Annotated in this window: 58 protein-coding genes and 1 tRNA gene (1 of these 59 cut by a window edge); 33 read left to right on the plus strand and 26 right to left on the minus strand. The window is 64.9% G+C overall.

What is annotated here, in order from left to right; genetic code table 11:
* On the plus strand, positions 1-749 hold a 749-nt coding region (locus tag Q0C64_RS00025), incomplete at its 5' end, for a histidine kinase (protein ID WP_294119911.1).
* The gene (locus Q0C64_RS00030; RefSeq protein WP_294119912.1) at positions 746-1,543 is read left to right on the plus strand and encodes a LytTR family DNA-binding domain-containing protein; all 798 of its coding nucleotides are present in this window, start codon (positions 746-748) and stop codon (positions 1,541-1,543) included. The genes Q0C64_RS00025 and Q0C64_RS00030, both read left to right, overlap by 4 nt.
* Positions 1,544-1,560: 17 nt before the next feature.
* Here the strand turns inward: Q0C64_RS00030 and Q0C64_RS00035 are convergent, their stop codons facing one another.
* Entirely contained in the window at positions 1,561-2,067 is a 507-nt protein-coding gene (locus Q0C64_RS00035; RefSeq protein ID WP_294119914.1) for a DUF4440 domain-containing protein, read from the minus strand.
* A gap of 145 nt (positions 2,068-2,212) precedes the next feature.
* On the opposite strand from Q0C64_RS00035, the gene Q0C64_RS00040 reads away from it, so the two are divergent.
* From Q0C64_RS00040 to Q0C64_RS00070, 7 genes are all read left to right on the plus strand, one after another.
* Positions 2,213-4,534, plus strand: a complete 2,322-nt coding sequence (locus Q0C64_RS00040; RefSeq protein WP_294119916.1) for a transketolase — start codon at positions 2,213-2,215, stop codon at positions 4,532-4,534.
* 24 nt (positions 4,535-4,558) lie between these two features.
* Positions 4,559-4,816, plus strand: a complete 258-nt coding sequence (locus Q0C64_RS00045) for a hypothetical protein (RefSeq protein WP_294119918.1) — start codon at positions 4,559-4,561, stop codon at positions 4,814-4,816.
* A gap of 47 nt (positions 4,817-4,863) precedes the next feature.
* A complete protein-coding gene (locus tag Q0C64_RS00050; RefSeq protein WP_294119920.1) occupies positions 4,864-5,316 on the plus strand; it encodes a MaoC family dehydratase in 453 nt (150 codons plus the stop codon).
* Positions 5,277-6,164, plus strand: a complete 888-nt coding sequence (locus tag Q0C64_RS00055) for a CoA ester lyase (RefSeq protein ID WP_294119922.1) — start codon at positions 5,277-5,279, stop codon at positions 6,162-6,164. Before Q0C64_RS00050 ends, Q0C64_RS00055 begins: the two co-directional genes overlap by 40 nt.
* 83 nt (positions 6,165-6,247) lie before the next feature.
* Positions 6,248-7,288 carry an NAD(P)-dependent alcohol dehydrogenase gene (locus Q0C64_RS00060; protein WP_294120041.1) on the plus strand — a complete coding sequence of 347 codons (1,041 nt, stop codon included), beginning with the start codon at positions 6,248-6,250 and terminating at the stop codon, positions 7,286-7,288.
* A 151-nt stretch (positions 7,289-7,439) separates the two neighbouring features.
* A complete protein-coding gene (locus Q0C64_RS00065) occupies positions 7,440-9,095 on the plus strand; it encodes an MFS transporter (protein WP_294119924.1) in 1,656 nt (551 codons plus the stop codon).
* A 9-nt stretch (positions 9,096-9,104) separates the two neighbouring features.
* Positions 9,105-9,413, plus strand: a complete 309-nt coding sequence (locus Q0C64_RS00070; RefSeq protein WP_294119927.1) for a hypothetical protein — start codon at positions 9,105-9,107, stop codon at positions 9,411-9,413.
* A gap of 198 nt (positions 9,414-9,611) precedes the next feature.
* On the opposite strand, the gene pgl is transcribed toward Q0C64_RS00070, so the two are convergent.
* From pgl to Q0C64_RS00110, 8 genes are all read right to left on the minus strand, one after another.
* Positions 9,612-10,313: a 6-phosphogluconolactonase gene (pgl, locus tag Q0C64_RS00075; protein ID WP_294119929.1), complete on the minus strand. Its 702-nt coding sequence runs from the start codon at positions 10,311-10,313 to the stop codon at positions 9,612-9,614.
* Positions 10,314-10,423: 110 nt separating this feature from the next.
* The gene (locus Q0C64_RS00080) at positions 10,424-11,164 is read right to left on the minus strand and encodes an energy transducer TonB (protein WP_294119931.1); all 741 of its coding nucleotides are present in this window, start codon (positions 11,162-11,164) and stop codon (positions 10,424-10,426) included.
* Between the two features lie 35 nt (positions 11,165-11,199).
* Positions 11,200-12,081: an ROK family protein gene (locus Q0C64_RS00085; protein WP_294119933.1), complete on the minus strand. Its 882-nt coding sequence runs from the start codon at positions 12,079-12,081 to the stop codon at positions 11,200-11,202.
* A 9-nt stretch (positions 12,082-12,090) separates the two neighbouring features.
* The gene (gene zwf, locus Q0C64_RS00090) at positions 12,091-13,548 is read right to left on the minus strand and encodes a glucose-6-phosphate dehydrogenase (protein WP_294119935.1); all 1,458 of its coding nucleotides are present in this window, start codon (positions 13,546-13,548) and stop codon (positions 12,091-12,093) included.
* A 59-nt stretch (positions 13,549-13,607) separates the two neighbouring features.
* Entirely contained in the window at positions 13,608-14,993 is a 1,386-nt protein-coding gene (locus tag Q0C64_RS00095; protein ID WP_294119937.1) for an efflux transporter outer membrane subunit, read from the minus strand.
* On the minus strand, positions 14,990-18,178 hold the full coding sequence (locus Q0C64_RS00100; protein ID WP_294119939.1) for an efflux RND transporter permease subunit: 3,189 nt from the start codon (positions 18,176-18,178) through the stop codon (positions 14,990-14,992). The genes Q0C64_RS00095 and Q0C64_RS00100 overlap by 4 nt, the downstream gene beginning before the upstream one ends.
* A gap of 6 nt (positions 18,179-18,184) precedes the next feature.
* A complete protein-coding gene (locus Q0C64_RS00105; RefSeq protein WP_294120043.1) occupies positions 18,185-19,312 on the minus strand; it encodes an efflux RND transporter periplasmic adaptor subunit in 1,128 nt (375 codons plus the stop codon).
* Between the two features lie 389 nt (positions 19,313-19,701).
* Positions 19,702-19,791: transfer RNA gene (locus Q0C64_RS00110), tRNA-Ser, on the minus strand.
* 155 nt (positions 19,792-19,946) lie between these two features.
* Between Q0C64_RS00110 and Q0C64_RS00115 the strand changes: the two genes are divergently transcribed.
* The 7 genes from Q0C64_RS00115 (at position 19,947) to Q0C64_RS00145 (ending at position 24,518) form a co-directional block, all read left to right on the plus strand.
* The gene (locus Q0C64_RS00115) at positions 19,947-20,207 is read left to right on the plus strand and encodes a hypothetical protein (RefSeq protein WP_294119940.1); all 261 of its coding nucleotides are present in this window, start codon (positions 19,947-19,949) and stop codon (positions 20,205-20,207) included.
* Between the two features lie 167 nt (positions 20,208-20,374).
* Positions 20,375-21,094, plus strand: coding sequence for a response regulator (locus Q0C64_RS00120; protein WP_294119941.1), 720 nt, complete (start codon positions 20,375-20,377; stop codon positions 21,092-21,094).
* Positions 21,091-22,416: an ATP-binding protein gene (locus tag Q0C64_RS00125; RefSeq protein WP_294119942.1), complete on the plus strand. Its 1,326-nt coding sequence runs from the start codon at positions 21,091-21,093 to the stop codon at positions 22,414-22,416. Before Q0C64_RS00120 ends, Q0C64_RS00125 begins: the two co-directional genes overlap by 4 nt.
* The gene (gene hspQ, locus Q0C64_RS00130) at positions 22,413-22,772 is read left to right on the plus strand and encodes a heat shock protein HspQ (protein ID WP_294119943.1); all 360 of its coding nucleotides are present in this window, start codon (positions 22,413-22,415) and stop codon (positions 22,770-22,772) included. The genes Q0C64_RS00125 and hspQ overlap by 4 nt, the downstream gene beginning before the upstream one ends.
* Positions 22,773-23,049: 277 nt before the next feature.
* Positions 23,050-23,514, plus strand: coding sequence for a 50S ribosomal protein L21 (rplU, locus tag Q0C64_RS00135; RefSeq protein WP_294119945.1), 465 nt, complete (start codon positions 23,050-23,052; stop codon positions 23,512-23,514).
* 12 nt (positions 23,515-23,526) lie between these two features.
* A complete protein-coding gene (rpmA, locus tag Q0C64_RS00140) occupies positions 23,527-23,799 on the plus strand; it encodes a 50S ribosomal protein L27 (protein ID WP_294119947.1) in 273 nt (90 codons plus the stop codon).
* A 170-nt stretch (positions 23,800-23,969) separates the two neighbouring features.
* Positions 23,970-24,518 carry a GNAT family N-acetyltransferase gene (locus tag Q0C64_RS00145; protein WP_294119949.1) on the plus strand — a complete coding sequence of 183 codons (549 nt, stop codon included), beginning with the start codon at positions 23,970-23,972 and terminating at the stop codon, positions 24,516-24,518.
* Here the strand turns inward: Q0C64_RS00145 and Q0C64_RS00150 are convergent.
* A complete protein-coding gene (locus tag Q0C64_RS00150) occupies positions 24,515-25,384 on the minus strand; it encodes a metal-dependent hydrolase (protein ID WP_294119951.1) in 870 nt (289 codons plus the stop codon). The genes Q0C64_RS00145 and Q0C64_RS00150 overlap by 4 nt on opposite strands.
* A gap of 80 nt (positions 25,385-25,464) precedes the next feature.
* Between Q0C64_RS00150 and Q0C64_RS00155 the strand changes: the two genes are divergently transcribed.
* The 4 genes from Q0C64_RS00155 to Q0C64_RS00170 are packed head-to-tail and all read left to right on the plus strand — an operon-like array spanning position 25,465 to position 28,355.
* Entirely contained in the window at positions 25,465-26,019 is a 555-nt protein-coding gene (locus Q0C64_RS00155) for a TetR family transcriptional regulator (protein ID WP_294119952.1), read from the plus strand.
* A 12-nt stretch (positions 26,020-26,031) separates the two neighbouring features.
* The gene (locus Q0C64_RS00160) at positions 26,032-26,370 is read left to right on the plus strand and encodes a hypothetical protein (RefSeq protein WP_294119953.1); all 339 of its coding nucleotides are present in this window, start codon (positions 26,032-26,034) and stop codon (positions 26,368-26,370) included.
* A 42-nt stretch (positions 26,371-26,412) separates the two neighbouring features.
* On the plus strand, positions 26,413-27,453 hold the full coding sequence (gene obgE, locus Q0C64_RS00165) for a GTPase ObgE (RefSeq protein ID WP_294119954.1): 1,041 nt from the start codon (positions 26,413-26,415) through the stop codon (positions 27,451-27,453).
* The gene (locus tag Q0C64_RS00170) at positions 27,438-28,355 is read left to right on the plus strand and encodes an NAD(P)-dependent oxidoreductase (protein ID WP_294119955.1); all 918 of its coding nucleotides are present in this window, start codon (positions 27,438-27,440) and stop codon (positions 28,353-28,355) included. The genes obgE and Q0C64_RS00170 overlap by 16 nt, the downstream gene beginning before the upstream one ends.
* Here Q0C64_RS00170 and Q0C64_RS00175 read toward each other — a convergent pair.
* Both Q0C64_RS00175 and Q0C64_RS00180 read right to left on the minus strand, forming a co-directional pair.
* Complete coding sequence (locus tag Q0C64_RS00175; protein ID WP_294119956.1) at positions 28,352-28,906, minus strand: Pycsar system effector family protein; 555 nt, start codon at positions 28,904-28,906, stop codon at positions 28,352-28,354. The two genes, Q0C64_RS00170 and Q0C64_RS00175, sit on opposite strands and share 4 nt — an antisense overlap.
* 105 nt (positions 28,907-29,011) lie before the next feature.
* On the minus strand, positions 29,012-29,860 hold the full coding sequence (locus Q0C64_RS00180; protein WP_294119957.1) for a hypothetical protein: 849 nt from the start codon (positions 29,858-29,860) through the stop codon (positions 29,012-29,014).
* A gap of 264 nt (positions 29,861-30,124) precedes the next feature.
* On the opposite strand from Q0C64_RS00180, the gene Q0C64_RS00185 reads away from it, so the two are divergent.
* The 3 genes from Q0C64_RS00185 (at position 30,125) to Q0C64_RS00195 (ending at position 33,639) form a co-directional block, all read left to right on the plus strand.
* Positions 30,125-30,370, plus strand: a complete 246-nt coding sequence (locus tag Q0C64_RS00185) for an acyl carrier protein (protein WP_294119958.1) — start codon at positions 30,125-30,127, stop codon at positions 30,368-30,370.
* 1 nt (position 30,371) lies between these two features.
* Complete coding sequence (locus Q0C64_RS00190) at positions 30,372-31,574, plus strand: aminotransferase class I/II-fold pyridoxal phosphate-dependent enzyme (RefSeq protein WP_294119959.1); 1,203 nt, start codon at positions 30,372-30,374, stop codon at positions 31,572-31,574.
* Positions 31,575-31,635: 61 nt separating this feature from the next.
* A complete protein-coding gene (locus Q0C64_RS00195; protein ID WP_294119961.1) occupies positions 31,636-33,639 on the plus strand; it encodes an ATP-binding protein in 2,004 nt (667 codons plus the stop codon).
* Here Q0C64_RS00195 and Q0C64_RS00200 read toward each other — a convergent pair.
* The 3 genes from Q0C64_RS00200 to Q0C64_RS00210 are packed head-to-tail and all read right to left on the minus strand — an operon-like array spanning position 33,596 to position 35,943.
* Complete coding sequence (locus tag Q0C64_RS00200) at positions 33,596-34,459, minus strand: hypothetical protein (protein ID WP_294119963.1); 864 nt, start codon at positions 34,457-34,459, stop codon at positions 33,596-33,598. The genes Q0C64_RS00195 and Q0C64_RS00200 overlap by 44 nt on opposite strands.
* Before the next feature lie 9 nt (positions 34,460-34,468).
* Complete coding sequence (locus Q0C64_RS00205) at positions 34,469-35,443, minus strand: acylglycerol kinase family protein (protein WP_294119965.1); 975 nt, start codon at positions 35,441-35,443, stop codon at positions 34,469-34,471.
* On the minus strand, positions 35,443-35,943 hold the full coding sequence (locus tag Q0C64_RS00210) for a DUF2141 domain-containing protein (protein WP_294119966.1): 501 nt from the start codon (positions 35,941-35,943) through the stop codon (positions 35,443-35,445). Before Q0C64_RS00210 ends, Q0C64_RS00205 begins: the two co-directional genes overlap by 1 nt.
* A 122-nt stretch (positions 35,944-36,065) precedes the next feature.
* Here Q0C64_RS00210 and Q0C64_RS00215 point away from each other — a divergent pair, with 122 nt between their 5' ends.
* On the plus strand, positions 36,066-37,316 hold the full coding sequence (locus Q0C64_RS00215; RefSeq protein WP_294119967.1) for an LptF/LptG family permease: 1,251 nt from the start codon (positions 36,066-36,068) through the stop codon (positions 37,314-37,316).
* Positions 37,313-38,410 carry an LPS export ABC transporter permease LptG gene (gene lptG, locus Q0C64_RS00220; RefSeq protein WP_294119968.1) on the plus strand — a complete coding sequence of 366 codons (1,098 nt, stop codon included), beginning with the start codon at positions 37,313-37,315 and terminating at the stop codon, positions 38,408-38,410. Before Q0C64_RS00215 ends, lptG begins: the two co-directional genes overlap by 4 nt.
* Before the next feature lie 40 nt (positions 38,411-38,450).
* Here the strand turns inward: lptG and Q0C64_RS00225 are convergent, their stop codons facing one another.
* Positions 38,451-39,542: a fatty acid desaturase gene (locus Q0C64_RS00225; RefSeq protein WP_294119969.1), complete on the minus strand. Its 1,092-nt coding sequence runs from the start codon at positions 39,540-39,542 to the stop codon at positions 38,451-38,453.
* Between the two features lie 100 nt (positions 39,543-39,642).
* Here Q0C64_RS00225 and Q0C64_RS00230 point away from each other — a divergent pair, with 100 nt between their 5' ends.
* The gene (locus Q0C64_RS00230; protein WP_294119970.1) at positions 39,643-40,785 is read left to right on the plus strand and encodes an N-acetyltransferase; all 1,143 of its coding nucleotides are present in this window, start codon (positions 39,643-39,645) and stop codon (positions 40,783-40,785) included.
* Positions 40,786-40,792: 7 nt separating this feature from the next.
* Here Q0C64_RS00230 and Q0C64_RS00235 read toward each other — a convergent pair whose 3' ends face one another.
* Positions 40,793-41,221, minus strand: a complete 429-nt coding sequence (locus Q0C64_RS00235; RefSeq protein WP_294119971.1) for an Lrp/AsnC family transcriptional regulator — start codon at positions 41,219-41,221, stop codon at positions 40,793-40,795.
* A 92-nt stretch (positions 41,222-41,313) separates the two neighbouring features.
* On the opposite strand from Q0C64_RS00235, the gene Q0C64_RS00240 reads away from it, so the two are divergent.
* Positions 41,314-41,871 carry an isochorismatase family protein gene (locus tag Q0C64_RS00240; RefSeq protein ID WP_294119972.1) on the plus strand — a complete coding sequence of 186 codons (558 nt, stop codon included), beginning with the start codon at positions 41,314-41,316 and terminating at the stop codon, positions 41,869-41,871.
* Here Q0C64_RS00240 and xth read toward each other — a convergent pair.
* From xth to Q0C64_RS00255, 3 genes are read right to left on the minus strand one after another with little or no spacing between them, the layout of a single operon-like run.
* Positions 41,868-42,641: an exodeoxyribonuclease III gene (gene xth / locus Q0C64_RS00245; protein ID WP_294119973.1), complete on the minus strand. Its 774-nt coding sequence runs from the start codon at positions 42,639-42,641 to the stop codon at positions 41,868-41,870. The genes Q0C64_RS00240 and xth overlap by 4 nt on opposite strands.
* A 30-nt stretch (positions 42,642-42,671) precedes the next feature.
* Positions 42,672-42,989: an iron-sulfur cluster assembly accessory protein gene (locus Q0C64_RS00250; RefSeq protein ID WP_294120044.1), complete on the minus strand. Its 318-nt coding sequence runs from the start codon at positions 42,987-42,989 to the stop codon at positions 42,672-42,674.
* Positions 42,990-43,032: 43 nt separating this feature from the next.
* A complete protein-coding gene (locus tag Q0C64_RS00255) occupies positions 43,033-43,986 on the minus strand; it encodes a M23 family metallopeptidase (protein ID WP_294119974.1) in 954 nt (317 codons plus the stop codon).
* Between the two features lie 382 nt (positions 43,987-44,368).
* Between Q0C64_RS00255 and Q0C64_RS00260 the strand changes: the two genes are divergently transcribed.
* Complete coding sequence (locus Q0C64_RS00260; RefSeq protein ID WP_294119976.1) at positions 44,369-45,493, plus strand: phosphoserine transaminase; 1,125 nt, start codon at positions 44,369-44,371, stop codon at positions 45,491-45,493.
* Positions 45,490-47,070 (plus strand): phosphoglycerate dehydrogenase, encoded by a 1,581-nt coding sequence (serA, locus tag Q0C64_RS00265; RefSeq protein ID WP_294119978.1) that lies wholly within the window; start codon positions 45,490-45,492, stop codon positions 47,068-47,070. Before Q0C64_RS00260 ends, serA begins: the two co-directional genes overlap by 4 nt.
* Positions 47,071-47,176: 106 nt before the next feature.
* On the opposite strand, the gene Q0C64_RS00270 is transcribed toward serA, so the two are convergent.
* Complete coding sequence (locus tag Q0C64_RS00270) at positions 47,177-47,575, minus strand: hypothetical protein (RefSeq protein ID WP_294119979.1); 399 nt, start codon at positions 47,573-47,575, stop codon at positions 47,177-47,179.
* A gap of 186 nt (positions 47,576-47,761) precedes the next feature.
* Positions 47,762-48,751, minus strand: coding sequence for an alpha/beta hydrolase (locus tag Q0C64_RS00275; protein ID WP_294119980.1), 990 nt, complete (start codon positions 48,749-48,751; stop codon positions 47,762-47,764).
* Positions 48,752-48,839: 88 nt separating this feature from the next.
* Between Q0C64_RS00275 and Q0C64_RS00280 the strand changes: the two genes are divergently transcribed.
* Positions 48,840-50,129, plus strand: a complete 1,290-nt coding sequence (locus Q0C64_RS00280) for an adenylosuccinate synthase (RefSeq protein WP_294119981.1) — start codon at positions 48,840-48,842, stop codon at positions 50,127-50,129.
* On the opposite strand, the gene Q0C64_RS00285 is transcribed toward Q0C64_RS00280, so the two are convergent.
* Genes Q0C64_RS00285 through Q0C64_RS00300 form a run of 4 tightly spaced genes read right to left on the minus strand, consistent with a single transcriptional unit; the run spans position 50,126 to position 53,210 of the window.
* Complete coding sequence (locus Q0C64_RS00285; RefSeq protein WP_294119983.1) at positions 50,126-50,380, minus strand: acylphosphatase; 255 nt, start codon at positions 50,378-50,380, stop codon at positions 50,126-50,128. The two genes, Q0C64_RS00280 and Q0C64_RS00285, sit on opposite strands and share 4 nt — an antisense overlap.
* Positions 50,381-50,402: 22 nt before the next feature.
* Positions 50,403-51,206 carry an enoyl-ACP reductase FabI gene (gene fabI, locus Q0C64_RS00290; RefSeq protein ID WP_294119984.1) on the minus strand — a complete coding sequence of 268 codons (804 nt, stop codon included), beginning with the start codon at positions 51,204-51,206 and terminating at the stop codon, positions 50,403-50,405.
* 3 nt (positions 51,207-51,209) lie between these two features.
* Positions 51,210-52,250 (minus strand): YihY/virulence factor BrkB family protein, encoded by a 1,041-nt coding sequence (locus tag Q0C64_RS00295; protein WP_294119985.1) that lies wholly within the window; start codon positions 52,248-52,250, stop codon positions 51,210-51,212.
* A 9-nt stretch (positions 52,251-52,259) separates the two neighbouring features.
* Positions 52,260-53,210 carry a DnaJ C-terminal domain-containing protein gene (locus Q0C64_RS00300; RefSeq protein WP_294119986.1) on the minus strand — a complete coding sequence of 317 codons (951 nt, stop codon included), beginning with the start codon at positions 53,208-53,210 and terminating at the stop codon, positions 52,260-52,262.
* 101 nt (positions 53,211-53,311) lie between these two features.
* Between Q0C64_RS00300 and pdxH the strand changes: the two genes are divergently transcribed.
* The 3 genes in view from pdxH to Q0C64_RS00315 are tightly spaced (each overlapping or abutting the next) and all read left to right on the plus strand, a layout consistent with a single transcriptional unit that may run on beyond the window.
* Positions 53,312-53,890: a pyridoxamine 5'-phosphate oxidase gene (gene pdxH / locus Q0C64_RS00305; RefSeq protein ID WP_294119987.1), complete on the plus strand. Its 579-nt coding sequence runs from the start codon at positions 53,312-53,314 to the stop codon at positions 53,888-53,890.
* A complete protein-coding gene (locus Q0C64_RS00310) occupies positions 53,887-54,864 on the plus strand; it encodes a cation diffusion facilitator family transporter (protein ID WP_294119989.1) in 978 nt (325 codons plus the stop codon). Before pdxH ends, Q0C64_RS00310 begins: the two co-directional genes overlap by 4 nt.
* On the plus strand, positions 54,861-55,264 hold the 5' portion of the coding sequence (locus tag Q0C64_RS00315; protein ID WP_294119990.1) for a PhzF family phenazine biosynthesis protein. It continues 388 nt past the right edge of the window; the window shows 404 of its 792 coding nt (coding positions 1-404); it begins with the start codon at positions 54,861-54,863; its stop codon lies beyond the right edge, outside the window. The genes Q0C64_RS00310 and Q0C64_RS00315 overlap by 4 nt, the downstream gene beginning before the upstream one ends.

Genomic DNA, 55,264 nt, shown 5'->3' on the forward strand with positions numbered 1-55,264 from the left:
CAAGTCTGGATCTGAAGAATTTTACCTGGACCGGCGCGGTCAACACCATCGCCTTCTGGACCTGGTTCTTCCTCGCCTGGGCGGGGCTCTATCTGGCCCTCATGTATAGCTTCGATGTGCAGGACGAGCAGCGTCGCTCGGCCGAACTCAGGGAGCGGGCCCATGTCGCCCAGCTCCGCGCGCTGCACAGCCAGATCAACCCGCATTTCCTGTTCAACAGCCTGAACTCGGTGTCGGCGCTGATCCTCGACAAGCAGAGCGACAAGGCGGAGGAGATGGTCGGCAAGCTGGCGCGTTTCCTGCGGCTCGGCCTGTCCGCCGACCCGACGCGCAAAATCCCGCTCGATTTGGAGCTGGAACTGCAGCGCAGCTACCTCGACATCGAACAGCTTCGTTACCCCGACCTCAGCGTCGAAATCGACTTGCCCGAGGCGCTGAAGGGCGCGCTGGTGCCGGCGCTGGTGCTCCAGCCCATCGTCGAGAATGCGGTCAAATATGGGGTGGCCGGCGCTCTGCCTCCGGCGAGCATCTCGATCCGCGCGCACGAAGCTGGTGATGCATTGCAGCTGGAGGTGGTCGACTCGGGCAAGGGCAAAGCGCAGCCGTCGAGCGGCGGCGGCATCGGGCTTTCCAACATCGAGCAGAGGCTGGCGCTGCTCTATGGCGATGGCCGGTCGAGCCTGGTCGCGGCGCGCGATCCCGACGGGCACTTCCGGGCCCGGATCACCCTGCCATTGGAGAGGGCATGACTCCGCTCAAAGTCCTAACCGTCGATGACGAGCAATTGGCGCTCAAACGCCTGAAGCTGCTGCTGCAAACCATCCCCCGGGCCGAGCATGTCGGCGAAGCGGCGAGCTGCGCCGAGGCGCTGGCCAAAATCAACGAGCTCAGGCCCGACGTGCTGCTGCTCGACATCAAGATGCGCGACGGCAACGGGTTCGAGGTGGTCGAGGCGATCGCCCAGCGGGCCAACCCGCCGCTGGTGATCTTCGTCACCGCCTTCGACCAATATGCCGCCCAGGCATTCGACAGCGCGGTGACGGATTATTTGTTGAAGCCGGTCGAGCGCGACCGGCTGGTGCGGGCACTGGCGCGGGCCGAGCAGCAGCTCCAGGCCAAGGATGCCGGGCAGCGGGTCGATGAGCTGCAGCAGGTGCTGCGCAATCTTCGCGCCGCCCGCAATGGCGACGAGGAATCGGCGTTCGAGACCGAGTTCTGGCTGCGCGGATCGGCCGGCCTGGTGCGGGTGCCGGTCGATGCGATCGATTGCGTCAGCAGCGCCGACGAATATGTCGCGATCCACACCGCCTCGGGATCGCATCTGATGCGCGGATCGATCCGCCAGTTCGCGGACCGGGTCGAGCCCGGCCTGTTCGTACGGGTCCACCGCCGCTGGCTGGTCAGGCAGAGCGCGATCAGCGAGCTTAGCACTGGCAAGATCGGCCGGACCGAAGTCGTGCTCCGCAATGGCAAGCGCTTGCCAGCGGGGCGGGTGCATTTGAAGCAGCTAAGGCAGAGTATCCAAGGGGTGACGAGGCACTGAGCGATTGCGTGCCTGCATCAGCCTGCGATTGGCAAATCGCTGTTGAAGATGTCTGCGGCGGCCTTCCATTCGCCGTTCACCTTCCGCCAAACCACGACATATTTGCCGGTGTCCGTTTGCGGCGTACCGGATGGCGAGACGGAAAGCCGATAGGTGCCCCGATCCAAGGCCAGGTCGCCCGACGATGCCACGACAATCACTTCCGGAGCGAACGTCAGATCGAAGCCGGGTATTTTCATCAGCGATGCCCAGGTCTTCTCGACGTCGGCATGACCTTTCGCGATCGGCGCGTTCGGTGGCATCACCGCGCCGTCCTCCACATAGAGTTGCGCGATGGCGGCGGCGTCCTTCGCCTTGATCAGCTTCAGCCATTGATCAACCTGGCCGCGGATGGCGGTTTCATCAGCGGCGCTGTCGGCGACCGACGCAGTGTGTGCTTCTACGGCCGCGTTGTCAGCCTTTCTCGCCTCGCACGACGCAAGCAGCATCGCGGTGGCGGAAAGCAGCAATAGCCTGCTTTTCATTGGTCCCTCCGATACGGTTGGATTGAACGCACTCGCCAGGGAAGTCGCCGATAACACCAATCGCGGTGCCGAGCGAGCCTGGCGAAGGCGAACGTCGTGAACATTCGGGCTGACGGACCCGGCCTCCAGCGGCTAGGGCGACAATATGCTCAAAAAGACTCCGGCTGATATTGCCTCGCTGAAGACATTGGACGACCGGCTGCGCTGGCTCAGCGCCTGGACGATCCATCACGCCAACCACATCCGGGAAAGCGCCGACGGGCTGAAGGTCGGCGGGCACCAGGCCAGCTGCGCTTCGATGACGGCGATCATGGCCGCGCTCTATTTCCATGCGCTGGGCCCCAACGACCGGGTGGCGGTAAAGCCGCACGCCGGGCCGGTGCTGCACGCGATCCATTATCTGCTTGGAAGCCAGAGCCTGGAGCAGCTCAAGAATTTCCGCGGGCTGGGCGGGATGCAGAGCTACCCGAGCCGGACCAAGGACAAGATCCCGGTCGACTTTTCGACCGGATCGGTCGGCCTTGGCGTGGCGATCACCGCCTTTGCCAGCCTGGTGCAGGATTATCTGACTGCGCACGGCATGATGGCCGAGGAGGATCGCGGGCGATTCGTGGCGCTGATCGGCGACGCCGAACTCGACGAGGGCAATATCTACGAGTGCCTGATCGAGGCCTACAAGCACGACATCCGCAACTGCTGGTGGATCATCGACTATAACCGGCAGAGCCTCGACGCGACCTCTGCCGACCGGATGTTCGAGCGGTTCGACGAGATTTTCCGGTCGTGCGGCTGGCGCACCGTAGAGCTGCGCTACGGCAAGAAGCTGGCGGCGGCACTGGCCAAATATCCGGCGATTGCCGGCTGGCTGGAGGCACTGCCCAATGCCGATCATTCGGCCTTGCTCTACCAGGGCGGCGCGGCGTGGCGAGCGCGGATCGAGGCGGACCTGGGCAAGAAGGCCGACGCATTCCTGAAAGCGTTCGACGACGAAGCGATGGCGGCGCTGATGAGCGATCTTGGCGGTCATTGCATGGAGACGCTGGTCGAGGCGTTCGAGGCGGCGCAGGACGATGTCCCGACGCTATTCGTCGCCTGGACCGTCAAGGGCTTCGGGCTGCCCTTCGCCGGCCACAAGGACAATCATGCCGGGCTGATGAACCCGACCCAGGCGCATGCCCTGCGCGACGCGATGGGAGTGAAGGAAGGCGAGGAATGGGAACCGCTGGCGGGCCTTGGCGGCAATGCCAGGGCCGGCGTCGAAGCCGTGCTCGATCGGGTTCGCGTCGCGCGGGAAAAGCGGCCGCGGTCGTTCGGGCGATTAAGCGTTCCGGCGATCCCGGCACCGCAGGGCGAGGAGCAGTCGACCCAGGCCGCGTTTGGGCGGATCCTGCTCGACCTGGCCAAGTCGGGCGCGCCAATCGCCGACCGGATCGTCACGACGTCGCCCGACGTCACCGTGTCGACCAACCTCGGCGCGTTCGTAAACCAGCGCGGACTGTTCAAACGGCGCGAAATGGCCGACGTTTTCGCCAATGCAAAGATTCCATCAGCACAAAAATGGTCTGGCAACAACAAAGGCCAACATATCGAGCTGGGGATCGCGGAATCCAATCTTTTCCTGATGTTAGCGGCGCTCGGACTGTCGGGTGATTTGTTCGGGGAGCGGCTAATTCCGATCGGAACGCTCTACGATCCGTTCATCGCCCGCGGCCTCGATAGCCTCAACTATGCCTGCTACCAGGACGCCCGTTTCCTGCTCGTCGCGACCCCGTCGGGCCTGACGCTGGGGCCGGAAGGCGGCGCGCACCAATCGATCAACCCGCCGCTGATCGCGCTCGGCCAGCCGGGTCTGCGCCATTACGAGCCGGCCTATGCCGACGAACTGGCGGCGATGATGGAAGAAGCCTTCCGGCTGATCGACGACCCACATGGCGAGTCGACCTATTTGCGCCTGTCGACCCGCTCGATCGACCAGGTCGAGCGTGCCGACGGCGGCTGGAGAGACGGCGCGTTGAAGGGCGGCTATTGGCTAAAGGAGCCTGGCGCCAATGCCGAGGCGGCGATCGTCGCGATGGGCGCGCTGATGCCCGAAGCGCTGGCGGCGTGGGAGGAACTCTCCGCCGACATCCCGGGCCTGGGCCTGCTCAGCGTCACCTCGCCCGACCTGCTCCATCGCGGCTGGACGGCGGCCCAGGCGGCGCGCTGGTGCGGGGCGCGCGCACCAAGCCATGTCGAGCACTTGCTGTCCCGCCTCGCGCCGGGCGCGGGCCTGGTCACGCTATGCGACGCCGCGCCCGCTTCGTTGAGCTGGCTGGGCGGCGTGCTCGGCCAACGGGTCGCGCCGCTGGGCGTCGAGCGGTTCGGCCAGACCGGCAGCTTGCCCGACCTTTATGCCACCTACCGGCTCGACGGCGCGGCGATCACCGAGGGGATTGCCGCACTGCTGCTGCCGCAAACCGCTTCTTAAGGATAAGCCTTTACGCCCAAGGGGATGAACCGCCCGCTCACCCCGCTCGACCAGCTGCTCGCCGCCGAACTCGACCATGCCCGCGACCTGCTCATCATGATGGGCGACGAGCTGGCGATGAGCCCGGACATCGTTGCCGAGCATGGCATGGCGCTGCAGGCGGTCGACATCGTCGGGCAGATGATCGGCCATATCGCCAACGTCGTCCGCGCCGAGGATCGCGCAGAAGCGATCGAGCATATCGGCATGGGCGATTTGAAGGCCAAGCTCAGCGCCGCTTGACGCCTGCCGGTCTTGGCAGTTTCCGGGCGCTCGCCTAAGGCTGGTCCATGGCAGGACGCTATTTCGACGAGTGGCAAGTCGGCGATACCGTCGCCCATGCCGTTTCCCGCACCGTCACCGAGACCGACAATGTGCTGGTCTCCGCCCTCACCCACAACCCGCAGCCGATGCACCTCGACCATGAAGTCGCGGCGGCGAGCGAGTTCGGCAGGCCGCTGGTCAACTCGATCTATACGTTCGGACTGATGGTCGGCGTGTCGGTTAGCGACACCACGCTCGGGACGCTGGTCGCCAATTTGGGTTACGACAGACTGGTGTTCCCCGCTCCCGTATTCGTCGGCGATACGCTGCGCAGCGAAAGCGAGTGCCTGGAAGTCCGCGAGTCCAAGTCGCGGCCCAACGCCGGCATCGTCACCTGGGAACATCGCAGCTTCAACCAGCGGAATGAGTTGGTGTGCAAATGCACCCGCTCCGCGCTGCTGCTGAAGAAGCCGGCATGATCGATTGCGGTCCCGCGCGGCGTAGCTGGCTGTTCGTCCCGGCGGACAGCAACAAAAAGATGATGAAGGCGCTGGCGAGCGAGGCCGACGCGGTGATCTTCGACCTGGAGGACAGCGTGGCGCTGAGCCAGAAGGCGACGGCGCGCGAACTGCTCGGCCTGCTGCCCGACCGCGGCGAAAGCGGGCCGCAGCGCTGGGTCAGGATCAATCCGATCGGCACTGATGCGCATCGTCATGACCTGGAGCTGCTCGAAGAGCTGGATGTCGACGGCGTAGTGCTGCCCAAGGCCGAGTGCGGCGACGATGTCGCCGACCTCGCCGCCGCGCTGGCGCCGCGCAGCCTGCCGATCCATGCCATTGTCACCGAGACGGCAAAGTCGCTGTTCGGCCTCCTGAGCTACAATGATTGCTGTTCGAGCCTGGCGGCGATGAGCTGGGGCGCCGAGGATCTGTCGGCCGCGCTCGGCGCTTCCTCCAAATATGAAGCAGGTGGCGAGCTGGCCTTCACCTACCGCATGGCCCGATCGATGTGCCTGGCCGGCGCGGTCGCCGCCGAGGTCCAGCCAGTCGACGGCGTGTTCGCCGATTTCCGCGACGAGCCGGGACTGGTCGCCGAAGCGCGCGCCGCGGCCAGCGAAGGTTTTACCGGCAAGCTCGCCATCCACCCTGACCAGGTCGGGCCGATCAACGCGGCTTTCACCCCGTCAGCCGAAGAGGTGGCGCACGCGCAGGAGGTTGTCGCCGCGTTCGAGGCGGAGCCCGACGCAGGCGTGCTGTCAGTGCATGGAAAAATGGTCGACCGGCCGCATCTCATTCAAGCAAGGCGCGTTCTGGCGAGGACCCGATAGTTTCTTTGGCCCGATAGGAGGCTCACATGGCGACGACCCACCCCGACACAGCCGGCTCTTCCCAAACCGCAGGCGGGCCGACCATGGCCAAAGGCTGGGGCACCGATGCCGCCGACCAGCCGCTGCGGCCGATGGAATTCGAGCGCCGCGCGCTGAGGCCCAACGATGTCGCGATCAAGATCACTTACGCCGGCATCTGCCATAGCGACCTGCACACCGCCCGGAACGACTGGGGCGGGACGCTTTATCCGGTAATCCCGGGCCACGAAATCGTCGGCACGGTCACGGCGATCGGCAACGAGGTCACCCGGCACCGGGTCGGCGACACCGTCGCGGTCGGCTGCATGGTCGACAGCTGCATGGAATGCGACCAGTGCCTGGAAGGCTGGGAAGTGTTCTGCCGCGAACGTTGCACTCAGACCTACAACAGCCCCGACCGCCAAAGCGGTGAGATCACCATGGGAGGCTACACCGACCATATCGTCGTTCGCGACCATTTCGTCTGCAAGGTGCCGGCCGGAATGGACGCCAGCAAGGTCGCGCCCCTGCTGTGCGCCGGCATCACCACTTACTCGCCGCTGAGGCAGTATAAGGTCGGCGGCGGAACCAAGATGGCGGTGGTCGGCCTCGGCGGCCTCGGCCACATGGGTGTCAAGCTGGGTGTGGCGATGGGCGCCGACGTGACGATGATCACGACCACGCCGAGCAAGGGACAGGACGCGCGGGAGCTCGGCGCGAGCGACTTCATCATTTCGACCGACGCCGAGCAGATGCGGGCCGCGGCGACGCGGTTCGACTTCATTCTGAATACCATCCCGGTCAGCCATGAGATCGACGGCTATCTGAACCTGCTCGGCCGGGCGGGGCGGATGGTGATTGTCGGTGCGCTGACGCCGATGCCCGGCTTCACCGGGTTCAACATCATCTGGTGGAACCGCGCGGTCGGCGGTTCGGCGATCGGCGGCATTCCGGAAACGCAGGAAATGCTCGATTTCTGTGCGGCCAAGGACATTTATCCCGATGTCGAGTTCATCCAAATGAACCAGATCAACGAAGCCTATGAGCGATTGTTGAAGAACGACGTCCGCTACCGTTTCGTGATCGACATGGCGAAGGGGCTCTAAGCCGTTCCCCGGCGGAGGCCGGGGTCCAGGCCGGCGCGAGCCGGCTTAGGTCATTGCTTAAGTGCCTGTCGGCACTCCTGGGCCCCGGCCTGCGCCGGGGAACAGTTGCGTCATCCGGCCCACCCGCTATCCCTTCGGCAAGGGAGATAGCATGGCGACACTGGCCGAAGCACCGCAGCGCAAACCATGGTCGATGGCGCGCGTCGTCGTCGCCTCGTCCACGGGGACGGCGTTCGAATGGTATGACTTCTTCATTTTCGGATCGCTGACCCCGGTCATCGCCAAGGTTTTCCTGGCAGGACTCGATCCGACTTCGGCGCTGATCGCGGCGCTGGCGCTATTCGCGGTCGGCTTTGCCTTCCGGCCGCTGGGCGCGATCATTTTCGGGGCGATGGGCGACCGGGTCGGGCGCAAGGCGACCTTTCTCACCACCGTCAGCCTGATGGGCGGCGCGACCTTCGCCATCGGCCTGCTGCCGACCTATGCGCAGGCCGGGACACTGGCGCCGGTGCTGCTGGTCCTGCTCAGGATTTGCCAGGGCACGGCGCTAGGCGGCGAATATGGCGGCGCGGCCATCTATGTGGCCGAGCACGCCCCCAACGACCGGCGCGGCGCCGCGACCGGATGGATCCAATCGTCGGCCTCGTTCGGCCTGCTGGCGGCGCTGCTGATCATCTTCGCCACGCGCAGCTGGCTGGGCGAGGAAGCGTTCGGCCAATGGGGCTGGCGCATCCCGTTCCTGATGTCGGCGGTGCTGCTGGCGATTTCACTGTGGCTGAGGTTCAAACTCAGCGAGAGCCCGCACTTCGCCAAGCTGAAGGAAGACGGGGAAGTATCGAAGACGCCGCTGCGCGAAGCGTTTGTCCGCAAAGGCAGCCTCAAGCAGATTGCGATCGCCTTTTTCGGCATCATGTGCGCGCAGGGAGCGGTCTGGTACTTCGCTTTCTTCTACATGCAGGTGTTCCTGGAAAAGTCGCTTGGTGTGCCCGGCGCAACCAAGGACATGCTGCTGATCGTCATGACGGTGGTCAGCGCGCCGCTTTACGTCTTCTTTGGCTGGCTGAGTGACCGGATTGGCCGGAAGCCGGTGATGCTGGCCGGAATGCTGCTGGCGCTGGCGCTCTACTTCCCCGGATCGCACATGATCGCCCAGGCGGCGAACCCGGACCGGGTCGCGGCGCGCGAAGCGATGCCGGTGGTCGTCGAGACCGATCCGGCTACTTGTTCGGCCCAGTTCGACCCGACCGGCACGGCCAAGTTCATCACCGCCTGCGACATCGCCAAGAGCGCGCTGATCGGCCGCGGGGTGTCGTACAAGACGCGAGCATCGGCCGATGGCCAGACCAGCGTTCACGCCGGCCCGAACGTCACGCCGATTGCCGATGGCGAAGGGCTGGCGGGCGCGGACCTGAAGGCGCTCAAGGCCAAGTCGGCCGCCGACATCGATGCGGTGCTGGCCGCGGCGCATTATCCGACCTCGGCCGATCCGGCGAAGATGAACATGCCGCTGCTGATCGCGGTGCTGCTGCTGTTGGTGGTCGCGGCGACCGCGCTCTACGGGCCGCAGGCGGCGGCGCTGGTCGAGATGTTCCCGACGCGCATCCGCTACACGGCGATGAGCCTGCCATACCATGTCGGCACCGGCTGGGTCGGCGGATTCCTCCCCGTGACCAGCTTTGCCATTGTGGCGCTGACCGGGGATATTTTCGCCGGGCTGTGGTATTCAGTGGCGTTCACCGCGCTATCGGCGGTGGTGATGATTTTCTTCTTCAAGGAAACCCACGGCAAGCCGCTGGAGGAGTGTTAGGGCCTGATTATGAGTGCACAGAGCTGGACTAGAAGGCATCCAATCGCCGTCGGGATCGCGTCGGCGGTCTTCATTATCGTGTTTGTTCCTGCCGCCATGGCCCTTCAAGGCTACCCTGCCAGCTTGCTCTTCAACAGAGATACGCTGCCGAAGCTCATCCTAGCGGGCGTCCTCTTTGGTGCGCTGATGACTGGTTTCGTGCTGCTACTTCGGCGCGCTGCTGGGACGATTGAACCGACTCTTTCGGCCCACAAAAATGTCATTTGGCCAGTGAGCATCGCCGCCGCGGCACTACTTTACTACTTCTTCGGAAGGTAGCGGCCGCTTTCAACTTTAGCAGGTCCCAAACGTGCCCGTCACGGAGTGAATCCGTGACGTCGATCCGGTCGGCTGACGCCGCCGGTCGGCCATGACGAAAACCAGTGCTGTGTGGGGCACAGCACGTTTTCGTCATTTCGCGTGCTCTTCGACATAAGCTTCCGATTGCTGCGCAATCGCTCGCTTATGCTCGGGCGCTCAAGGCGCCCAATGAATATCGATCGGCTGCTCGGCCTCGGCCAGGACGCGGCCGATCGGCAGCTTCGATGAATGGCCGTCCTCGATCGCGCGTTCGAGCATCTCTCGTTTCGCATCGCCGGTGACGGTGATCAGCACGGTTCGGGCCGACAGGATCGCCGAACGGGTCAGGGTGACGCGCAGCACCGGCGCGTCGGCCGGCATCGGGTCGGGCATCACGCCCACCGCATGACGGCCCTTGGGCGCGTTTAAGGCCTCGTCGAGGTCGGGGCCGGCAAAAATCGAGGCGGTATGGCCGTCGGCGCCGACACCGAGCCAGGCGAGGTCGAGCGGGAATTTGAGGTCATTGAGCTTGGCGTTGGCCGAATTGCCCGCGAGCTTATAGTCGGCGATGTCGCTGCTGATCGGGAAGACGCGAGCGCCAGCGGAGAGGAATGCCTGGGCGATGGCGCGGATATTCGACCGCTCGTCGGTCAGCGGCACCAGCCGCTCGTCGGTCGGGATGATCGTGACCTTCTTCCAGTTGAGCTTGGCCTGGGCCAGCCTGGCGAAGACCGGCAGCGGCGTCTTGCCGCCGGGGACCGCGATCAGCGCTTCGCCCCGTGCGTCGAGCGCGCTTTCGATGATGAAACCGATGTCGCCGGCGACTGCGTCCGCCATTTCCTCGACACTGTCATAGTCCCACCATTCGGCTTCGATCATCGCTGGCTCCTTTTGCGAGGCCCTTGCCGGAAGCGAATGAAAAAGGCCAGCCGGTGGAGAAGCCCCTCCACCATGTTTCACATGGTCCCCCTCCCCGTGCCGGGGAGGATTTACCGCTGGACGTAGCCATACCAAGCCACCACCGGCCGGCCGCTGGTGTCGGTGGCGGGGCGGAAGCGCAGGCGGGTTTCGACCAGGCGGCAGGTCCATTGGTCGATGGCCGGGACGCCGCTCGACTTGTTGATCTTGCAGTCGGTACCGCGGCCGTCGAGCTGCACCCTGACGGCGACTGCGACAAAGGCGTCGCGGCTGCGCGGCCAATAGGCGGTGACCGCGTCCGGATAGTCGCGCCGGCTGAGCGACGGCGTGATCAGTTGCGGCCGCGTGCCAATGCCGCCCGTCCCTCCCCCACCAATGCCGCTGCCCGATCCGACGCTGCCGGTGCCGGTCCCCTGCCCGCCCGCGCCGGTGCCGGGACCGATCACGGTCGACGCGCCCTGGGTCGGCTGATTCCCTTGGTTGGGGGTCTGCGTGGCGGGAATCGGTTTGGACTGCGGCAATTCAATCTTGGGCTTGGGCTGGACGACCGGCGTCGCCTTGCTCTCGATATTCCTGGCCGAGGCGGCGCCCTCCTCGCGTTTGGGCTTGGCCTGCTGCTTGTCCGGTTGAAGCTCGACCGCCGGCGGCGGGGGTAGGTCGGTGACGGTCAACAGCTCGACCACCTGCTCCGGCAATTGCTGGCGGGCGGCGGGAGAGATGTTGATCAGCACGAACGCCAGGACGACGTGAATCGCCACCACCGCCAAAGCGATGACGGCGCGGTCGCGGCGGGTGAGCTGAGCTTGATACATGGGTACCCAACGTTGGCGCATGGGTAGCGGTTTCGTTACGCCCGCGACTGGAGCGCCTGATGGGCCAGGATCAGGGCCCCGCGCTGGCCGGCGTCCGCACCCAGACGCGCCGCGACGATGGGCGCGCGCTCGCCGATGTAAGGCAGATAGCCGCCGAGCTTGGCCGCGGTCCTGAAGGCAATTTCCTCAACCAGCCAGTGGCGCTGGTTGATGACGCCGCCACCCAGCACGATCCGCTCGCTGGCAAGGGTCAGAAAGATGCTGGAGCAGCCCTCGGCCAGCGCATCGATCACCGGCGGCCAGATGGGGCTGTCGTCGGCCACTTCATGGGCAGGTTGGCGGGTGCGGGCGGAAATGGCCGGGCCCGACGCCAGTCCCTCTAGGCAATCCTCATGATAGGTGCAGACGCCGCCAAAGCGGTCGCCCTCCATGCGCCGAACGCGGAGGTGGCCTGCCTCGGGATGGAGCGAGGCGACCACCGGCTTACCGCCGACGATCAGTCCCATGCCGATGCCGGTGCCGACGGTGATGTAGACAAAGTCGTGGCAGCCGATTGCCGCGCCGTATGCGCCCTCGGCGAGCGCGGCGCCGGTGACGTCGGTGTGGATTTTGGCGGGGCAGTTGAGCGCGCGCTGGAGCGCGCCGAGCACGTCGGCGCCGTCCCAGCCGGGCTTCACCGTCGAGACGATATGGCCATAGTCGGCCTGGCCGCTGTCAAGCTGCAGCGGGCCGAAGCTGGCGATGCCGAGCGCTTCGATCGGCTGCTGCTCATGCCATTGGCGGAGCTGGTCGGCGATACGGACCAGCGTGTCGGGCCCGTCCGTGACGGCAAGCCGGCAGCGCTCGACGATCTCCCGCGGCGAACCCAGCGCCAGATTGGCGTTGGTGCCGCCGAGTTCGAGCCCAGCAAGCCTCATGAGCTAAGGTCAGTCATGCCAGTGGACGCCGTCGCGTTCGGTGAGCGCGATGGCCGCCGAGGGGCCCCAGCTGCCGGCGCCATAGGGCTTGGGCGTCAGGCCGGTCCCTTCCCAGGCGGCGCGGACGCCGTCGATCCACTGCCATTGCGCCTCGACCTCGTCCCGGCGGACGAACAGGGTCGGATCGCCGTCGATCAAGTCGAGCAGCAGCCGCTCATAGGCAATGCGGCGGCGCGCATCGGCGAAGGCATTGGCCAGGCCGACGTCCAGAGGGACCTCGCGCAGGCGGATGCCCTCGCGATCGAGCCCGGGGGTCTTGGCCATCACCAGCAAGCGGATATTCTCTTCGGGCTGAATCGCGATGACCAGCTTGTTGGGTTGGGTCCGCGCCCCGCGCGAGGCGAAAATCGAGTGCGGCACGCATTTGAACTGGATGAAGATCTCGGTCTTGCGCTCGGCCATCCGCTTGCCCGTGCGAAGATAGAAGGGGACGCCTGCCCAGCGCCAATTTTCGATATTGGCCTTCAACGCGACAAAGGTTTCGGTGGTCGACTCCTGGCCCAGTTCCTCGGTGTAGCCGGGAACGGGCTGGCCGCCGACCGCGCCCTTGGCATATTGGCCCGTAACGACATGGTCGGCGACGTCGTCGGACCGCATCGGGCGAAGCGTCCGCAGCACCTTGACCTTCTCATCGCGGATCGACGTCGCGTCGAAGTCGGCCGGCGGTTCCATCGCCACCAGCGCCAGCAGTTGCAGCATATGGTTCTGGACCATGTCACGCAGTGCGCCGGCGCCGTCATAGTAAGCGCCGCGCTCCTCCAGCCCGATGCATTCGGCGACAGTGATCTGGACATGGTCGATGTGGGCCGAGTTCCATAGCGGCTCGAACATCGAATTGGCGAAGCGCAGGGCGAGGAGGTTCTGGACGGTCTCCTTGCCGAGATAATGGTCGATGCGGAAGGTGCGCTCCTCGGGGAAGGCGATGGCGACGGCGTCGTTGATCACCCGGCTGGAGGCGAGATCGGTGCCGAGCGGCTTTTCCAGCGCGAGGCGCACCCTGGGGCCGGTCAGGCCATTGGCTTCCAGCCCGTCGATGACCGCCTTGAACAGGGTCGGCGCGGTCGACAGGAAAATGGCGAGGCCGGCATCGGGATCGACGGTCTTGGCGAGCTTCCTGAAGCCCTCCGGCTTGGTCGCATCGAGGCAGACGTAGGTCAGCCGGCGCGAGAAAACCAAGGCGGTCTTGGGATCGTAGAAATTTGCCGGGACATGCTCCTTCAGCGCTTCGACCGCGCTGGCCCGATATTGCTCGTCGCTGAGTTCGCTTCGCGCCGTCCCGACAATCTTGAAATTGGCGGGCAGCAGCCCATCGGCGTGCAGGCCGTAGAGCGAGGGTAGCAGCATGCGGTGCGCGAGGTCGCCGGTCGCGCCGAACAGCAGCAGGGTCGAAACCTGGTCCGGAGTCATGCCTTCTCCCTAACGACTGGCAGCGGACTATGGGGCGGCAGTCGAGCCGCCGCAACCGGTCAGGACGGCGGGTACAGCGAGTCCCCGCCGAGCGCGCGGTACAGGTCGACCAGGTTGGTCGCGCTTTCCAGCCGCATCTCCACCAGCGCCTGCTGCGCGGCGAAATAGGTCCGCTGCGAATCCAGGGTGAGCAGGAAATTGTCGATGCCGGCGCGGTAGCGAGCCTCCGACAGGCGGTAATTGTCGGCTGCCGAGTCTCGCTGTGACTGGCGGGCGCGGAGTTCGTCGCCGGACGTTCCCTGGCGAGCGAGCGCGTCGCTGACCTCGCGGAACGCGGTCTGGATCGCCTTCTGATAGCCAGCGAGCGCGGCGTCGCGCTGGGCCTGCGACAGGCGGACATTGGCGATGCCCGCGCCGGCGTGGAAAATCGAGTAGGTCGCGTCGGCCGAAGCATTCCAGCCGAACGCGCCGTCGCTGAACAAGCCGGAGAGCGAGCTGCTGGCGAGGCCGAGCAGGCCGGTCAGCGAGATACGCGGGAACAGCGCCGCGCGGGCAGCACCAATCTCGGCATTGGCGGCGCGCAGCTGATATTCCGCCTGCATCACGTCGGGCCGGCGCAGTAGCACCAGCGAACTGACGCCGGCGGCAAGCGGATGAACGGTCGGAGCGGCCTGCTCGATCGATTCAGGGAGCAGCTGTGGATCGATCGGTGCGCCGACCAGCAGTTGCAGCAAGTTGACGTCCTGGGCGAGCGCGGTGCGTTGGCGGGCGACGCTGGCGTTGGCGCCATAGAGCACAAGCTCCGCCTGGCGGAGATCGGTGCGCGGGGCGATGCCACCCTGCAGCCGGGCGCTAGTCAGGGTGACGCTGCGCTGGGCGCTGGCCGCGGTTTCCTCGGCAATCCTGAGCAGGCTGGCGTCGGCGCCATAGGTCAGCCAGGCATCGGAAATGTCGGCGACCAGCGCCAGGCGGGTCGCGCGGGCCGCCGCCTCGCTGGCGAAGTAGCGGTTGAGCTGGGCCTTGGTCAGCGAACGAATGCGGCCGAACAGGTCGAGCTCGAAGCTGGGGATGCCGACGCCGGCGGTGAACTCGGCGTCGGCGCCGCCCGTATCGTTCTTCGTCCCGGTCACGCCGGTCTGCACATCCAGCTTCGGGAACAGCGCGGCGCGCTGGATACGATGCTGGGCGCGGGCAGCTGCGATATTGGCGGCCGCCGCAGCCAGATCCTGGTTGTTGGCGAGGCCTTGCTGGATCAGCGCCTGCAGCCGCGGATCGCGGAAAATCTCCTGGTAGGTGACCGACGGGAGGCCGGCTTCGCTCTGGCGGAGATAGGCATCGCCGATCGGCCACGAAGCCGGGATGGCGGCGTTGGGCTGGTGATAGGCGGGCTCCATCGTCATGCAGCCGGCCAGTAGCAGGGTCATCAGGGGCGAGACCCGCTTCATGCCGCGGCCTCGCGCCGCTGCTGGCGCCGCTCGCGCAGATAGACCAGCCCGTCCCGCACGCCACGCCGGACCAGCACGAAGAACAGAGGGATGTAGAAGATGGCGAGCAAGGTGGCGGTCAGCATGCCGCCGATCACCGAGGTGCCGATGGCGATACGGCTGTTGGCGCCGGCGCCGGTCGAAATCGCCAGCGGCAGCACGCCGAAGATGAAGGAGAAGCTGGTCATCAGGATCGGCCGGAGCCGGATGCGCGCCGCCTCGAGCGCAGCTTCGATGACGCGCTTGCCTTGTTTCTCGGCGCGTTCGGCGAATTCGACCATCAGGATCGAGTTTTTGGCCGCCAGTCCCATCGTCGTCAGCAATCCGATCTGCAGATAGACATCGTTCTGCAGCCCGCGCAGGGTGACCGCGAAAATGGCTCCGACCAGACCGAGCGGGATTACCAGGATCACCGCGAACGGGATCGACCAGCTTTCGTAGAGCGCCGCGAGGCACAGGAACACGACCAGCAAGGAAATGGCATAAAGAAAGGGCGCCTGACCCGAGGAAAGCCGCTCCTCATAGGATTGGCCGGACCAGGCGACTCCAACCCCGGGAATCTGGTTGGCGAGCTTCTCGATCGCCTTCATTGCATCGCCGCTACTCTTGCCCGGGGCCGGCTGCCCCTGGAGCTCGTAGGATTGGACGCCGAGGAAGCGCGACAGGCTGACCGGCGCGGTCGACCATCCGGTCTGGGCGAAGGAGGAGAAGGGCACCATGTCGCCCTGGTCGTTGCGCACCGACCATTGGTCGATGTCCTCCGGCTTGGCGCGGTAAGGCGCGTCGCCCTGGACATAGACCCGCTTGACCCGGCCGCGGTCGATGAAATCGTTGACGTAGCGCCCGCCCCAGGCGGTCGCGAGCGTGTTGTTGACGTCGGTGGTGTTGAGCCCGAGCGAGGAAATCCGTTCCTGGTTGATATTGACCTTGAGCGTCGAGACGTCGGGCAGCTCCGACAGGCGAACCTGCTGCAGGTCCGGGTCGGACGAGGCCATCTGCAGCAGCCGGTCGCGCGCCTCCTCGAACTGGTTGAGGCTCATGCCGCTGATGTTCTGGAGCTGCATGTTGAAGCCGCCGGACTGGCCGAGACCGCGGATCGAGGGCGGGATCAGCGCGAATACCTGCGCATCGCGATAGCCGTCGAACGCCTTTCGCGCCCGCTGCACCAGCGCGTCGGCATTATTGTCCTTGCCACGGCGATCCTCGAACGGCGCGAGGTTGATGAACGACTGGCCGGCATTCTGGCCGGTGACGCCCTGGCCGCCGCCGGCGACGATGAAATAAGCGCGGTAATTCTTATGGTCTGGCCCCCGAGCCAGATAATCCTCGACCGCCAGCTGCATCTCCTTGGTCCGCGCCAGCGTGGCGCCGGCCGGCAGGCGGAACTGGATCTGCATCGCGCCCTGGTCCTCGCTCGGCAGGAACCCGGTCGGCAGGCGGAAGAACATGACCGCCAGAACGACGCAGACCAGCGCATAGCCGCCAAGGAAGCGCCATTTGCGGTCGGTTACGTAAGTGACCGAGCCAACATACCAGTCGCGCAGGCGATTGAAGCCGTTGTTGAACCGCTCGCGGAAGGTGGCGAGGAACGAGGCCGCGCGCGGAAAGCGATGGCCGAAGCCGGTATCGCGCGGATCGACATGGTTGCGGCGCAACACGCCGGCCGCGATCGCCGGGCTCAGGGTCATCGCCACGAACACCGACAGCACCATCGCCGAGACGATCGTGGCCGAGAATTGGCGGTAGATGACGCCGGTCGAGCCGCCGAAGAAGACCATCGGCAGGAACACCGCCGACAGGACCAGCGCGATCGCCACCAGTGCGGTCTGGATTTGGCTCATCGACATGATCGTCGCTTCGCGCGGGCTGAGCCCAGGATTCTCCTCGAGGATGCGCTCGACATTCTCGACCACGACGATGGCGTCGTCGACCAGCAGGCCGACCGCCAGCACCAGCCCGAACAATGTCATGGTGTTGATCGAGAAATCCAGCGCGTAGAGGATGCCGAAAGTACCGAGCAACACCACCGGAATGGCGATCGCCGGGACCAAAGTTGCGCGCCAGCTCTGCAGGAAGACGAACATGACGATGATCACCAGCAACATCGCCTCGACCAGCGTCTTCACCACCTCCTCAATCGACAGCTTGATGAAGTCAGTGGTGTCGTAGGCGTAGGCATAGCGATAGCCGGGCGGGAAGCTGGCGGAGATTTGTTCGACCTTGGCCTTGACCGCGTCGGCGGTCTCCAGCGCGTCCGCGCCGGGAGCAAGAAAGATGGCGATGCCGGCGCCAGGCTTGCCGTTGAGACGGCGATCGGAACTGTAGTTATCGGCGCCGAGCTCGACCCGCGCGATGTCGCTGAGGCGGACCCGCGCCCCGCTGGAATCGGCCTTGACGATGATGTTGCGGAATTGCTCGGGCGTCTGGAACCGCGAGGAGGCTGTCACCGTGGCGTTGAGCATCTGGTCGGGTCCCGAAGGAGTACCGCCGACCTCCCCGGCCGCGACCTCGACATTCTGGGCGGTAATGGCGCTGATCACGTCGCCCGGCATCAGCGAGACGGAGCGCAGCTTGGCCGGGTCCAGCCAGATGCGCATCGCATAGGGCGAACCGAACACGTTGATGTCGCCGACGCCGGGCACGCGGGCCAGCGTGTCCTGCATGTTGCTCGACAGCCAGTCGGACACATCCATGTCGGTCGTCCGGCCGCTGTCGTCATAGACGCCGATGATCAGCAGGAAATCGTTGGACGATTTGGTGACCGGTATGCCTTGTTGCTGGACCTGCTGCGGCATGCGCGACAGGGCCGGCTGCACGACATTCTGCACCTGGACCTGCGCAATGTCGGGATCCGTGCCCTTTTCGAAGGTGACGTTGATCGTCGCCTGTCCGCGTGAGCTCGACGACGACTGGAAATAGATCATGCCATCGAGGCCAGTCAGCTGCTGCTCGAGGACCTGGGTGACGCTGTCCTGCAGGGTCTGGGCCGATGCGCCGGGATAGGTCGCGCGGATATTGACCGTCGGCGGCGCGACATCCGGATATTGGGCAATCGGCAGGCGCGTAATCGCGCCGATGCCGAGCAGCATGATGATGATCGCAATCACCCATGCGAAGATCGGCCGATCGATGAAGACGCGCGACACGGAGGCTTAGCGACCCGCCGGAGCCTTGGCAGCTCCTGTCCTTTGCGGCGTAGAGGCAACGACCGGCTTCAGCTTGGCGCCTTCCTTCACCTTGCCAAGGCCCTGGGTGATGACCTTTTCGCCGCCGGCGAGGCCCTGGGTTACGACCCAGTTGGTGCCGTCGGTGCGGTCGGCGACGACCGTTCGTGCGACGGCGGTGTTGCCTTGCCCGACGATCCATAAGGTCGCGTTACCCTTGGGATCGCGCGAAATCGCCGCCTGCGGGACCAGGTAGGCCGTAGTGTCGACCGACTGGGAAAAGCTCGACGTGACGAACATACCGGGGAGCAGGAGGCCCTGCGGGTTGGGGAAGCGGGCGCGGAGGGTAACCGAGCCTGTGCCGGCATCGACCACTACCTCGGTGAACTGGACCGTTCCGGTGTAGCCATAATCGCTCCCGTCGGGGAGCTTGAGGCGCACCTGCGTGGTCATCGGAATGGCGCCGCCCTGGGCCAGCGAACGACGCAGGGCCAGGAGATCGGGCGCCGACTGCTGGATGTCGACATAGACCGGATCGAGGCGCGTGATGGTCGTCAGCGCGTCGGCCTGATTGGCGGTAACGAGCGCTCCCTCGGTGAATTTCGAAAGGCCGATCCGTCCGGTGATCGGGGCCGGGACGCTGGTGTAGCGCAGGTTGATCTGGGCCGTCCGCAGCGCCGCGCTGTTCTGGGCGATCGAGGCAGTGGCCTGGCGCGCCTGGGCCAGCGCATCGCTATAATCCTGCTTGGAAACGGCCTCCATCTCGGCCAGCGGCTTATAGCGCTCGGCCCGGGCGCGGGCGGCTTCAGCGCTGGCGCGGGCGCTCTGCACATTGGCCACCGCCTGCGACACCTGTGCCTGATAGAGGCTGGGGTCGATTTGATAGAGGGTCTGTCCTTGCCGGACGACCGATCCCTCGGCGAACAGGCGACGCGTCATGACCCCGGAAACCTGCGGCCGAACCTCGGAGATTTGGAAGGCGGCGATCCGGCCCGGCAGCGATTGTTCGACCGGGACGCTGGACGGCCAGATGACGACATAGCCGACCTCGATCGGTCCGCCGGCACCGCCCTTGCCGTCACTGGTGCCATTTCCGCATGCGGACGCCATCAGCATCAGCGCAGTCAGTCCACCGCAACGCACGATCGAACGACCTGAAACGCCAAATGCCATTGCGGATCCTTGTGCACGCGCCACCAATGCGGCTGGGCCTCATAGCAGCTGTCACCACCGGTCACAGCCAGGCATACCGCCCTTAGCGGGTCCAGTATGACGGTTCGTCGAACTATTTGTTACAGGAAAGCAGAATCCGTTGCGGCGCAAGACCAAAGGCTGCGCACTGTCGGTCTCGATTTGGGTGGATTGGCCCCGCCTTTTTGGGACCAAATCGATGGCGGAGAGGGTGGGATTGACCTCGCATCGCTCGGTCGCCTTCGGCCCGAACCCGGTGAGTTCTCACCCAGCCCTGAACCACAAAAAAGCCCCCGAAATCGGGGGCATTTTCGTGGCGGAGAGGGTGGGATTCGAACCCACGGTACCGTTGCCGGCACGCCGCATTTCGAGTGCGGTGCTTTCGACCTCTCAGCCACCTCTCCGCAAGATCAGGATGCTGGCCGGCACTGGCCGGCGTTGGTCGGGGGCGGCCTCTAGCAGCGGTTGCCGCAACTGCAAAGCCCGCTTTTGCGTCGCATGCGGGCAGGCGGATCCTGTTACATTTGACGACAATTCCCCTGCTTTGCGGCAAAATCCGGTGACATCCATCGATCAGGAAGGAGCGGCAGGCGCGGCTGCCCCGTGCCGCCACGAGGAGAATATGATGCGCAAGTTTGCTTATGCGATCGTCGCTGGCTCGCTGCTGGTCAGCGGCTCGGCCTATGCTGCCGGCACGACCACGCCGGCGAAGGACCAGACCACCAAACCGGTCAAGGTCAAGCCGATGAAGGTCAAGCACGCCAGCAAGCACACCAAGAAGAACGCCAAGCCGGCGCCGGCCGAACCGAAGAACGGCTAGGTTCCACCAACCTGTAAGGCATTGCACAGGGAAGGCTGGATTACCCCCAAAGACCCGCCTTTTGACTCCTGCTGTGCAAATCAGGCCTCGCCGGTTGCCGGCGGGGCCTGAGCTTTTTCTTGCCAGGAGCAAACCGCTCGATGCACAGCTGCAACCCGGATATTGGCGTGAGCACGGGCCCCCATCTGCTCCTGGTCGAGGACGAGCGGTCAATCAGGGACCCGCTGGCCCGGCTGCTTGCCAAAGAGAATTTCCGCGTGACCGCGGTCGAGAATGCGGCAAGCGCCCGCCAGAAGCTGAATGACGGGGCATTTGACCTAGCGATCGTCGACATCATGATGCCAGGCGAGGATGGTCTTAGCCTGACGCGGTTCATCCGTGCCCAAAGCGCCCTGCCCGTCATCCTGCTGACCGCCCGGACCGAGGATATCGATCGCATTGTCGGGCTGGAAATCGGCGCCGATGATTATCTCGGCAAGCCGTTCAATCCCCGCGAACTGACCGCCCGGATTCGCGCTGTGCTGCGGCGAGCCAACTCTCGTCAGGGCCAAGCCGCGGTGGAGGAACAGACCCGCAGCTATCGCTTCGGTGAGTTCATCCTCGACGGACCACGCCGTCAGCTGCGGCGTGGAGACGAGGCCACCAAGCTGACCGAGGGCGAGTTTCGCCTGCTTGAGGCCATGTTGTCGCGGCCGGGAAGGGTGCTTACTCGCGACCAGCTGCTCGACCTGACCCGCCATCGCAGCCAGAAGCCGTTTGACCGGTCGATCGACAATATGGTGCTTCGCCTGCGCAAGCGGATCGAACGTGATCCGTCTTCTCCCGAATTGATCCAGACCGTTTACGGGGCCGGCTATGTATTCACCGGAGCGGTGGACCGCGTGTGAAACGCCTGACGCTTTTCGCGCAGATGGCGCTGCTGCTCGCCCTCTGCCTTGCCGTTGCCTTGGCAATCAACTTCGCGACCCTGCTCGAGACCCGCCGCAACCAGGGCCTTGACGTCGCCATTGCCCCGGCGGCCCAGAAGCTTGCTGACGCCGTCGCGGAACAAACCGGGCAACCGATCGCGCGTCCCGCCAGCGCGTCTCGCCACACGCCGTCAGAGGTCACGCTGCGATCGCCCGCCCACCCCAAGGCAACGCGCCTGCACAGCGCCGAACCCAAGGTCGGCCAGATCCTGCACCAGAATCGCTTGAACCCCACCGAGGTTCGCGCCTTCAACACCGGCGAAACCTGGCGCGGAGAAGGCTTGCTGCACCTTGCCGCCAAGCTGGATGACGGCCGCCGGATCAGTGTTCGCGCTCCCGGGCCGCCCGCGCTTGGCCCGATGATTGGCTGGCTGCTGCTGCAAATGCTGCTGCTGTTCGCGGTGATCGTCGTGCCCGCATTGCTGTTGCTTCACCGGTCAAGCCGCGCCCTCGCCCGGCTGACCGAGGCGGCACATGGCCCAGTCGGCGGCGCCGGCCAGGCGTCGCTTCCGGTCGATGGCCCCCGTGACATCCGGCGACTGACCGAAAGCTTCAACGCCATGCGGGGCCGGATCTCGGCGATGATCGAAGATCGCAACATCATGCTTGGCGCGGTGGGCCATGACCTTCGCACGCCGCTCACCGCGCTTCGCCTCGAAGCGGAAGGTGTGGCCGACGGGGCGACGCGTGACACGCTGGTCGCCCACATCGAGGCCATTGCCGCGCAGCTCGACGAGATCATCGGCCTGGCCCGCTACGGCCAGCCGATCGCCAATCCCAAACCCGTCGACCTGGGAGCGGTCGCTGAACGGCTGCTTGGCGGCCGCCAGGCCGGAGGCGCGAAGGTCAGCCTGAAAATCGAAGATCGACCCATTTGCCTGGGCGACGAGACCGCGATCAGCGGAATGCTACAGAATCTGGTCGATAATGCGCTTCGCTATGGCCACCGGGCGGATGTCGTCGTCGCGCAAGACGAGGCGGCGGCAATCCTGCTGGTCCGCGACGAGGGGCCGGGCATTCCCGCGGACAGCATGGCCGACGCGGTGCGCCCGTTTGGCCGGCTGGAGCCGTCGCGCAATCCCGGCATGGGCGGACATGGACTGGGGCTGGCCATCGTCGACCAGGTGGTCCGCAGCCATGGCGGAGCGTGGAGCTTGGCGAACATCACCGAGGGAGGGCTGGAGGTCAGGGTCGCGTTGCCCCTTGCTCCGGCGACAGCGACGTCTACATTACGCACATGAATTCGATCCCGCCCGTCTCGCGTATCAGCGACCTTCCCCTTGCCCGCTACGGCATCGGCGACATGGTTCGCCATCGCCTGCTCGATTTCCGCGGGGTGATTTTCGACGTCGATCCGGAATTCGCCAACAGCGACGAATGGTATGAAGCCATTCCCGAGGCGATGCGCCCGGCCAAGGACCAGCCCTTCTATCACCTGCTCGCCGAGAACGCCGAGAGCAGCTACGTCGCCTATGTCAGCCAGCAGAACCTCGTTCCGGATGATGAAGGCGATCCGATCGACCACCCGGCCATCGGGACACTGTTCGAAGGGTTCGACGGGACCAGCTACAAGCTGAAGCCCGAACACCGCCACTGAGCCGCCGAGCGCAGCGAAGCGATTGCATTGCAATCGTTGGCAGCGTGGAGAGATGGCGAAGGCCGGCCCGCCCGCGAAGCCGCGACTGACGTCACGAATTTACTTCGTGACGGCCCCTCCGCCAGCTTCGCTGGTCCCCCTCCCCGAGCAAGCTCAGGGAGGATATGGCGGTTGACAGAATCACTACCACCCCATAGGCGGCACGCTTTCCCGCGCGGGGCATCGCCACGCGGTGTTTGTTTGCGCGGTCAATGAGTGACGGAAAGTGAAGAGGCCCATGTTCGCAATCGTGCGCACGGGTGGCAAGCAGTATCGCGTTGCCCCCGGAGACAAGATCGTCGTCGAGAAGCTGGCCGGCAATGCCGGTGACAGCGTCGACCTCACCGATGTCCTGCTGGCGGGTGAAGGGTCGGACCTCAAGTCGACCGACGGCCTGATCGTCGGCGCGGAGATCATCGCCCAGGCGAAATCGGACAAGGTCACGGTGTTCAAGAAGCGCCGCCGGCACAATTATCGTCGCAAGGCCGGGCATCGCCAGCAGCTGACGATCCTCAAGATCGTCTCGATCGGCGGCAAGAAGGCCGAGAAGAAGGCCGCCGCGCCGAAGGCCGAGGCTGCTGCACCTGCGAAGGCCGAAAAGCCCGCCGCCGAGAAAAAGGCGGCTCCCAAAGCGTCGACAAAGGATGCTGCACCTGCTAAGGCGGCAGCCAAGAAGGCCCCTGCGGCCAAGGCTAAGAAGTAAGAGTAGCACGAGATGGCACATAAGAAAGCAGGCGGCTCGTCGCGCAACGGCCGCGATTCACAAGCCAAGCGCCTCGGCGTGAAGAAGTTCGGCAGCGAAGAGGTTCGCGCCGGAAACATCATCGTCCGTCAGCGCGGCACCAAGTGGTACCCGGGCGACAACGTCGGCCTGGGCAAAGACCATACGCTTTTTGCGCTCACCGACGGTCGCGTGTGTTTCCGCGATGGCAAGCTTGGTCGCAAATACGTCCACGTCGAAGCCATTATGCCGGAGGCAGCTGAATAGGCGGGATCGGTCGATAAAGGGCCGCTCCCGGAGGGGGCAGCCCAAAGAGACCCAAAAGGTTTCAAAGGGAGAAGAGGGAAGCCCCCTCCTCTCCCTTTTTTCATTTTCTTCTCCCGAAACTGCAACAGAGCGGCCCTAGCGGGCAGCTTGAGAGGAGAAGGAAGTTGAGCATGTTCGCGCGTACCGAACGATTGCTGCTGAGACCGGGCTGGGCCGAGGACGCCCCCGCGCTGGCGCGCGCCATTGCCGACGAGCAAGTGGTACGCAACCTGGCGACGGCGCCCTGGCCGTTCGCGCTCGAGGACGCGGAAGCGTTTCTCGCCGCGCCGCGCGATCCGGCGATGCCAAGCTTCCTGATCACGGAGCGGCAGGCCGACGGGCCGCCGACGATCGTCGGCGCCTGCGGGCTCGGCCGGCGGCCATCGGGCGCGGTCGAGCTTGGCTATTGGATCGGCCGGACGCACTGGGGCAAGGGGTTCGCCACCGAGGCCAGCCGAGCGCTGATCGACATCGCCAAGGCGTTAAAGCTGCCACGGCTCGAGGCTTCGCACTTTCTCGACAATCCGGCGTCAGGCCGGGTGCTGGAGAAGCTGGGGTTCAGGCCGACGGGCCTCAGCGCTGAGCGTTACAGCTGCGCGCGCGGCGGCGAAGCGATGGCCCGGCTGTACCGGCTGTCGCTGATGGGCCGTGGAGAATTGGAGACGCCGTTGGCGGCCTAGGCCGCCCGGCGTACCTTCCTCGTGCTTTCGGTGCCGAGGGCGGCCTCCGCCTCATAGCGCTTGATGAGGTGGCGGTCGTCCTCGTTCCACGGGTGGAAGCCGGGCAGGAAATATGCTGCCCAGGCGCGGAAGATCTTCCGCATCATGCCCGGCCGGACCCACATGAAACGAAGTAGGCCCAACCAGGCCTTGGGCCCGGTGATGCCGTCCTGGCGGAGTAGCTCGATCCCACCAAGCGTTCGGTCGAGCGTGAAGTTGCGGGTGGCGATTAGCATGATCTGCGCCTTGACCTTCCACCGCTTGAACCGGGGCCAATGGCGCGTGGCATGGAGCCAGGTGTCGTAGGCGACGCCCTTATGCTCGATTTCCTCGATCGCGTGCCAGCGCCACATCGCCTGGGCTTCGGGCTCGGCGGCGGCGAGGTGGCGCGGATCGGCCAGCAGCTCATGGGCAAAGATGGCGGTGAAGTGCTCAAGCGCCATGGTCGAGGCCAGCGAGGCGATCGGCGGTTTGGAGCGGATGAAGTCGAGCCGCATCTGCAGCCGATCCTCGAGCGGCTTCAAATCATAGCCTGCGTCGACAGCCGCCTTGTTGAACGCATCATGCTCGCGGCTGTGGATCGCTTCCTGGGTGGTGAAGCCCTTGATTTCCTCGGCCAGTTTGGCGGGCGCGCCATGGCGATGGTTGCGCACCGCCTCGACGAAGAAGGCCTCGCCCTTGGGGAAGGTCGATGACAGCGCGTTGTAGAAGGCGGTCGCGAACGGATCGCCGCCATGCCACCAGTGCGCCGGCTTGACCTCGCGCGCGAAGCGGCGGTCGCGTGGGGTGATGCTGAGATCGACCGGGGTCACACTTGCGGCATTCATGATTACACTCCAAGCACCATGCGAAGCTTCATATGAAATAACTGACATAAATGTCAATAGCATTACAGACCCGTAAGAGATTGTCGCCCGAACAAAGCCGGGCGGCGGCGGTCGCGGCGGCCCGCCAGCTACTGCGCGACGAAGGCGTGGCGGCGGTGACCTTGAAGTCGGTCGCGGCCAAAGTCGGCCGGACCCACGCCAATCTGCTCCATCACTTCGGCAGCGTTGCCGGGCTGCACCGGGCCCTGGCCGAGGACATCGCCCACACAGTCTCGGCGTCGATCACCGATGCGATCGGCAAGCGGCGACGCGGTGAGGCCAGCGCCCGCGACGTGGTCGACGCCATGTTCGACGCGTTCGATGCCGAGCGGGTAGGTGAGCTAATCGGCTGGATTGCCCTCACCCGCCAGCGCGAAGCACTGGAGCCGGTGATCGAGACGATCCGCACCATCGTCGAGGATTTCCGCAGCGCCGGCGACCCGCGGCCGATGGACCGGGTGACGCTGGGACTGGTATTGATGGCGATCGGCGACAGCCTGGCCGGGGAAGAAGTCGCCGGCGCCAGCGGTCTTGGCCGCGAAGCCGTACGCGAGGATGCGGTCGGGCTGATCAAGGGGATCGCCGGCGAAGGTTAGGGGAGACGGGCGATGATCAGCGGGGCGCATGTGATGATTTTCACACGTGACGAGGACGCGGATCGCGCTTTCTTACGCGACGTGGTCGGCATTCCCTGCATCGACCCCGGCGGCGGCTGGCTGATCTACAAGCTGCCGCCAACCGAGATGGGCGTCCATGGCGGTGAGCAAAACGATGTCCACCAGCTCTATTTCATGTGCGACGATCTTGATGCGGAAATGGCCAGGCTGGCCGATTTGGGCGCGAAATGCTCGGAGCCGTTCAGGGCCAGCTGGGGCCGGGCGACCAGCATCCCGCTCCCCGGTGGAGGCAAGTTCGGACTCTACGAGCCACGACACGCTAGGCCCTGAGTCCGCTGCCATTTCGCCTTATTTGTCGTTAAGGGCGGCGCCATGCATTTTCTCGACCAGGCCAAGATCTTCATTCGCTCCGGCGCGGGCGGCCCCGGCGCGGTCAGCTTCCGGCGCGAGAAGTTCATCGAGTATGGCGGACCCGACGGCGGCGACGGCGGCAAGGGCGGCGACATCATCTTCGAAGCGGTGCCGGGCCTCAATACGCTGATCGACTTCCGCTACACCCAGCATTTCCGTGCGCCGCGGGGCAAGGGCGGCGCAGGCTCCAACATGACCGGTGCGGGCGGCAAGGACCTGGTAATCAAGGTGCCGGTCGGCACCCAGATTTTAGCCGACGACGAAGACCGCACGCTGCTGGCGGACCTGATCGAGGAGGGCCAGTGTCTCCATTTTCTGAAAGGCGGCGATGGCGGGCGGGGCAACGCCAGTTACAAGAGCTCAACCAACCGCGCCCCGCGCCAGCACGGCACGGGCTGGCCGAGCGAGGAAATGTATGTCTGGCTGCGGCTCAAGCTACTCGCCGATGTCGGACTGGTCGGGCTGCCCAACGCCGGCAAATCGACCTTCATCAACGCCGTCACCAACGCGCAGGCCAAGGTCGGGGCCTATGCCTTCACCACGCTGCGGCCGCAGCTGGGCGTGGTCAGCCACAAGGGCCGTGAGTTTGTCGCGGCCGACATTCCCGGCCTGATCGAGGGCGCCGCCGAAGGAGCCGGGATCGGTGACCGCTTCCTTGGTCATATCGAGCGCTGCCAGGTGATTTTGCACCTGGTCGACGCCAATGATGAGGATGTCGCCACTAGTTACCGCATCGTCCGCGACGAACTCGACGCCTATGGCGCCGGCCTCGCCGACAAGCCGGTGGTGGTGGCACTCAACAAGATCGACACGCTCGACGACGAGCTGATCGCCGCCCTCACCGCCGAGCTGGAAGCGGCCAGCGGAAAAAAAGTCTATCCGCTCAGCGCGGCCGGGAAAATCGGCCTTGAGCCGGTCCTGGACGCCTTGCTCGAGCGAATTTCGGCCGAGCATGTCGAGGACGATGGGCCCGGCGAAGAAATAGAATGGTCGCCGATTTGAAGCTGGCGATCACTGGCGGCACCGGCTTCGTCGGCGGCCGGTTGATCGAACTGGCGCTGGCGGCGGGCCATGAAGTCCGCGCGTTGACACGGCGGGATCAAGAATCGCGGTCCGGCATAACGTGGGTCAACGGCGCGCTCGACATCCAGCCCAGCCTCGGACGGCTGGCGGAGGGTGCCGACGCGCTGATCCATGTCGCCGGGGTGATCAATGCGCCCGACTCGGCCGGATTCGAGGCCGGCAATGTCACCGGCACCAGCGCGGTGTTGGCCGCGGCCGAGAAGGCCGGGGTCAAGCGCTTCGTCCACGTCTCCTCGCTGTCGGCGCGCGAACCCAGGCTATCCGCCTATGGCGCCAGCAAGGCAGGGTCCGAGGCATTGGTTGCCGCTGCAACGCTGTCCTATGCGATTGTCCGCCCGCCGGCCGTTTATGGCCCGGGCGACAAGGAGACATTCGAGCTTTACCGCATGGCCAGGCGCGGTTTCGTCATCCTGCCGCCCGAGGGCCGGCTTTCACTGATCCACGTCGACGATTTGGGCCGTCTGCTGCTGGCGCTGGCCGACCCCAACGCACCCAAGGGGCTGCTGGTCGAGCCCGACGACGGGCGGCATGGCGGCTGGAGCCATCGTGAGTTCGGCCAAGCGCTGGGCAAGGCCGTGGGCCGTAGTGTGGCGACGGTGTCGATGTCCCGGCCAATTCTCGACCTGGTCGCCAAGGTCGACGGCTGGATGCGCGGGTCCAGGGCCAAGCTGACGGCGGACCGCGTGGCCTATTTCTGTCACCCCGACTGGATGGTCGACCCCGGCCGCGGTGCGCCGGAGCATCTTTGGAAGCCGCAAGTCGAGACCGAGCAAGGGCTCGCCGACACCGCCAAATGGTATCGCGAGGCCGGCTGGCTCTAGCGGGTCAGCAGTTGATAGATGACGGCGCCGGCGGTCAGCACCATGCCGAGCAGGAATAGGGTGAAGCTCCAGTAGAGCCAGCTGTATTTGTCGTCCCGCAGGACCTTGCCATGGTCGTACAGATCGGCAGCCAGCCGACGGTAAGTCTCCTCCTCCGACGACAACACCCTGACCATTTCCGCGATGTAATCCTCACGACGCGCATTTGCATAGCTGCCGAAGAAGAGGACGTTGATCTTTTCTTGCGGGATCGGGACCTTGCTCGCGCGCATCCGATTTGGCCGGATGGTCAAAACTCCGAACACTGTCGCGATGAAGGAGAAAACCGTCAGGACCAGCAATGGCACGCTGGCCTTGCCATCGGCAATGTCACCGATCGACAAAGAGAAAACAACGAAACTGGCGCCCATCAAGATGGAAGCCTTGTTGTCGGCCATCTCGGACATCGCCAGATTGCCTTCGTACGCAGCAACAAGGAGGTTGTGGACCTCCTTCGGAAAGACCGGATCGTTCGGGCTTACAAGTTTCGGCTCGCCGCCGCCTTCACTCATTGCCTGTCCCCTTGCCTGGCTCATTGCCATGCAAGCTCGGAATGCCGCCGGAAGCAAGCCTTTAGAGAATGCCCGCCTTCGGATGAAGGCGGGCACGCTGGGAATCTATTTCTTGGTCGGGTCGCTGACCACCACATAACTAACCGACGAGCCCTGGTAGCGTTGCTGGTACCAGGTGCCGCCGCAGCTGTAATAGCTGTAGCCGCCATAGACGTAGGTCGAGCAGCTCGACGGCAGCGAGTAATAAGTCGAGCCGACCGCCACCGCGCTGGTTGTCGCGCCGACCGCGACGCCGGTCGCATAGGCAGCGCCGCTGCCATAGGGGTAACCCGTCCAACCGCCATTTTCGACATTCACATCGACATTGTTGCCGGCGACGACGTTGCCGGTATTGACGTTACCGCTGCCGACCGTGCCGGTGTTGACGTTGCCATTGTTGACCGCGCCGGTGTTGCCGTTGCCGCTACCAGCGACGCCGGTGTTGCCGTTGGCGGCGACGCCGGTGTTGCCCGACTTGTTCTGGACATTGGCGCGGTTGGCGCTGTTGCCATTGCCGTTGGCTGCGATGCCGGTGTTGCCGTTGGCTGCGATGCCGGTGTTGCCGTTGGCGGAGCGATTGCCCTGGCCGAGCTGGCCGGAGCCATTTGGACGCTGGCCAGTTCCGCTTGGCCGCTGGCCGGTTCCGCTGGGCCGCTGCAAGCTTCCCTGCGGGCGCTGGAAGCCGCCGCCGCCACGCAAGCCACCGAAGCTACCGCCGCCGCCGCGGGCCGCTCCGGCGCCGCCTCCGCCACCAAATCCGCCGCCACCGCCGGGCCGCGCGTCGACTTCCTGGGCCGCGAGGGCCAGCAGGCCGGCGACAGCGCCAAACAAGGCGAAGCGCCGCAGCAGCGCGCGGGCGGTCGATTGGTCGCCGCGCGCAGGCTCATTCAGTCCGATCGTCATGTCATTCCTCATCGTCAGGTTGAAACCGTTACGCAGATTGGCCGCGCAAGCGCGCAACGGGGCGCGAGCCCCTTCATTTGTCCGTATTTTCCGGCAACGCCGATGCAGCCCCGCCCAGCGCCGCGTCGGCATTACCCCGCCGAACCGCGAATCGTTGAACTGTACCGTCCGGTTTAGTTATAATTCCCAGAAGCGTCAAGCCCCTTGCCTCCCGGCTTCGCCCTCTTTGCGCCCGATTTCGTTGCGAAAGCCCGTGGCGCCAACTAGGACGCGAGCATGACCGACCGAGCCGAGACCGACGCCAGGGTGAAATCCCTGATCGAACCGTTCAACAAGAAAGGGATCGAGGTCACCGACGCGACCCGGTTCGCCCAGGACCTGGAGTGGGACAGCCTGACCGTGCTCGACTTCGTCGCCAACGTCGAAGACGAGTTCGACATCCTCATCACCATGAACCAGCAGGCCGAGATCGAGACCGTCGCCCAGCTGGTCGATGCCGTCGGCAAGCTGAAGGCCGCCTGAGTTGAGCGACCTGTTCAGCAAATTCGATCCGCTGATCGAGACCCGCGACCAACTGCTGTCGACCGGTATCACCGACCCGTTCGGGCTGGTGATGGAGGAAGTGGTGTCGCCGACCGTCGCCATCTGCAACGGCCGCAAGACCATCCTGCTCGGCACCTATAATTATATGGGCATGACCTTCGACCCCGACGTGATCGAGGCAGGCAAGAAGGCGCTCGACGAATTTGGCTCCGGCACGACCGGCAGCCGCGTCCTCAACGGCACCTATGTCGGCCACAGGGCGGTCGAGGAGGCGCTCAAGGACTTTTACGCCATGGACCATGCCATGGTGTTTTCGACCGGCTACCAGGCCAACCTCGGGATCATTTCGACGATGGCCGGCAAGGATGACTACATCATCCTCGATATCGACAGCCATGCGTCCATCTATGACGGCTGCGCGATGGGCAACGCCCAGATCGTTCCCTTCCGCCACAATGACATCGACGCGCTCGAAAAGCGGCTCGGCCGCCTGCCCGAGGGAGCGGGCAAGCTGGTCGTGCTGGAGGGCGTCTATTCGATGCTCGGCGATATCGCGCCGTTGAAGGAAATGGTCGCCGTGTCAAAGGCGGCCGGCGCGATGGTGCTGGTCGACGAGGCCCATTCGATGGGCTTCATCGGCGAGAACGGCCGTGGCGTCGCCGAGGCGCAGGGCGTGATCGACGATGTCGATTTCATCATCGGCACCTTCTCCAAGTCGGTCGGAACGGTCGGCGGCTTCTGCGTCTCCAACCATCCCAAGTTCGAGATATTGCGGCTCGTCTGCCGGCCCTATGTGTTCACCGCCTCGCTGCCGCCGAGCGTGGTCGCCACCGCCGCAACCTCGATCCGCAAGCTCATGCACGGCTCCAACAAGCGTGCGCATCTTTGGGAAAACAGCAAGAAGCTGCACGGCGGCCTGAAGCAGCTTGGCTTCACGCTGGGCACCGACCAACCGCAGTCGGCGATCATCGCCGTGATCATGCCTGACCTGGAACGCGGCGCGGCGATGTGGGAAGCGCTGCTCCACGAAGGGCTGTACGTGAACCTCGCTCGGCCGCCCGCCACGCCGGCCGGGATGACCCTGCTCAGGTGCTCGCTCTGCGCCGAGCATTCGAGCGAGCAGGTCGACGAAATTCTCGGCATGTTCGAAGCGGCGGGGCGAAAGACCGGCGTGATCGGTTGAGCCGGGGAACCACTCCCTATTGGGGGTTTCGCGCGGTGAATCCGGCGGTTACACTGACACCATGACGCCAGCGGAAGAACCCAGGTTCGACTGGCGCCGCGGGGGCGCCGCGGCGGTAGCGTTGCTCGCCACGCTGGTATTGCTGGGCATGGTCGTGCTGGTGGCGATGACCAACAGCGCCCGCGACCAGGCGCTGCAGGCCGAGCGCCACGCTTATGACGTTGCCCTGCTGACCCGCACCGCCGATGCCAGCATTGCTCGCGCCGAAGCAGCGGTCGGCCGCTTCGCGCTGGACCGGGACCCGGACAAGAGTGGTAACCGCTACCTTGCCCAATGGCGCCTCGCCCAGCAGCAGATCACGCAGCTCGAGCGATCGGTTTCGAGCGATCCCGAGCAGCGGCGCCGGGTCGACGACCTGCGCCAATTGTTCAACGAGCGAGGCCAGCAGTTCAGCGACGTCGCCCGCTACAGCGGGGCCAAGCAAAAGGATTACGGGCTTCGCTATTATTATGCCATTTCACTCCCCCAGCCGGGCGAGAAAGACGACACCGGCACCAAGCTAAGGGCGAAGCTGGGCGAAATCGCCAATGCCGAGCGAGCGGGCCTTTCGAAGCGGATCGAAGTGTCGCAACTCTTCTCGGCCGAGGCCGACCGGCTGACCGACTATCTCAGCTGGCTGGGCGTGATCGTCGGCCTGTTCGCGATCTTCATGGGCTATATCGCGGTCCAGGCGCTGCGGCAGAATGTCGCGGTCCGCAAGGAAGCCGAGTCCGAATTCGAGCGCGCCCAGGTGCTGGAGCTGGCGGTTCGCGAACGCACCCAGGAGCTGTGGGAAGCCAACCAGGCGCTGAAGGCCGAGGCAATCGAGCGCCAGGCGGCCGAGGCGCAGCTGCGCCAGGTGCAGAAAATGGAAGCGGTTGGCCAGCTGACCGGCGGCATCGCCCACGACTTTAACAACATGCTGGCGGTCGTGGTGGGTGGAATCGACCTCGCCCGGCGCCGGCTCGACGGCCCGCGGCGCGAGGTGATGGCCCACCTCACCAACGCCATGGAAGGCGCAACGCGCGCGGCGGCGCTGACGCGTCGGCTGCTGTCCTTTGCCCGCTCCGAACCGCTGCTGCCCGAGAGGCTCGACACGGCCGTGCTGCTGGGCGGGATGAGCGAGCTGCTCGACCGGACGCTCGGCGAACGGATCAAGGTCTCGACCAAGCTGGCCGAGGAAGCCTGGCCGGTGTTCGTCGACCCGCACCAGCTTGAAAATGCGATCCTCAACCTGGCGGTCAATGCGCGGGACGCGATGGACGGGACGGGCAAGCTTGTGATCCGCACCCGCAACAAGTCGATGCAGGCCAATGCGGTCGGCGATATCCGCGCCGGAGAATATCTGGTGATTGAAGTCACCGACACCGGCTGCGGCATGACTACCGAGGTCAAGGAGCGGGCATTCGAGCCGTTCTTCACCACCAAGTCGGTTGGCAAGGGAACGGGGTTGGGCCTCAGCCAGATTTTCGGCTTCGCCCACCAGTCGGGCGGCGAGGTCGGCATCGAGAGCCAGGTCGGCAAGGGCACGACGGTTTCGATTTACCTGCCGCGGACCGACGCCCAGCCCAACAACGTTCGCGCCCACCCGGCAACGCAGGTTAAGGCGGAGGATGACATGACCGTGCCGGGAGCGCGCATCCTGCTGGTCGAGGACGATCCGCGGGTTAGGACGGCCACCATCGGGGCGCTGGAAGATCTTGGTTATGAGCCGATCGCCTGCTCGAGCGGCGCCGAAGCATTGGCGCTGTTCGACAGCATGGAATTCGACCTGGTGATTTCCGACGTGATCATGCCGGAAATGACCGGGCCGGAGATGGTTCGCGAACTAAAGACCCGCCGGGGCGATATCGCCATTTTGTTCGTCACCGGCTATGTCGGCGAAGGCGAAAGCGACGATCTGGTCGGTCACGACCTGTTGAGGAAGCCGTTTACGGTCAGCACGCTGGCCAGCGCGGTTACGGGTGCGCTTTCCCGCCGCTCTAGCGTATCGCGCCCGATCGGAGGAGCCGCGGCAGCAGGCTGATCGCGGCCAGCAGCGGATGCCGCTTCTGCCACGGCTTCAATTCAATGCTGGTTCCAGCGTGGCGGTTGATCTTCCAGGCAATATATTCCGCTCCGCCGGCATAGGTGGCACTGGCCTTGGCCAGCCGCAGGACGGACAGCAACTTCCCTTCGAAACGCCGGCGGAGCCACCCGCCACCCGGGATCGCGGGGTCGATTGAGGCCACAACCGCCGGTGAGAAACGCTCATATCGTTCGAGGTCGGCATCGACCACCGAGCCGGACCGGCCCTTGCGCTCGGCGCGGAGTTCGGCGGAGTAGGTCAACGAGAAAGCCCGGCGCCACCAATGGAGCACGGACTCACCGTCAATCTTGCCCGCAGCGGCCAATAGTGTCGGAGCGGCCCGCGACACCGCCGCAATTGCCGCCGCGCGCGCTGCCTCATCCGAGCTCCACACCAGCCGCGAGGGCTGGGCAAAGCGCGCCCAAACCGAGACATTTCGCGTTTCCGGACCGTTGAGGCGGTAGAAGTCGCGCTCGCTGAGCACCGCATATTTGGCTGCCAATCCGCCTTGCTGGAACGGGAAGACATTGGGCGGGATCAGCGCATTGGCCCTAGCCAGCGATGGCTTATCATAGGCCGAAGGATAGTCGGACACGATCAGGTAGAAATCGAGCATTAGCCCGTCGAGCTGCTTTTCGCGGAGGCAACTGCCGTAAAACAGGACCGCCCGGCTGGCCGCCCCGTGCCGTGCAGCAATGGCTTCAGCCATGGCCTTTGCGCGGGGATCGACCGGCTGGTCGAGCTCGGCCTCGACGAGGTCGCGAAGTACTTGAGTCATCGCGTCGCCTCAGGCGGCGATGCGGACAAACGACAGCGGCTGGGCCGGCCGCAGCAGGATCGGCTTGCCAACCCCGGCGCGGAAGGTCTCGCCATCGAGGATGACCCGGCTGGATTCGCCTTCGATCGCAATCTCGTCGGCTTCCTCGACATGGACGCCGTCCAGCTTGGTCCGCCCCAGCCGGCCGACCATGCTGGCAAAAAAGGCGCGTAGCAGCGACACCGGCTTCTGTTCGACGGCGACGAATTTCAGCGGCCCTCGGCTATGGGCGCTGAAGTCGCCGGAAAGCAGCAACTTCTCGAGGGTTGTGACGAACAGGAAAGAAAAGCGGGCCGTAATAGCGCCTTCGCGGCGTACGCTAATACTGAGCGGCATCGGTTCTGGCGGGAGGAAGCTCGCGCGGAGCCGGAAAACCTGGGCCAGCACGACCGCGACAGCGGTTATGAAATGGCTGATGCTGTTGGGCAGGCCGAGCGGATAGACCCGTTCCCGGCAGTAAAGCATGATGTCTGCCAGCCCGGCCCCGCCCATGAACATGCCGATCACCGGCTTGATCCCGGTCTCGCCACCCGACAATGAAATCAGTTCGCGCGCCACCAGGTGAGGCGACATGTCGGCGCGGGCGATGGCCAGCAATTTCTCAAGCGCATCAACCGGATCGCCCTGCACCCCGAGGTCGAGCGCAATCAAATTGGTCTTGCCGCTCGGCAGTACCGCCACCGGCGGCGCGGCGGTGCCAAAATGGCCGCCATTATGCAGCTCGGTCAGTACCGCCTGGACGGTGCCGTCGCCGCCGTTGATCGCCAGCACCGCCGGATCGATCCGCGCGATGGTTCGCATCGCCTCGCCGATCTGGCTGGCCTGCTCCACCTCATAATGGAAAATGTCGGGATGTTCGGCACAGAAGGCACGGATACGCGGCAGCTGGGCAAGATTGCCCGTCGATTTGGGATTGCTGATCAAGGCGATCCGCAGCCGCGCCATCAACTGCCCACGCGTCCAACACTGAGGCCCCTCATATAAACAAGCGTAACCCCGACCCGTGATGGGCCGTTTCCGACCGTGAATGCGGCCTTGGCGTAGGGCGGTTTCGGATTGAACAGGCTAACCTTGGGATCCCGTGAATAGCCGCCGCCATCCTGACGGTCGCGCTCCCCGTTGACGTTGAGGTCGTGATGGACCGACAGCGCATAGCGTCCCGGGGCCGGCACCGGCACGCAAATGTCCATCGACCGGGCAGTGACCGGAACCTTGACCTTGCTGATCCGGCCTCCCTTGGCCAACCAGAGGTTGGCGTCGGAGCCATATAGCGTCACCTTGACCTTGCCAGCGGGCTGCTTGAACCCGGCAACATGGACGACCACCGACGGCTTTCCGGCCGCGCAGCCGGTCGATGCCGCCACCGGCTGGGCCGCGGCATGCGAGGTCGCCGCCGCCGCCAGGGCTGCGCCACCGATCGCCAGAGGGACCGCCGATTTGGACATGATTTTCCCAGCCGCTCCGCTATAGGCACAAACGGCGCCGCTGCTCTGCCCATTCCCCCCAATTCGGAATCGGCATGTCTCGACGCCCCGGTTTCCATGTCGGCCCGCTTTGCGGCCAAATCATGGTGCCGCGTGGACGAAAACATGCTCTGAAGGGCCCAAGATTGCAGTTGGTCGATCGCTACCTTGCGCGCAGCATCGCCGTCCCGCTGATCGGGACGCTGGTGCTGGCGGCAATGCTGCTGGTGCTCGACAAGATGCTGAGGCTGTTCGACTTCGTCATCAATGCCGGCGGGCCGGTCAGCGTCGTGTGGCGGATGCTGGCCAATTTGCTGCCCGAATATTTCTCGCTGGGCATCCCGATCGGACTGCTGCTCGGGATCATCCTGGCGTTCCGCAAGCTGGCCTTGTCGTCGGAGCTCGACGCAATGCGCGGGATCGGCATCAGCTACGGCCGGCTGCTGCGTATTCCCTACATGTTCGCGGTCGGCCTGTTGCTGGTCAACATCGCCATCGTCGGCTGGGTCGATCCCTATGCCCGCTACCGCTACGAGGGCCTGCGGTTCGAGCTCAAATCCGGTGCGCTGGGCGCGTCAATCAAGGTCGGCGAGTTCAACCAGTTCGGCAAGCGCATGACGTTGAGGATCGACCGCAGCGAGAAGAATGGCACTCGCCTGCACGGCATTTTCACCGCGCTTGACGACAAGTCGGGAACCCGCATCGCCGCAACGGCGGCCGAGGGCCAATTCCTGTCTACCGATGATCCGGACACCATCATCTTCCGGCTGAAACGGGGCCGCTTGATCCAGGAAGGAGTCAATTTCGCCACTCCCCGGACCTTGTCGTTCAACAGCTATGATTTGCCGATCAACATGCCCGCAACCGACTCTTTCCGCGGCCGCGGCGACGAGGAAAAGGAGCTGGTCCTGCCCGAGGTTTATGCCCGGGCCTATGGCGGTGCGGCGCCGGACCACAAGGCCAATTTGGCCGCGCGCGCCAACCTTCATTTCCGGCTGGTCGAAATCGCGATGATGCTGATGCTGCCGCTGCTCGGCGTTGCCCTGGCCGTCCCGCCCAAGCGCAGCAACAGCTCGCTCGGCATCTTCGTCGGGATCGTCCTGGTGGTCACCTACCACAAGATCAACCAATATGCCGAAGGAGCCGGCGCCCAGGGCCGGCTGCAGCCCGAGCTGGCGCTGTGGCTGCCGTTCGTGGCGCTGGTCGCGCTGATTGCCTGGATGTACCATGTCATCGCCCACCGCCCGGGGGGCCAACCGATCGGCGCGCTCGAAGCGGCCTTCTCCAAGCTCGGCAAGGCGGTGCGCAAGGTCACGCCGCAGCGGCAGTTCAAACGGATTGAGGCGGCGGCATGATCAATCTCGATTTCATGCCCTCGCGCCAGCTGGCGCTCTACGCCGCGAGGCTGTTCCTGACCCGCAGCCTGGCGGTACTGATCATGCTGGTGCTGGTGCTGATGACGCTCGACCTGCTGGGCGAATCCGGCAAGATTTTGAAGGTCCCGGGCAACAGCGAAGCGGAGCTATGGCGCTATGTTTCGCTGCGCATTCCCCAACTAGTCTCCAAATTCCTGCCATTCTCGGTGTTGCTGGGCGCGCTGATTGCCTTTGCCGGGCTCAACCAGCACAGCGAAGTGGTATCGATGAAGGCCGCGGGCCTGTCGGCCCACCAGATCCTGGCGCCGATGATTGCCGCCAGCTTTGGCGTGGCTTTGCTCCTGTTCGCGTTCAACGAGCTGGTGGTGGTGAAGTCGGCCCGCACGCTCGATGCCTGGAGCGACGCTGATTACAAGCCGATCCCGCCATCGAGCGGCATCCTGTCCAACGTCTGGATCCGCGACGGCAATGACATGGTCCGCGCCCTCATCGTCACCGGGCAGGGCGAACGCACGCGGCTCCAGGACGTCACTATCTACGATCGCGAGAGCGACGGGCTGGCCAGGGTCATGAATGCCGACAGCGGCGAACGTGTGGCCGGTGCCTGGAAGCTCGACAATGTCCGCACTTACGACGCGCGAATGAACATCGTCATGAAGCAGCCGAGCGTGATTGTGCTCAAAGATGTTGAACCAGCCCGCTTCACCCTTGCTCAAATCGATCCGGAGGAGCGCGATTTCGTCGCCCTGAGGCAGGAAATCCAAGCACTGGAGGCAGCCGGAAGGCCGACCGAAGAGGCCCGGACCGGCTGGTGGCACAAGATCAGCGGACCCTTGTCGACAGTGCTGATGCCCCTCCTGGCGGCGACCGCCGCGTTCGGGCTGGCCCGTTCGGGCCGCGTCCTGCTCCGCGCGACGATCGGCATGGCGCTCGGCTTTGCCTATTTCGTCGCCGACAATTTCAGCGTGGCGCTGGGCAATTATGGCGCCTACCCGCCGTTCCTCGCCGCCTGGGCGCCATTCCTGCTGTTCCTGCTAATCGGCGAGTTCGTCCTGATCAGGCAGGAAGAATAGTAGCCTGCAGCCAGTGCGGGGCACTGGCGAAGCCGACTATCTAGCGGCCCTTCCAGCTCGACACGGCGAGCCGGGCCACCAATGGCGACAGTCCGCGATAATTGGCGTCGAAATAGACCGAGTTCGGCGCAAGCGAGGATTTGAGACGCCGGTGCGCTTCGCCCAGCGCATGGTAAGGGACGCCGGGGAGCAGGTGATGCAGCGCATGGTAGCGCAGGCCGACCGGTGCCCACAGCGCCGGCAACACGCCCGGCGGCGGAACATTGACGCTGTCGAGATATTGCTCGGTGACGCTCATCGGCTCGCCGTCATTTTCCCACAGGTGCGCGACTAGCGTCCGGATCTGGTTGAGGAACATCACGCCAGCGGAAATAGCGAGGAAGATCAAGAAGGCGCGGAGCGGAATATTGCCCGTTGCGACCAATGCCAGGAGCGTGATCGCCCAAAGGCTCGCCGCTGTTTCCTGAATCATCCAGCGCGTCCGGAATTCACCAGTCGGCGCGGGCCGGCGAAAGCGCGGGTTGATTTGTAGACCGGAATATTTGGCAACCACCGCCTCGCGCAGCTTCGGCGACAGCAGCGACAGCGGCGCCAGGATGCCGAAGCGGATCAACATGCCGACCGGCGCCAGCGCGGCGGCAATCAGGAACACCGGCAATGTCCACGGATGCATCAGCGCCAGCGGCAAATACTCCGGGTCCTCGGCGGTGCCATAATAAGTCTTGGCATGATGCTGGTTGTGGACCCCTTCATACATGAAGGACGGCACCAGCAGCGGCACCCCAACCAGAGCGTTCCACGCCCAGTAAAAGCCCGGAACCGCATTGGGCTTCACATGGGTAATCTCGTGAATGAAGCTGCCAGCCCGATAAAGCGCCAGGATCGCGACAAGACCCGCTACCACGCCAATAAGCGTGGACGGCGCGGCAATCGTCGCAGCCAGCGCGCCATATCCCAACAGGGCCGAACCAAGCATGTCGGCCCAGTATATTGCCGGCCTGGCGACATTGAGGTCGCGGGTCAGGCTGGCCGCGGCCTTGAGCATGGCCTTGTCGTCGCCGTGCGGGGCACGCGCGGCCTCGCCGGCGGCAGCCGGGCCCGTTTCACGGTCAAGGGCGACGGATTCGTTCATGGGAGGATGGGCCACTTGCAGGAGATAGTGGCACCATCGTGGCGGGTGAAGGGCTGTCCTGCCGCTGGCGCTTGGCCGCCTTAGCCGCTAGCGGTCGTCCATGGCCTCCTCCCCCATCACCATCCGCCCGGTCAGGACCGGGTCCGACCGCAAGACCTTCGTCGACTTCGCCTGGGAAGTTTACCGGGACGATCCCTGCTGGGTGCCGCCGCTCAAGGACGAGGTCCACGGGCTGCTCAATCCCAGGAAGAACCCCTGGTTCGGGCATGGCCGGGCCGAACTGTGGCTGGCGGAGCGAGACGGCAAGACCGTCGGCCGGATCAGCGCCCAGGTCGACGATCTGGTCCAGGTCCACATGGAACCGGGGACCGGCCAATGGGGGATGTTCGAGGCGCTCGATGGCGAGGCCGCGGCGGTGCTGATCGCGACTGCGGAAGAGTGGCTGCGCGGTCAGGGCATGACCAAGGCAATCGGGCCAATCTCCATCTCCATCTGGGACGAGCCCGGCCTGCTGATCCAGGGCTTTGACGAACCGCCGCTGGTGATGATGGGGCATCATCGGCCGGAATATCGGGCCTGGGTCGAGGCGGCCGGATATGGCAAGGCCAAGGACCTTTACACGTTCGAGCTGGATATCAGGATCGACATGCTTCCGGTGATCGACCGGCTGATCAGGGCCGGCGAGGCCAATCCGCGCATTCGCATCCGCAATGTCGACAAGTCGAACTTTGCCCGGGATTCGGCGATCATCCTGGATATTTTGAACGACGCCTGGTCGGACAATTGGGGGTTCGTCCCGCTGACCGATGCCGAGATCGCCTATGCCGGCAAGAAGCTGAAGCCGATCATCGTCGAGGATCTGGTCAAGATCGCCGAGGTCGACGGTGAGCCGGTCGCGTTCATGATGACCATCCCCGATCTGAACGAGATGATCCGCGACCTGAACGGCAGCCTGTTCCCATTCGGCTGGGCGAAGCTGCTGTGGCGGCTGCGCAAGGTGACGACGCGGCGCGTGCGCGTGCCGCTGATGGGCGTTCGCAAATCGCACCAGCATGGGCGCATGGCCAGCCAGCTGGCCTTCATGCTGATCGAATTCACCCGCCGCGTCTGCGTCGACAAATATGGCATCAACTTTGGCGAGTTCGGCTGGGTCCTCGAGGACAATCAGGGGATGATGTCGATCGCCCAGCTGCCGGGAGCCGGGATCAACCACACCTATCGGATTTACGATAAGGCGCTGTGACCAGCGGTTAACCGAGATGCCGGTCGAGCACGACCGACGTGGATACCGAGGCGACCCCGTCAATCGCGGCAATCGCTGATCGGCTGGCTTCGAGGCCGGCCATATCGTCGGCATCGATCCGAACAATGAGGTCGGTCGGGCCGGTAACCGAATGGATCATGCCGATTGACGGCACGCGCCGCAGCTTGGGGACAATCTGCGCGCATCGAAATCCGCCTTCGAAGCTGACCATCAGATAAGCCGACTGCGCCGCCCCGGCCTTGGCGCCTTCACGGATCGTGAAGCCATCGATGATGCCCGCGCACTGGAGCTTGGCCAGCCGCTCCTGGGTGGCGCTGCGCGACAGGTTCAGCTCGCGCGCCAGCGTCACGATCGGCAAGCGCGCATCGCGCCGCAGCAGGTCGAGCATTCGTCTATCGCGATCGTCCAACGCCAATTTCCGTCATAATGCCGGCAATTCCGGCATAATGCCCAATGAAACCGGCGGAAGATATGGGCATCTGTGCGTCACACCATGGAGACCGCCAGATGAGCCTCGACCTTGACCGCGCCGTATTGTTGCCGATCGATATGCAGCAAGCGTTCGATGACCCCAAATGGCCGCCCCGCTGGAACGGCCAGATCGACGCCAACGGCCTGGCGCTGATCCGTCACTGGCGCGAGCGGGGCCGGCCGATCATCCACGTCCGGCACGATTCGATTTTCCCCGATTCAACGCTTCACCCGGCCAGCGCCGGGAACCGGCATCGCCCAGGGTTTGAGCCACAAGGCGACGAGCCGCTAGTGACCAAGGGCGTCAACAGCGCCTTCATTGGCACCGACCTCGACCTTCGGCTGAAGCGGTTGGGGGCCCGGCATGTAGTGACCTTCGGCATTTCAACCGACATGTGCGTTTCGACCACCATCCGCACCGGGGCCAACATGGGCTGGGACATGATCCTGGCGGACGATGCGAGCGACTGCTTCGAGCTGCCTGACGCCAACGGCAAGATCATTCCGGCCAAAGCGATTCAAGCCGCCCATGTGGCGACGCTTGGCTTTGAATTCTGTCGGGTGATGAAGACGGGCGAATTGTTGGCGGCTTAGGACAGTTCGATCGCTACCGGCGCGTGGTCGGACGCTTTCTCCTCGCCCCGCGCCCATTTGTGGACCTCGGCGCCGCGCAGCCGGTCGGCCGCCTGCGGCGAGCAAAGCAAATGGTCAATGCGGAAGCCGGCGTCGCGCGGCCAGGCGCCCGCCGTATAATCCCAGAATGTGTAGAGTCGGTCATCGTCCGGGTGCAGCAACCTTAGCGCATCGGTCCAGCCCTGGTTGACGATCCGCCGAAAGGCGGCCTGGCTTTCCGGCTGAAACAGCGCGTTATTGGCCATGGCCCGCCGCGAAAAAGTGTCGCGGTCCTCCGGGATGACATTATAGTCGCCGGCCAGCACCGCCGGCCGCTCCTCGGCGAGGATCGACGCCGCACGCTCCCGCAAGCGGTCCATCCATTTGAGCTTGTAGTCGAACTTCTCGGTGCCGATCGGATTGCCGTTGGGCAGGTAGATCGACGCGACTACCAGGCCGTCGATGTCGGCTTCGATATAGCGGCTGTGGCTGTCGTCGGGATCGCCGGGCAGGCCCAGCTGACGAAGCTCCGGCTGCTTGCCCTTGGCGAGGATGGCGACGCCGTTGAAGCCCTTCTGGACGTGCCACACGGCATGGTAGCCGGCGCCCTCGATCTCGCCGATCGGCAGCGCGTCGTCGGCGCATTTCAATTCCTGGAGGCAGACGATGTCGGGTTGCTCGCGATCGAGATATTCGAGCAGGCGCTGCAGCCGGGCGCGAATGCCGTTGAGGTTGTAGGTGACAAGCTTCACCCCGCTTCCCTAGCGGCGCGTCCGGTTCATTCAAACGCTAAATGAGGAACCGCAACCGCAGCCCGAAGCGGCATTGGGGTTGGTCACCTTGAACGAGGCGCCGCCCAAATCCTCGACATAGTCGACCTCCGAGCCCTGGATGAGATCGAGGCTGACCGGATCGACCACCAGGCTGACCCCGTCGGTCGTCGCGACCTGGTCACCATCTTCCAGCTCGCCAAGCTCGAACTTGTAGGTGAAACCGGCGCAACCGCCTCCGTCGACGGACAGGCGCAGCACCGCCGGCTTGCCCTGCCTGGAGGCAATGAAGGCAACGCGCTTGGCGGCGCTGGGTGAAAGGGAGACCATGTTCACGACCGCGAGATAGGTTCGCGGCGATGCAACGGCAAGCCTAGCGCTTGGCGCCGCTCGGTCCGCCAAGGGCAACCGCATCCATCGAATGGGTGCCGGCGCCGTTCCGCTGCATCGCGATCAGATAGTCGTTCGACTTCATGAACGGGATCGGGTTGACCGCGCTGCCGTCAATCCGGACCTCATAGTGAAGGTGGCTGCCGGTCGAACGGCCGGTCGAGCCCATGCGGGCGATTTGCTGACCGCGAACCACATGCTGGCCGGGGCTGACGAGGATCGCCGAGAGGTGGCCGTAGCGGGTTTCGATACCGCGGCCATGATCGACCTTGATGAGGTTGCCGTAGCCGCCGTTATTCCAGCCAGCCTCCGAGACGGTGCCGTCGGCGGTGGCGTAAATGGCGGTGCCGATCGGCGCGGCGAGATCGATACCCTGGTGACGGGCGGCGCCGCCGCGGAACGGATCGGTGCGCGTGCCATAGCCCGACGTGAATTCGGCGGTACGAACCGGCTTTTCGGAGGGAACCGCGATCGCACCGTCCGCCAGATTGTCGAGCTTCTTCCAGCTGGTGAACAGCGACTTGAAGGTCGGATCGGCCTGGCTGGCGCTGTCGAACGGACCGCCCTGCGCTCCCTTGCCGATGGCGTCGACATAACCAAGCTTGGCGATAATTGCCGGATCGACCTTTTCGCCGGCGATCATCGCGGCGAGAATCCTCTGGCGCTCTTCGATCTGGTGAACGCGCGCTTCGGTCGCCGCGGCGAGGCGGGCAATATCCGAAGAAACGGCCGCCGGAGCGGCCGCGGCTGAAGTCGAAGGAGAGACGAACAGGCGAATTGCCGAGTAAGCCGACCAGGCAAACAGGATCGCCATCACGGCCAGCATGCCGAATTGCACAGGCGCCGAAAGGCGCAGGCGGCGCAAATGATTGCCATCGTGGACAAACAGGTCGCGGGTTTGAAACAACCTCTTCGCTGCGATCGCCGCTTGGGTCATGGCTCCAACTAACTCCTCAAAACACCGCCACCCGGCGCAATTGCACCCGGCCCAAATTCAGTCCGTTAAGGAGCTCCCCAGCCCCGCTTTATCCGGCATGCGATTGCCCTCGCATGTCGAAGGCGTGACACTGGGCCGGAGGAGTTAAGCAATTCAACCTCCGGTTCCCCCTTAAGGGGTGAAGTGCGGGGTCACTGGGACGAACCGTTGCGCGAGGTTGCGTTAGGTTAACAAATTAACCCGAATTTATCGTGAAAATACATCGCACACCCGAATCCTTCGCAGGTGCAAAATTGCCACTAACGGTGGCTGGCGGACCTCGCTAAACCTTGCGGCGGGCCACGCCGTCCCAACGCGGCGCGTGCTCTCTGGAAGGAGAGTTATGTTGACGAACACCCCGCCTGCGGTGCGCCCGTTGCGCCCGCATTTTTCATCCGGTCCCTGCGCCAAGCCGCCGGGCTGGTCTCCCGACAAGATAGACACCCGTATTCTTGGCCGGTCGCATCGCAGCGGCCTTGGCAAGGAACGGCTCAAGCTCGCCATCGACCTGATGCGCGAGATGCTGGCGCTGCCCGATACGCATCGCATCGGCATCGTGCCCGGATCCGACACCGGCGCATTTGAAATGGCGATGTGGACCATGCTGGGCGCGCGGCCGGTGACGACCCTGGCCTGGGAGAGCTTCGGCGAGGGCTGGGTGACCGATGCGGTCAAGCAGCTGAAGCTCGACCCGACCGTGATCCGCGCCGATTATGGCGAGTTGCCCGATCTCAAGCAGGTCGACTGGTCAAACGATGTCCTGTTCACCTGGAACGGTACGACGAGCGGCGTGCGCGTGCCGAACGGCGATTGGATACCGGCCGACCGCGAGGGCCTATCCTTCGCCGATGCGACCAGCGCGGTGTTCGCCTACGACCTGCCGTGGGACAAGATCGATGTCGCCACCTTCAGCTGGCAAAAGGTGCTGGGCGGCGAAGGCGGCCATGGTGTGCTGATCCTCGGCCCCCGCGCGGTCGGGCGACTGGAGAGCTACACGCCCGACCGGCCGCTGCCGAAGATCTTCCGCCTCACAAAGGGTGGAAAGCTGATCGAAGGCATCTTCACCGGCGAGACGATCAATACCCCGTCGATGCTGGCGGTCGAGGACGCGATTGTCGCGCTGGAATGGGCGCGCTCCGTCGGCGGGTTCGAGGGGCTGAAGGCCCGGACCGAAGCGAACGCCGCGGCACTGGACAGGATTGTCGAAGGCCGCAACTGGCTTGGCTACCTCGCACAACGCCCTGAAATCCGGTCGAAAACCAGCGTCTGCCTGACCGTCGACGGCGCCGACAATGACTTCATCAAGCGTTTCGCCAAGCTGATCGAAGTCGAGGACGCCGCATACGACATCGCCGGCTACCGCGACGCCCCGCCGGGCCTCCGCATCTGGTGCGGGGCGACCGTCGACACCGCCGACATCGAGGCCCTCGGGCCATGGCTCGACTGGGCCTGGGAGCAACTAAAATGACTGTGCGCGTACTTATTTCAGACAAGATGGACCCGAGGGCCGCGGCCATCTTCCGCGAGCGGGGGATCGAGGTCGACGAGATCGCCGGCCAGACGCCGGACGAGCTGAAGGCGATCATCGGCAACTATGACGGCCTCGCAATCCGCTCGGCGACCAAGGTCACCAAGGCGCTGCTCGATGCGGCGGACAATCTGAAGGTCGTCGGCCGGGCCGGGATCGGGGTGGACAATGTCGATATCCCCGCCGCCACCGCGCGCGGCGTGGTGGTGATGAACACGCCGTTCGGCAATTCGATTACCACCGCCGAGCATGCCATTGCGCTGATGTTCGCGCTCGCCCGCCAGCTGCCCGAGGCCGACGCCTCAACCCAGGCCGGCAAGTGGGAGAAGAACCGCTTCATGGGCGTCGAGGTGACCGGCAAGACGCTCGGCCTGATCGGCTGCGGCAATATCGGATCGATCGTCGCGACGCGGGCGCTGGGCCTCAAGATGAGGGTTGCGGCGTTCGACCCCTTCCTGACGCCGGAGCGGGCGGTTGAATTGGGGGTCGACAAGGCCGAACTGGACGAGCTGCTGCGGCGCGCCGACTTCATCACCCTGCACACGCCGCTGACCGACCAGACGCGCAATATCCTGAGCCGCGAGAATCTGGCGAAGACCAAGCCGGGCGTCCGCATCATCAATTGCGCGCGCGGCGGGCTGATCGACGAGCAGGCGCTCAAGGAAGCGCTCGACAGCGGCCATGTCGCGGGCGCGGCGTTGGACGTGTTCGTGACCGAGCCGGCCACCGCCTCGCCCCTGTTCGGAACGCCCAATTTCATCTCCACCCCGCACCTCGGCGCCTCGACCAGCGAGGCGCAGGTCAATGTCGCGATCCAGGTGGCCGAGCAGATAGCCGACTATCTGCTGCTCAGCGGGGTGACCAACGCGGTCAACATGCCGTCACTGTCGGCCGAGGAGGCGCCGCGGCTCAAGCCCTATATGGCGCTGGCCGAGAAGCTGGGGAAACTGGCCGGGCAGATCCTGGGCGAGGACGTCCGCGCGGTCTCGGTCGAGGTCGAGGGCGCGGCGGCCCAGCTGAACCAGAAGCCGATCACCGGCGCGGTGCTGGCCGGGCTGATGGGCACCTATTCGCAGACGGTGAACATGGTCAACGCGCCCTTCCTGGCCAAGGAACGCGGGCTCGACGTGCGTGAGGTCCGCCACGACCGCGAGGGCGATTATCACACGCTGGTGGCGGTTGAGGTCGGGACGTCCAAGGGTCCGGTGCGGGTCGCTGGAACCCTGTTCGGCAACAAGGCGCCGCGGCTGGTTGAGCTGTTCGGGGTCGAGGTCGAGGCCGAGCTGCAGGGCACGATGATCTACATCGTCAACACCGACACGCCGGGCTTCATCGGCCGGCTCGGCACCGCGTTGGGCGAAGCCGGGATCAACATCGCCACCTTCAACCTCGGCCGCCGCGAGGCGCTGGGCGAGGCAGTCGCACTGATCGCGGTCGATGGCGACGTTCCGGTGGAGGTGGTTGCCAGGCTGGCGAAGCTGGAAGGTGTCCGCGACGTAGTGCCGCTGCGGTTCTAACTGCGGAAAGCAAGCTTTCGACCCATTGCGGACATTAGGCGCGCTCGCGGCTATCACAGAGAAACCTTGATAGCGCGGCGCGAGTCAGGAACCTAAGCGAGACAATTCAGATCACACGTTTGAAGGGGTATTTGTCGCACGAAAAGGTCGCCTCCATGCTATGCTGCTTCACCACGTTGCCTTGGGTCTCCGTGCCAAATCCTTTGCCTTTTGCGATGCCGGAAACGCGGTTGACTGTGACATCGAACTCTACAGTGGATTTGCGACCAGACTCCGTTCTTTCGTGCGCCGTGCGGATGCGGATGTGATAGGGCTTGATCTCGACACTGCAAGACGTGGCGCCTTCACAGACTGACTTCCCGTTGTGGAAAATCTGCTCGCTGGCGGGTGCTGACTCATCCACAATCCACGTAAAGGACTCAGAATGAGATCGGCCATCGTCTTCAGTCGCGGTTCCCTGACACGAGATTTCGTATCTCTTCGCGTCGCCAGGTTCCTCGCCCACCGCCGTAGCAGGCAACGAAACTAAGATTAGCCCAAGCAGATACGCACGCCTCATTTTTCCGACCCTCCCCCGGCCTCGATAGAGTTACACTGGTCGACGTGAGATATTTGATTTCGTGCCGCAGTAAAGTCCTTGGAGAGGACTGATCGGCGCGTCCGGTTTCCACCCATTCCGGCCATTAGCTTACTAACGCGCTCCATCTAAGAACTGCTCCACCTGCTCCGTCGCGAAGTCGCCGGCCTCGCCCAGCCCCTTGTTGAGCGAGCCGTGGCTTTCGTCGGGGACCGCGACGACAGTGGCGCTGGCGCCGGCGCGGTTTAGGGCATCGGCCAGTCCCTTCGACTGCGCCTGGCTGTCCTGGCGGCGCTCGATCGGGAGGATCAGCCAGCGCGCGACATTGGGCGCTTCCGCGTGACGCGTCGGCGACAGCGCGGCCTGGCGCTGGGGGTCCTTGGTGAACGCCGCCTCGTACATCGGCTTGACGATGTTCATCTCGGCGCTGGCCTGGGTCGGCACGTCATAACCCGCGCCGTCGAGCAGCACGACTCCCTTCACCGCGCCCATCGGCACGCTGGCGGCCTTGAGATATTGCGGGTCGGTGCCGACCAGCGCGACGAGATGCGCGCCGGCGCTATGGCCCATCAGCACGATCCGGTCGGGATCGAGGCCTTCCCTCGCCGCATTGGCACGGAGCCAGGCGATGGCGCTGGCGACGTCGGCGGCCTGCTGCTCGACCGTCGCCTGCGGCACCAGCCGATAATTGGCGCTGGCGAAGGCCCAGCCCTGCCCATTGGCCCATTTCGCCTTTTCTCCGGCGGCGTGGGCCTTGTCGCCGATCGACCAGCCGCCGCCATGGACGAACAGCAGTACCGGCGCCCTGGTGATGCCGGCCGGCTTGACCAGGTCGAGCCGCTGCTTGGGATCCGTGCCGAAGGCATGTTCGACCGTGCCCGGAGCTGGCGGATAGGCCTCCGCCGCGCGATCGCCGATCGCCTTGCGGCAAGGATCGCTCAATTTGGGCAGCGCGGTCATGATGCACTGGCGGAGGCCACCTTCCGCGCCCCGGCATAGCTGCATGATTTCCTGCCGGCATTCGGCCGGAAGCCGCTCGCGCTGGGCGAGCGCCATCCCGCCCAACGCAATCACACCAAGCATCGCAACCAACATCCACCGCATTTCAGCCTCCCAAGCTGGACGGTTCGCACTTCAATCAATAGGAGGCGCGCTGAACCGCGGCTGACCGCTTCTGGTTAAGGAATTTCGCTTGGGCAACGTCACCGTCATCGGCGCGCAGTGGGGCGACGAGGGCAAGGGCAAGATCGTCGACTGGCTGGCCAGCCGGGCGGACATGGTCGTCCGTTTCCAGGGCGGTCATAACGCCGGACACACGCTGGTCGTTGGCAACGAAACCTACAAGCTGTCGCTGCTCCCCTCCGGCATCGTGCGCGGCACGCCATCGGTGATCGGCAATGGCGTGGTGCTCGACCCCTGGGCATTGAAGGCCGAGATCGAGAAGATCGCGGCGCAAGGGCTCAAAATCACGCCGGACGTGCTGATGATCGCCGAGACCTGCCCGCTGATCCTGCCGATCCACCGCGACCTGGACGCGCTGCGCGAAGACGCCTCGGGCGCCGGCAAGATCGGCACCACCCGGCGCGGGATCGGCCCGGCCTATGAGGACAAGGTCGGCCGCCGCGCGATCCGCGTCTGCGACCTGGCGCACCTCGACGACCTCGATCCTTTGCTCGATCGCCTGTGCGCCCACCACGACCACCTCCGCGCCGGCTTTGGGCGCGAGCCGGTCGACCGGGCGAGGCTGCGCCGCGACCTCGAGGGGATCGCCGATTTCGTGCTGCCCTTCGCCAAGCCGGTGTGGCGCGACCTCGACGAGGCGCGCCGACGCGGCCGCCGCATCCTGTTCGAGGGCGCGCAAGGCGTGCTGCTCGACGTCGACCATGGCACTTATCCGTTCGTCACTTCTTCCAACACGGTGGCGGGGACCACCGGAGCAGGCAGCGGCATGGGACCGGGCGCGGCGGGCTTCGTGCTCGGCATCGTCAAGGCTTACACGACCCGGGTCGGCTCCGGCCCCTTCCCGACCGAGCTGGAGGACGAGGTCGGCCAGCGGCTGGGCGAGCGGGGCCATGAGTTCGGCACGGTGACGGGCCGCCAGCGGCGCTGCGGCTGGTTCGATGCCGTGCTGGTCCGTCAGTCGGCTGCGGTCAGCGGCATCACCGGCATTGCGTTGACCAAGATCGACGTGCTCGACGGGATGGAGACGGTGAAGATCTGCACCGGCTACCGGATCGGCGATAGGACCTACGATTATCTTCCGTCGCACAGCGCCGACCAGGCGCGGGCCGAGCCCGTCTATGAGGAGATGGACGGCTGGAGCGGGACCACCGCCGGCGCGCGCAGCTGGGCCGATCTGCCCGCCCAGGCGATCAAATATGTCCGCCGCATCGAGGAATTGATCCGCTGCCCGGTGGCGCTGGTGTCAACCTCGCCGCAGCGTGACGACACGATCCTGGTGAGCGACCCGTTTACCGCCTAATGGCGGACTTCAAATTCGAGACTTGGCCCCAGCTCGGCCGTTTCCTCGACCACCTCATCGACCACCGCTGACGGCGGGCCGCGGTGCAGCAGCTCGATCAGCCGCTGGACGGCCCAGCGGTCGCCCTGGAGATGTGCTTCGACACTTCCATCCGGGGCGTTGCGCACCCAGCCATTGACGCCGAGCGCTTTGGCCTGCTCCGCCGTCCAGGCGCGGAAGAAGACTCCCTGCACCCGCCCTGTGATGGTCACATGGCGAGCGACGTGCGACACTTTATTCCAGCGTCATGTCGGGCGCGTCCTCGGCCTTCATCCCGACCACATTATAGCCGGCGTCGACATGGTGGATCTCTCCGGTGACGCCGGACGAGAGGTCGCTGAGCAGGTAGAGCCCGGCGCCGCCGACATCCTCGATCGTGACATTGCGGCGCAGCGGCGAATTATATTCATTCCACTTCATGATGTAGCGGAAGTCGCCGATGCCCGACGCGGCGAGCGTCTTGATCGGCCCGGCGCTGATCGCATTGACCCGTATTCCTTCGGGGCCGAGGTCGGCGGCGAGATATTTGACCGAGGTCTCGAGCGCGGCCTTGGCGACGCCCATCACATTGTAATGGGGGATGACCTTTTCCGCGCCATAGTAGGACAGGGTCAGCAGCGATCCGCCCGCTTTCATCATGGCTCGCGCCCGCTGGGCGACGGCGACGAAGCTGTAAACCGAGATGTTCATGGTCATCAGGAAATTGTCGAGGCTGGTGTCGACATAGCCACCGCGGAGTTCGTTCTTGTCGGAAAAGCCGATCGCATGGACGACAAAGTCGAGGCTATCCCAGCGCTCCTTGAGCTCGGCGAAAGTGCCATCGAGCATGGCCATGTCGCTGACGTCGCAATCGACCAGAAGGTCGCTTCCCAGTTGCTCGGCGAGCGGACGAACGCGCTTCTCGAGCGCTTCGCCCTGGTAGCTGAAGGCCAGCTCGGCGCCCTGCTCACGCAACAGCTTGGCGATGCCCCACGCCAGCGACCGGTCGTTGGCGAGCCCCATGATCAACCCGCGCTTGCCCGCCATGATGCCGCTCATCGGCTATTCCCCCTGCTTGCTCGCCCGCCGCCTGGCGGCGGCCGCCTTTTTCTCTTCGGGCGCCGGCTCCTCGACCGGCACTTCGTCTTCGAACGGCCCCTCGTAGTGCTCGCCCTTTAGCGCCTTTCCGCCCGGCTCGACTAGGGCTGCGTTGAGCTCCGCCCCGGCGACTACGCCAAGCCCGGCAAAGAAGAAGAACAGCAGCGCGACCATCACTCCGGCGAGGCTGCCGTAGGTGAGCTCATAACCGCCGAACAGGCCAATCACCCAGGGGAGCAGTTCGACCGTCGCCAGCCACCAGACGGTGGCGATGAGCGCGCCCGGCCATTTGCGGTTCTCGATCGTCCGATAGCGCGCTGGGGTCAGGGCCAGGAAGATAATGTAGAAAGTGGCGAACAAAGTAATCGCCGGCGCGATCCGGTAGAAGCCGAGCCTGCCGACCAACCCTTCCGAAGCCGGGAGCTTGGCAACCAGGAACTGGTGGACCGACGACAGGACGACGGTCGCCGCGAAGGCGGCAAACAGCAGCACCACCGCCCCCAGGATCAAGGCCATCGCCGCGAGCCGGTACTGCCAGAAGCTGGCCGAATATTTGACGCCGTAGGCGCGCCTGAGGATGTCCCGAATGGTTTCGATGAAGCTCGCCGCGGTCCACAGGCCGATGGCGGCGCCGAACCACAACAAGGAGCCATGGCGTCCCTGCAGCACCTCGTCGATCGGTCCGGACAATACGGCGCGGACGGTGGGCGGGAGCCTGCTCAATATGGTCGCCACCGCCAGCTGCGTATCCTGGGTCAGCCCGAAAAAGCGCGCGACGGCGGCCGCCAGGATCATGAACGGGAACAGCGCGAGCAGGGCGAGATAAGCGAGATTGCCGGCGTGGATGAAGCCGTCATCGTAAATGCCGACGGCAACCCGCTTGGCGACAATCAGCGGCTTGATCTCCAGCCTGGCCCGTTCAAGCGCCGCCTTACCGAAGCGCGCTCGCAGCCTTGCCAGCCGCTTGCGCCGTTCTTCGGGCGAATAGGGATGGAGTTCCTTCATCCGACGCGATCAAACTCCAAGCGAAGCGCGCGGGTTGCCGCCCCCGCTCCACCCTTCGACGAACTGCTGGAGCGCTTCGTCGTGCGCCGGCACGTCGATGGCGAGCTCGATGATCTGGTCGCCGCGGCTGCCGTCCTTGGCGGTGAAGCCACGGCCCTTGAGCCGCAACAGCTTGCCCGAGCTCGATCCCTTGGGAATGGTGACCATCACCGGTCCTTCGGCGGTCGGCACTTTGACCTTGGCTCCTTGGACCGCTTCCTTCAGCGTCACCGGCAGGGTCAGGCGAATGTTTTTGCCGTCGCGGACGTAGAAACTGTGCGAGCCAATTTCGACCGTAACGATCGCGTCGCCCTTCCCGCCCGGTCCCTCCTGGCCTTGCCCGGTCAGGCGAATCTTGGTGCCATCCTCGACCCCCTTGGGCAGCTTGAGATCGATGGTCTTGCCGCCGGCCAGCGTAACGCGCTGATCCTTGAGGCAGGCTGCGTCGACGAAGCTGACCTTCAGGCGATAATTTACTTCCGCGCCCTTCTGCGGCGCGCGCGCGCGGCCGAACCCACCGAACGGACCGCCGCCCCCGGCCCCGCGCCGGGCTCCGCCCGAACCGAACAGGCCTTCGAACAAATCTGAAAGGTCGGCCGCGTCAGCGGTAAATCCACCTGGAAATCCTTCCGCTCCGCCCGCGCCACCAGAGCGATGGCCAGCCCCGCTACCGCCAAATCCGCCACCGAATGGCATCCGCGGGTTGCCGTCCTCGTCGATCTCCCCGCGGTCGTAGCGGGCACGCTTGTCCTTGTCGGACAGGAGGTCATAGGCCTGGGTAACCTTGGCGAACCGCTCGGCCGCCTTGGGGTTGTCCTTGTTGCGATCGGGATGCAGCTGCTTGGCCAGGCTGCGATAGGCCTTCTTGATTTCAGCCTCACTCGCCCCGCGCTTGATCCCCAGCTGCTGGTAAAGATCCATATGTCCCTTTCGTCTTGCCAACCCGTTTCCAAGGCCAGCTTGCATCCGTCAAGCACCGCCAACCCTCGACAGCCGATATTCAAGCGGGCAAAGGGCCGCGCATGGCCGACGATCCTTTCGCCCTGTTCGATGCCTGGTACGCCGACGCGAAGGCCGCCGAGATCAATGATCCCGATGCGATGGCCCTGGCGACGGCGACAGCCACGGGAGCACCGTCGGTCAGAATGGTCCTGTTGAAAGGCCATGGCCCGGATGGGTTTGTGTTTTACACCAATGCCGATAGCCGGAAGGGCGGAGAATTGGCGGCCAATGGCCAGGCCTCCTTGCTGTTTCACTGGAAGTCGCTGCGCCGCCAGGTGCGTATCGAAGGCCGGGTCGAGGAGGTCAGCGCCGAGGAGGCCGACGCTTATTTCGCCACGCGAGGCCGGGATTCGCAGATCGGCGCGCACGCATCGGACCAGTCCAGGCCGATGGCTTCACGCGGCGAGTTCCTTGCGAGGGTCGCCAAGGTCGCCGCGCGTTATCTCGTGGGACCAGTGCCCCGTCCTGACCGCTGGACCGGCTTTCGCGTAATGCCTCAGCGGATGGAATTCTGGACCGACCGGGCGCACCGACTCCACGAGCGCCGCCTGTTCGTGCGCGACGGCAGCGGCTGGACCGAAGGATTGTTGTACCCATGAGCGGCGCGCACCATCACCATCATGGGCACAGCCATCACCATGGCCACGCGCATGGCGGCGCCGATCGCGGCACGCTGACTCAGCGAGCCGCGCTAGCGAGCATCTCGATGGCGCTGTTCCTGGTGGTCGTGAAGAGTTACGCCACCTGGGACACCAAATCGGTGGCGATGTTGGGGTCGCTGGCCGACACCACGCTCGACCTGATTGCCAGCCTGATCACCTTCTTCGGCGTCCGCTGGGCGGCGATGCCGGCCGACGAAGAACATCGTTATGGCCATGGCAAGGCCGAGGCACTGGCTGCCCTGATCCAGGTCATCCTGATCACCGTCTCGGCCATGGGCATCATCTGGCGGGCGACCGACCGGCTGATGAGTGGCAAGCCGACCGAGGGGATGGAGCTGGGCATCGGCGTGTCGATCATCGCCATGCTCGCGACCTTCGCCCTGCTAGCCTACCAGCGTCATGTGATCCGGAGGACGGGGTCGGTCGCGATCATGACCGACCATGTCCATTACCAGACCGACGTGCTGCTGAACCTGTCGGTGATCGCAGCACTGGTGCTCGATCAGCTGCTCGGCTGGCGGCTGGCCGATCCACTGTTTGGCTTCGCCATCGCCGGCTGGCTAATGTATGGCGCCTGGGGTGCCGCCAGCCATTCGGTCGACCAGCTGATGGACCGGGAATGGCCCGATCATGAGCGCGAGGCCTTCATTGCAGCGGCGCAGGAGTATCCGGAACTGGCCGGGCTGCACGACCTTCGCACGCGAACCTCGGGAGCGCATCGCTTTGTCCAGTTCCATGTCTGGGTGCCGGGCGACTGGACTGTGGTCGAGGCCCATGAGCGGATGGATGCGGTCGAAGAGAAGTTGCAACAGCGCTTCCCTGCGTGCGAAATCATCATTCACCTCGACCCCGAGGGGCATACCGACCGGCCGGGAATCCTGCCCAAACATCTGACGGAGAGCGCGCGATGACGACGCCCCTACCCCTGTTCCAGGTCGATGCGTTCGCCGAGAAGCCGTTCACCGGCAATCCGGCGGCGGTGATGCCGCTCAACGAATGGCTGCCCGACGAGGTGATGCAGGCGATCGGCGCCGAGAATAACCTCGCGGAAACCGCCTTCACCGTGCCGAGCCAGCACGACGATGCCGATTACGACCTGCGCTGGTTCACGCCGACCGTCGAAATCAAGATGTGCGGCCACGCGACGCTGGGCGCAGCCCATATCCTGCTGCACGGTGAGCGGATCCGCTTTGCCACACAGTCCGGCATACTCACGGTGACGCGGGACGCCGACGATCCGTCCCTGCTGAAGCTCGACATGCCGTCAGCGCCGCCGCAGCCGGGGCCCTTGCCGGAATTGCTTGCCGCGCT

The organism is Sphingomonas sp. (assembly GCF_023266535.1).
Lineage (GTDB): Bacteria > Pseudomonadota > Alphaproteobacteria > Sphingomonadales > Sphingomonadaceae > Sphingomicrobium.

Excerpts from the sequence above, each read along its gene's own strand:
- Q0C64_RS00030 (WP_294119912.1), top strand. The coding sequence starts at position 746 with ATGACTCCGCTCAAAGTCCTAACCGTCGATGACGAGCAATTGGCGCTC.
- Q0C64_RS00035 (WP_294119914.1), bottom strand. The coding sequence starts at position 2,067 with ATGAAAAGCAGGCTATTGCTGCTTTCCGCCACCGCGATGCTGCTTGCG.
- Q0C64_RS00040 (WP_294119916.1), top strand. The coding sequence starts at position 2,213 with ATGCTCAAAAAGACTCCGGCTGATATTGCCTCGCTGAAGACATTGGAC.
- Q0C64_RS00045 (WP_294119918.1), top strand. The coding sequence starts at position 4,559 with ATGAACCGCCCGCTCACCCCGCTCGACCAGCTGCTCGCCGCCGAACTC.
- Q0C64_RS00050 (WP_294119920.1), top strand. The coding sequence starts at position 4,864 with ATGGCAGGACGCTATTTCGACGAGTGGCAAGTCGGCGATACCGTCGCC.
- Q0C64_RS00055 (WP_294119922.1), top strand. The coding sequence starts at position 5,277 with ATGCACCCGCTCCGCGCTGCTGCTGAAGAAGCCGGCATGATCGATTGC.
- Q0C64_RS00060 (WP_294120041.1), top strand. The coding sequence starts at position 6,248 with ATGGCCAAAGGCTGGGGCACCGATGCCGCCGACCAGCCGCTGCGGCCG.
- Q0C64_RS00065 (WP_294119924.1), top strand. The coding sequence starts at position 7,440 with ATGGCGACACTGGCCGAAGCACCGCAGCGCAAACCATGGTCGATGGCG.
- Q0C64_RS00070 (WP_294119927.1), top strand. The coding sequence starts at position 9,105 with ATGAGTGCACAGAGCTGGACTAGAAGGCATCCAATCGCCGTCGGGATC.
- pgl (WP_294119929.1), bottom strand. The coding sequence starts at position 10,313 with ATGATCGAAGCCGAATGGTGGGACTATGACAGTGTCGAGGAAATGGCG.
- Q0C64_RS00080 (WP_294119931.1), bottom strand. The coding sequence starts at position 11,164 with ATGTATCAAGCTCAGCTCACCCGCCGCGACCGCGCCGTCATCGCTTTG.
- Q0C64_RS00085 (WP_294119933.1), bottom strand. The coding sequence starts at position 12,081 with ATGAGGCTTGCTGGGCTCGAACTCGGCGGCACCAACGCCAATCTGGCG.
- zwf (WP_294119935.1), bottom strand. The coding sequence starts at position 13,548 with ATGACTCCGGACCAGGTTTCGACCCTGCTGCTGTTCGGCGCGACCGGC.
- Q0C64_RS00095 (WP_294119937.1), bottom strand. The coding sequence starts at position 14,993 with ATGAAGCGGGTCTCGCCCCTGATGACCCTGCTACTGGCCGGCTGCATG.
- Q0C64_RS00105 (WP_294120043.1), bottom strand. The coding sequence starts at position 19,312 with ATGCTGATGGCGTCCGCATGCGGAAATGGCACCAGTGACGGCAAGGGC.
- hspQ (WP_294119943.1), top strand. The coding sequence starts at position 22,413 with ATGAATTCGATCCCGCCCGTCTCGCGTATCAGCGACCTTCCCCTTGCC.
- rplU (WP_294119945.1), top strand. The coding sequence starts at position 23,050 with ATGTTCGCAATCGTGCGCACGGGTGGCAAGCAGTATCGCGTTGCCCCC.
- rpmA (WP_294119947.1), top strand. The coding sequence starts at position 23,527 with ATGGCACATAAGAAAGCAGGCGGCTCGTCGCGCAACGGCCGCGATTCA.
- Q0C64_RS00145 (WP_294119949.1), top strand. The coding sequence starts at position 23,970 with ATGTTCGCGCGTACCGAACGATTGCTGCTGAGACCGGGCTGGGCCGAG.
- Q0C64_RS00150 (WP_294119951.1), bottom strand. The coding sequence starts at position 25,384 with ATGAATGCCGCAAGTGTGACCCCGGTCGATCTCAGCATCACCCCACGC.
- Q0C64_RS00160 (WP_294119953.1), top strand. The coding sequence starts at position 26,032 with ATGATCAGCGGGGCGCATGTGATGATTTTCACACGTGACGAGGACGCG.
- obgE (WP_294119954.1), top strand. The coding sequence starts at position 26,413 with ATGCATTTTCTCGACCAGGCCAAGATCTTCATTCGCTCCGGCGCGGGC.
- Q0C64_RS00170 (WP_294119955.1), top strand. The coding sequence starts at position 27,438 with ATGGTCGCCGATTTGAAGCTGGCGATCACTGGCGGCACCGGCTTCGTC.
- Q0C64_RS00175 (WP_294119956.1), bottom strand. The coding sequence starts at position 28,906 with ATGAGTGAAGGCGGCGGCGAGCCGAAACTTGTAAGCCCGAACGATCCG.
- Q0C64_RS00180 (WP_294119957.1), bottom strand. The coding sequence starts at position 29,860 with ATGAGGAATGACATGACGATCGGACTGAATGAGCCTGCGCGCGGCGAC.
- Q0C64_RS00185 (WP_294119958.1), top strand. The coding sequence starts at position 30,125 with ATGACCGACCGAGCCGAGACCGACGCCAGGGTGAAATCCCTGATCGAA.
- Q0C64_RS00195 (WP_294119961.1), top strand. The coding sequence starts at position 31,636 with ATGACGCCAGCGGAAGAACCCAGGTTCGACTGGCGCCGCGGGGGCGCC.
- Q0C64_RS00200 (WP_294119963.1), bottom strand. The coding sequence starts at position 34,459 with ATGACTCAAGTACTTCGCGACCTCGTCGAGGCCGAGCTCGACCAGCCG.
- Q0C64_RS00205 (WP_294119965.1), bottom strand. The coding sequence starts at position 35,443 with ATGGCGCGGCTGCGGATCGCCTTGATCAGCAATCCCAAATCGACGGGC.
- Q0C64_RS00210 (WP_294119966.1), bottom strand. The coding sequence starts at position 35,943 with ATGTCCAAATCGGCGGTCCCTCTGGCGATCGGTGGCGCAGCCCTGGCG.
- Q0C64_RS00215 (WP_294119967.1), top strand. The coding sequence starts at position 36,066 with ATGGTGCCGCGTGGACGAAAACATGCTCTGAAGGGCCCAAGATTGCAG.
- lptG (WP_294119968.1), top strand. The coding sequence starts at position 37,313 with ATGATCAATCTCGATTTCATGCCCTCGCGCCAGCTGGCGCTCTACGCC.
- Q0C64_RS00225 (WP_294119969.1), bottom strand. The coding sequence starts at position 39,542 with ATGAACGAATCCGTCGCCCTTGACCGTGAAACGGGCCCGGCTGCCGCC.
- Q0C64_RS00230 (WP_294119970.1), top strand. The coding sequence starts at position 39,643 with ATGGCCTCCTCCCCCATCACCATCCGCCCGGTCAGGACCGGGTCCGAC.
- Q0C64_RS00240 (WP_294119972.1), top strand. The coding sequence starts at position 41,314 with ATGAGCCTCGACCTTGACCGCGCCGTATTGTTGCCGATCGATATGCAG.
- Q0C64_RS00250 (WP_294120044.1), bottom strand. The coding sequence starts at position 42,989 with ATGGTCTCCCTTTCACCCAGCGCCGCCAAGCGCGTTGCCTTCATTGCC.
- Q0C64_RS00255 (WP_294119974.1), bottom strand. The coding sequence starts at position 43,986 with ATGACCCAAGCGGCGATCGCAGCGAAGAGGTTGTTTCAAACCCGCGAC.
- Q0C64_RS00260 (WP_294119976.1), top strand. The coding sequence starts at position 44,369 with ATGTTGACGAACACCCCGCCTGCGGTGCGCCCGTTGCGCCCGCATTTT.
- serA (WP_294119978.1), top strand. The coding sequence starts at position 45,490 with ATGACTGTGCGCGTACTTATTTCAGACAAGATGGACCCGAGGGCCGCG.
- Q0C64_RS00275 (WP_294119980.1), bottom strand. The coding sequence starts at position 48,751 with ATGCGGTGGATGTTGGTTGCGATGCTTGGTGTGATTGCGTTGGGCGGG.
- fabI (WP_294119984.1), bottom strand. The coding sequence starts at position 51,206 with ATGAGCGGCATCATGGCGGGCAAGCGCGGGTTGATCATGGGGCTCGCC.
- Q0C64_RS00295 (WP_294119985.1), bottom strand. The coding sequence starts at position 52,250 with ATGAAGGAACTCCATCCCTATTCGCCCGAAGAACGGCGCAAGCGGCTG.
- Q0C64_RS00300 (WP_294119986.1), bottom strand. The coding sequence starts at position 53,210 with ATGGATCTTTACCAGCAGCTGGGGATCAAGCGCGGGGCGAGTGAGGCT.
- pdxH (WP_294119987.1), top strand. The coding sequence starts at position 53,312 with ATGGCCGACGATCCTTTCGCCCTGTTCGATGCCTGGTACGCCGACGCG.
- Q0C64_RS00310 (WP_294119989.1), top strand. The coding sequence starts at position 53,887 with ATGAGCGGCGCGCACCATCACCATCATGGGCACAGCCATCACCATGGC.